The following is a 57,671-nucleotide window of genomic DNA, read 5'->3' on the forward strand; positions in this document are numbered from 1 at the left end:
CCCAACTGCGGCTGGAAAGCGACGCCAACCTGATTCAGGTGATCACCCAGCACGGCGCCAAGGGGCTCGAATACCCCATCGTCTTTCTACCGTTCGTGAGCTACGGGCGCAGCAAACCCAAACAACCGCCGATGCTGATTCGCTACCACGACCGCACCGACTACAACGCCGTGCTCGCGATGAACCCGACCGACACCGAACGCGAATGGTTCGATGAAGAACAGGCCGCCGAAGACATTCGGCTGTTGTACGTCGCCGCCACCCGAGCCCAGCGCCGCCTCTACATCATGGCCGCCGAGTTCAAGGAACTGGCCCGGTCACCGCTCGCCCGCTGCCTGCAAACGAAAACCTTCGGCGCCCTGACCGAACAACTCGACGACTTCGCCCAACACGGCAACGGTGCGGTACTCACGCTGGCCGATACCCCGCTGGCCGACGCACCCGAACCGGTTAAAGCCACACCCACCAAAGCCCACGCCGCCGTGTTCCGTGGCCGCATTGAACGCGACTGGTGGCTCAGCTCCTTCTCGGCGCTCACCCGCAACGCCCGCCACGGTGGCCTGACCACACCGGACCGCGACCAGGACGAACCCGAACAAGCCCCGGTCGCCCCGCAAGACCGCCCGCTGCGGTTCCGGCTTGCCCGGGGCGCCGAAGCCGGTAACCTGCTGCACGACGTGCTCGAACGGCTCGACTTCGAACAGCCGGATTTCAACACCGAACTCGCCTGGGCCGAACACCGCTACCCCGCCCTGCTGCCCAGAGACGCCCAAGCCAACACCGACGAGCCAACACCCCAAGGCACCAGCCCGCTGCGCCCTGCTCTGGTGGCCTGGCTGAACGACATTCTCAACACCGAATTACCCAGCGGCGCCTGCCTGGCCGACCTCAGCCGGGCCCACACCCAGCGCGAAGCCGCCTTCTATTTCCCGATGGCGAGCAACGGCCAGGGCCTGGCCCGCATATTGGCGAAGCACCGGAACGTATCGAGTCCAATGGGCCCCGGAGGCGTTGTTATGGGCGTATCACTGCCCGAACCGCCCCGCCTGAAAGGCATGATGCACGGCTACATCGATTTGATTTACCAGTGGCAGGGCCGCTATTACGTGGTCGACTACAAATCGACCTGGCTCGGCGACCGCCTGGCCGACTACAACGACGCCGCCCTGACTGAGAGCGTGCACGCCAGCTTCTACGACCTGCAATACCTGCTCTACACCCTGGCCCTGCACCGCTACCTGCGCACCCGCCTGCCCGACTACAGCCCCGAACAACACCTAGGCGGCGTACAATACCTCTACCTGCGCGGCATGACCCAGGGCCAAACCACCGGCATCTACCACCGCGCCCCGGACCTAACCGCCCTACACGCCCTCGACACCCTGTTCACCGGCACGGAGACCCCAGTATGACTAGCCAGCCACACTCCGTTGCAGATCAGCCCACCGGGCGACAGGAAACCACCCAGCCACTGCTCGCTAACGCGCGCCAGCGCCTGGCCAACATCCAAAACATCGACCTGTATCTCGCCGCCCAACTCTGCGACTGGCTCAACTGCCCCGAAGACTGGCTCTTCCACAGCATCGCCGGCGCCAGCCACACCCTGCAGCAGGGCCACAGCTGCCTCTACCTGCCCGCCTGGGCCGGCAAAACCGAATGGCAGAGCGACGATAAACCGGGCTACACCTTCCCGGCCCTGGAAGACTGGCTAGCCCAACTCAGTGCACTCCCCATCGGCCCGGACGACAACGCCCCCATCGTGCTCGAAGACGACCGCCTCTACCTGCGCCGCTACTGGCAATTCGAACAGGAACTGGCCACCCAATTACGCCAGCGCCTGCAAGCCGATGCCAGCGCAGAGGCCATCGACACCAAAGCCGCAAAAGCCGCCCTGCACACCCTGTTCCCGGCGCTCGCCAAGAAAGGCGCCACCGCAGAACCCGACTGGCAAGCCATCGCCGCCGCCAACGCCCTGTTCAACGGCTTCAACATCATCGCCGGCGGCCCCGGTACCGGCAAAACCTACACCGTCACCCGGCTGCTCGCCCTGCTGGCCATGACTAGCCCGCACGACCTCAACATACTCATGGCCGCCCCAACCGGCAAAGCCGCCCAGCGCCTGGCCGAATCGATCCGCGATGCCAAAACAGACCTCGCAGGCAGCATCGATATGCTCACCCTGAACAGCATTCCCGATGAAGCCAAAACCCTGCACCGTCTGCTCGGCGTCATCCCCAACCGGCTCGACTTCCGCCACAACGAACGCAACCCGCTCGACTGCGACATACTGCTGGTCGACGAAGTCTCCATGGTCGACCTACCGATGATGACCCGCCTGTTCCGCGCCCTACCGGAACACACCAAAGTCATCTTCCTCGGCGACGCCGACCAACTACCCAGCGTAGCCGCAGGCTCCGTACTGGCAGACCTGGCCCAACGCCCCCACCCGGGATACAGCCAACAAAGAGCCAAAGCCCTAAAAACTCTAGGCCTAACAGTCCCACTCGCTACAAGCTCGCAGCTCGCAGCTCCAAACTTTCTCACTTTCCTTCAACACAGCCGCCGCTTCGGCCAGCACAGCGGAATCGGCCGCCTGGCCAACCAGGTCATCAACGGCGAAGCCGAAGCCAGCCTCGCCACCCTGAAAAGCGACGCCGAAGACCTGGCCTGGATACCCGCAGACAAAGCCCAACAACAGATCAGCCACTGGGTAGACCACTGGTACCGCCCCATTGCCGATGCCGCCAACAAAACAGACGCCTTCAACGCCCTGTTCCAGTTCCGCCTGCTGTGCCCGGCCCGGGTCGGCCCGCTGGGCGTAGAAGCCCTGAACGAACGCATACTCAAAGCCCTGAACCCAACCCGAGCCCCCTTCTTCAAGGGCCAGCCGATCATGATTACCGAAAACCACTACGGCGTAGGCCTCTATAACGGCGACATCGGCCTCATCTGGCCCGACGACACTAAAGGCCACCTAATGGCCTGGTTCCAGACCGGCGACAGCGACTACCGGCCACTGGCGCCCGGGCGCTTGCCCCGGTTCGACACCGTGTATGCAATGACGATTCATAAAACCCAGGGGTCTGAGTTCGAGCGGGTAGCGATGGTGTTGCCTGAGCAGGCGATGGGGTTGTTGAGCCGGGAGTTGATTTATACCGGCTTGACGCGGGCTAAGCGGGAGTTGTTCGTTGTTGGGGGTGAGGGGATTTGGTGTGAGGGGGTACGTCAGCGAGTGGCGCGGCATTCGGGGCTGAAAGACCAAATTCGATAGCAGAATATATCCTGACTGACGTCGTATTGCAGCTAAGCGGCCTCTATTAGGAGTTTAGGTAGTCTGTCAGCTCTAGCAACTCTTCTTTTATCGTCGTCCAGTGTGCCGATAGATCAACCGTGCACACTTTCATTCGATGGCCATGAATCTTGTAGTCTAGCCTCAATCGCTTATTAATAGCAGGATAAAGCAACATGCCCTCCGCAGTCGCATCGGGGCCTTGACGCTGTTCAAGGTTTTTCAAATAGGCAAACAGCTGATACAAATGGCTCGAATGAACCCTTTCTCTTTCATAATTCGTCGTTAAAGTCTTTGTGTAATACTTCGCATCGATGATCAGCGTCTTGGTTCCGTTTCGCAGGGAAATATCTGTTTCCATGGTTGGCAAGTACTCTGAGCTCTCTTTGGTGGGTTCATCTTGCATCCACTTTATTCTATCCTTCTTTACGGCCACTCCCCTGCATTCAATACGGTAAAAGTTATAAAGAAATGCTTCAAAGACCGAGGCCATTCTTTTGTCATCTCTCACGAAATCACGAAACCGATAACGGCCAGACTGTTCGTCTACCAACAGGCTATCGACCACCAGCTCACACACACTTAAAAGGAATCGATAAAAGCGCGCATTACCATGATGCTGCACCTGTCGAAATAGGCTTTTCCGTATGGGCGGGCAATCAATGCCATCCATCTGCTGATAGAGCCTGCTCAATTGATGCCTGAGACTCGGATCTACTTCATAAACACACGATAGGTGGTAGATGGTAGAGCGAAGAATCTGATTACTCAGCGTGTTGAATGTCAGCTCATCAAATTCACAATGAACAAATCCTTGTGGGGGCAGCGCTCGGCTCGCGGTTACTGCCATGTTAATCCGACCACGCACCCCAGGAATCGTCTCCCTCCGGCTATGATAGCCTTGCTCAAGCCCGCGCCTGGACAAATGACGTATGCCTTGAATCAAAACGGACCCAAATAAGTCCACCTGCCTAGTAACGTCTAGGCCGCTAACGTCGACCACCGCAGCCTCATCTAGCTTGTCCCACGCATAAACCAGCAAATAATAAAGATTCTGTATTGGTATGTTGTCTTTCACCATCCAGCTCCTGCTGACCCTTAAACAAGCAAGTCATCGATGATTGCACCCGCTTTACTAGGATTATCAAACCAATACTCTCGAACTAACGGCCCGATCTCATACTCAATGACTTGTTCATACCACTCGTTGTCATAGACGCCCGTACCAGAACCTCCACAAAAAAAGCTATGACCAATACAGAAACCTTTGCCAAGATTAACGCTGTCTTGAGCAATTTTTTCATTGAGTGTACTCATCCGACCAACGACTTTTTCTAGCATCGCATCCTCAACACCTGCACCACGGAGCGCTCGGGTGAAGCCTTCGCTTTCAAACTCCGGTTTTAGATCAACAAATGCAAAGCGACGCCTCAGGGCATAATCCACCATGGCCAATGATCGATCTGCAGTATTCATCAGACCAATGAGGTAAACATTTTCGGGCACATAGAATCGTTCGCGCAGATCTTTACTGTACGTCAGTGGCACTGTCCAACCAGGCCCACGTTTGTCGGCCTCGATCAGTAGCATGAGTTCGCCAAAGATTTTGCTCAAATTGCCCCGGTTGATTTCATCAATGATGAAAACGTAGGTGTTGTCGAGGTCGTTCGCAGCCTTTGAACAAAATTGATGGAATAGCCCGTTCTTTAATTCGAAGCCCGCGTCATTAGGTCGATATCCCTGAATAAAGTCTTCGTAGCCGTAGGATTGATGGAACTGAACCATATCCATCCTGTGCTGGGCCTTCTCTCCCATTAACGCATATGCCAGTTTCTTCGCTATAAACGACTTACCGACGCCGGGTGGGCCTTGAAGTACGATGTTCTTCTTCAAACGGAGAAGACTCAGCATGCGCTTGATTTCGACCCTATCAACAAACACATCCTTCATTAACGAGTCTACGGTGACATACTCTGGCTCTTCTTCTTCGACGCCCATGCCATTCGTTGCTGGTGGTGTACTGGATTCTGGCGTTGGTTGTGTACCTGTTATTTCTCGGTACTCTAGAATCAGCTCAGCCAAGTCGGCATCCACTTGTTCTTTGTCCAAAATTTCTGACAAATCATACACGGCGTGAACATAGGAATCTCCATAACGAATCGCCGGCTTGCCCAACTGCTCCCTAAAATAGTCGTCGACGGTTTGTGCGCTCTCGACTTTTGGCCACATCAATAGAGGTTGGCTGGTAGAACTAACGCCCTTTGCCAAAATCAATGTCCGATCCGCTTTGTAGTATAAGTAAACTGGGTATATCCCTTTGGTGGGCGTTTGCTCCTTGGCCAAGAAACCTACCCAAGGAACATGAGCTTGGTTGCCAGCACCAAAACTGATGCGCATGGTTAGACCCGCATGTGTACCTGGGTAATCTTTTGTACGCAGAGCCTCAGTATGAGCCTGCTCTATAAAAGTGAGTAAGGTTTGGTAGATAGATTCATTCTTAGTACTTTCTTGCGATTTCGTTGTGTTTTTCCACATTGCGACCAACGGTGGTACATACCAGTCTAGCTGCCTCGTTTCGTATTTTTCCTCCTGACTGGCTCTAATGTCAGTCAGCTCTCGATCTATCTCGTATGGAGATAGTTTGCTGATGTTACCGGTTATCTCTGGTTTGAACGCCTTGATAATTCTAGTGCGATCCGAGCTACCAAACACGCGCTCAAACGAATCGGGATACAGCAAGTACAACAGCATATGGCGGAACTGCCTATTGTCATTATCAGGCACGGCTTCAAGCCACTGTGCAAAATGGCTCCCATCCTCAGTCAGATGAATTCGCTCACTGTCTGGCAACGACATCAACCGGTGGAACAAATTGATGCAATACACCAACTCTCGCCAACGGTGATTGTTATACGCTGTTCCACCACTACCTATACCCGCCAAAACATCATCACTAAGTAGCGATGGGGTTTCTGGCAACGGCTGCTCAGCCCAAGATAATATCGATTCTATGTTCTCGCGTTTCTTACCAGGGCCGATGTTGTCAGGCGCCAGCAGCATTAACCACATTATTTCAGCACACAATAGCTTTGTGTTTTTAGTGGCGGGCTCTAACTGTTTTTCCAGCTTCTGTAAAAAATTTCCCTCGCCATAATCCAAGTTATTGACGAAATACGTCATCAACCCCTCAAGTGACTCCATATTCCAGATATCACCGAGGCCAAACATCGATCGCCCTTCTAGCAGGCTTGCCTTGTACCATTGCTCGGCGGCCGACAAGGTCGCCTCCACTTCCATAGGCCCGCAGTAACGACTCATAGCTCCTCCTTACTAAAATCTAAGACTCTGGCAGTAAAATTACTGGATATGAATCACAGGCCTGGCCTCTTGGTACGTTTGATTACGGGTACCGATGCGACAACAACCCACCTAACCCGAATACAGCTCGGTATATTGGTGTGATTTCGGCCCGGCGATCAGTTCAAGGCGCCTTTCGACTCCCCACCAGCCTATGCCGACAGGTTAGACTTTACTACCGGTTATAGCCCTTCAACATCGATCCCGTGCTCCGCCAACCACTGCTTGCGATCTTCATAATCCGGCATAGCGCGCTCAAGGCGCAACCAAAATTCCGCCGAGTGGTTATGTTCGTGCAGGTGTACTAACTCGTGCACCACCACGTATTCAGCAATGCGCGCGGGTAGCAGAATGGTTTTCCAGTGAAAGTAGAGCATATCGCCCTTGCCGCAGGAGCCCCAACGGTAGCCCAGGTCCTGCACTTTTAGACCGGCGGGTTTTACTTCCAGGCGGGCGGCGAAGTCCTGCACGCGCTGCCAAAGCCAGGCTTTGCCGCGCAGGCTGTACCAGCGGATAAAGTGTTGCCGGGCTTCGGGCAAGGCGTCGCGGCGCAGGTGAAAGCGGCCGTTGACCAGCTTAAGCGGCTCTGCCTGCTCGTCGCCCACCAGATTCAGGCGGTGATGGCGGCCCAGGTACAAAAAGCCCTCGCCCTGCACAAACTGTTTGTGGCGAATGGTTTTCTGCATCAGCGCCTTTTCGGCGAGTTTTTTGTACACCCACGGCTGTTTACTGCGCACAAAGGCTTCAAGCGTTTCTAGATCGACACCCGGCGGGACGGTCAGGCGCAGGGAGCTGTCCCGCTCCACGGTCAGTTGCAGGGTCTTACGATGCGGGCTCTCGCGCACCGGAATCGTCAGGTCATCGACGGTGACGATCATTCCTGTTCCAGCTTGTAGCTGTTGGCCTTAGCCAGCTCGCGCAGTTTATCCACCAGCGGCGGCACATCGTTAAAATCCAGCAGCTCGCTGTCGACGATGCGCTCAAACAATTCCTGCTCCAACGACTCCTGCATTGGGCGGCGGTGGGGTTGCCAGAAGCTGGAGGTTTTTACCTCGCGGCTGATGTATTCCACCAAGCTTTCTGTGAGGGTTATCAGGTCTGCCTCTACCACCATGTCCGGCTGGGCGTCGCCGCATTTGGCGGCGCGCAGCATGCGGTAAAACGGCAAGTAGTGCTCCGGCACATCGGGCAGGCCCGCCTCGTGCAGGGTGCTGCCGCTCGCCACCTCGTCGATTATGGATTGCAGCGCGGCGATCAGCTCGTCCCATTGCCCTTCCAGGCCGTCCAGAATTTCTTTTAAGCGCTCACTGAGCTTGCCGTAGTAAACCGGGTCTTCATCCAGCTTTTGCTGCACATGGCTGCGAATGGCGTGCTCCATTTCCGAGGCCACGGCTTTCTGGGCTTTTTCCGGGTCAGCATTGTAACTGGCGACCTGCTCGCGCACTTGGTTAAGCTGCTGGCTGAAGCTGGCGTCAGTGAGGTTGACCGGGGCGATTTTCGGGTCGATGCCCAGGGAGATCACATGGTCGTCAATCAGCTTGCGCACCTTGGCCCCTACGTCCTTACCCAGCACCGGCCCATCGCGGTAGCGGCGCCGGGCGGCGGCGTAGATCATCGCCAGTTGCTTGGCGTCCTGGGTAAAGGGCAAGGCCTCCGGGCGGGGCAGTACCAGGTCCAGGCTCTGCATAAAGGCCTTTACCTTGACCCCGAACTCCTGACGCAGGCGCTCGCTGTCCAGGGTCTGCACGCAGGTTTCGATATCGTTCAGGTCTTCAATGCCACGGGCGCGCAGCACATCCACCGCCCGTAGGTGGCGGTCGCGCAGGGCGGGGATTTCGTCTTTCAGGCTGCGCAGAGCGCCGTCCACGTCCTCATCACTGTAGGCGGCCAGTGCTGCTTTCAGGTGGTTGGCCACGCCGTAGTAATCCACCACAATGCCTGCGGTTTTGCCGAAGCCTGTGCGGTTGACGCGGGCGATGGTTTGCAACAGCTCCGCCTCACGAATGGAGCGGTCCAGGTACATGACGCCTTCAATCGGCGCATCAAAGCCGGTGAGCAGCATGGATTTAACAATCAAAAACGCCAGCGGATCGCTATTGTCTTTACTGGCCGCTTCTTTGGGTGCCTTTTCTTTCGATAATAGGGGCCTTTTGAAACGCTCGATGGCCAGATCTTGGGCGGCGCGGTCGGTGTGTTCGGCCCACTCACTGCCGTCGTTATTATCGCCGGAGATAATGGTGGCAAACTGCAACTGGCCAATCAGTTCGCGGTAACGCCAGGCTTGCACCAGCGCCTGCATTTTCGGGGACTTGCGGCACAGCTCTTCGTCGTCCAGAGCCTTAATGTCCGGGCTCAGGTAGGCGGCCTCGCCCAGCAGCTCGTCGCGGGCTTTTTCAAAGGCACCTTTGTAGCGCACCGCCGCCAGGCGACTGTAGGCCACCACTTGCGCCTTAAACCCATTGGGCAGAATGTAAGTGACATAGTGGCGCAGCATGTCCCGCGCTTTTTCTTCAATCAGCTTGGGCGCTTCCAGCACATTGCCTTTGGTGGCGTATTTCTTTTTGATGGCCTCCAGCTCTTCATCGCTTTTGCCGGCAAAAAAGTCTTCGAATAATTCATCCAGGCTACTGCCGTCTTTCACCGCGCCCTGCACCGTCCGGCCTTCGTACAGCACGGGCACCGTGGCACCGTCGGCTTCCGCCTCGCGGATGGTGTACTTGTCGATAAACTCACCGAAGATCTCGTGGGTGCGTTTTTTCTCCCCCATGATAATCGGCGTGCCGGTAAAGCCGATGCGTGCGCAGTTGGGCAGGCTGGCCAGCAAGTTGGCGTGCAGGTCGCCGGCCTGGGTGCGGTGGGCCTCGTCCACCATCACCAGAATATCTTCGCTGTTGTTCAGTTGCTCAAAGTCACCGAGCTTACTGGCCTCGTCCCGGTATTTTTGGATCATGGCAAACACCAGCCCCGGCCCGTCCTGGCGCAGGATGTTCTTCAGGGCCTGGCTGTTTTTGGCGATTTGCACCGCCTCGCCACTCAAGGTGGCGGTGCCGGAGAGCTGCTTTTGCAGGTCGTTGCGGTCGGTGACCACCACCACTTTAAAGCGGCGCAGGGCCGGGTCCGTGCGAATGCGGCGCAAGGCGAATACCATGGTCAGGCTTTTGCCGGAGCCCTGAGTGTGCCAGACAATGCCGCCACGGCGGTCGTATTCGCCGTCCTGTTTGCGGGTTTTGCCGTTTTTCAGGCGGTGAATGGCTTTGACTACGCCGCGATACTGCTGGTAGCGGCACACCAGCTTGATGGTCTGGCCGCCGGTGGTCATAAACAGGGTAAAGTGGCGCACAATATCCAGCAGGTTGGCTTTATCCAACATGCCCGCCACGGTGCGCTGCTGGGGCGAGAGGCTTTTAACACCCAGGGCTTCGGCCACCTCGGCCTCGGTGCGCTGGGGGTTATCGATACCTGCCACGGTTTTCCAGGGCAGGTAGTGACCGCTGCCGGCAGCCAGGGTGCCCACCAGGCACTCATCAAAACAGGTGGCCAGCATAAACTGGTTGGTATTAAACAGCGCCGGCGCCCCTTCGTTATCGCCCACCTCGCCCTGGGCAAAGCGCCGGTTGGAATAACGGCGCAACTGGTCGATGGCCTCGCTCACCGGCGCGGAGCTGGCAGTGGGGCTTTTGCATTCAATCACCACCAGGGGAATGCCGTTGACCAGCAGCACCAAGTCCGGAATCACATGCTGCTTAACGCTGTCGTGCCCCGGCGGGCACTGCACCTTGAACTGGTTAATCACGGTAAACTGATTATTGGCCGGGTTTTCCCAGTCAATGTAATGAATGGTCCGCGAGCGCCCGCCGTCCCAATCCGCCAGGCCGTCCACCACAAAGCCTTCGATTAATAATTCCGTGGCGATCTGGTTGGCCTCCATCAGCCCCGGCGCGGCAATTCGGATAAGAGCGGATACCGCACTGCTGATGCGCTCCTCATCCAGCCATTCCGCTTTTTCGCCGCTGTGCAATGTGCGGGTGTTAATCCGTTTTAACTGGGCGCGCAGCACTTCGGTTTGCAGAACCTCGGCAAAGCTCTTGCGCCCGGTGGCCGCCGGGTTTTCCGGGCTGCCGGTGGTAAAGGTCCAGCCCATAGCCACCAACTGGTCGATTAAGGGCTGTTCGCTGTACTGTAACTCCGGGCCCATAAACAAACTCCTGTTAGCTGGCTTTGGCGGTGTTGATTAAAGAATTGACGCGGACGCGGCCGGTTAGGAGATCGTCCATTAGGCCGGACTTTTGTTTTTTGAGTTTATCAAGCAGGGATCTCTCATCATCAAGCCTTGTACTTTGCTGATAACCGAATGTGCAGATGAGACTTTGTTCACTTGGCGATGGCCGCTTCAAGTACAGACCTTTCAGCTCATTCAGAGTTAACACTTTCTGCGCATTTCCAATTACAACTTTCTCCGTTTGCCTCATGACAAAGTCGGATGACATCCAATGGAACAGATACTCGCTGTTAATCTGCTCTTCATCCGGTGATATGTATGCAATATTTCGCTCAAAGCCGAAATTCATATCGCGATCGACGTACGCCGCATGGCCGTACGATCCTACTACAGTGAATAAGACCATGCCCCGATGCGGGCGACTTCTTTTAGATATCTCATTAAACGTTTTTTCTGTGGTAAATGCGGCTTTGTTCCAGTCGATATAGCCGTTTCTAATACAAGATACAAAAAGGAAGGGAACACCCTCCTCACTGCGTTCAACAGCATAGTGGACACCGTCACTAATCTTGTTCGAAACATCGGAAAGTTTTTTTACATCCCACTCCCTCGGAATCCACCCCAGCGGCGATTCCTTATAGAGTTCGGGAGCTTGGTCGCGGGGTGGGCGGAGTTGGCCGTTGGCGTCGATGCCGCGCGTCAGCAGATCGTGCAGCAGGCCCTGTTTGACCTGCTGCAGCTTGGCGATAATGGCCTCGGTTTGGCGGATTTGGGTGTCCAGGGTGTCGAGGATATTGGCAATAGTTTTCTGTTCCCCGCGAGGCGGAAGTTGAAGAACCCGTTTCTTGACCGCTCGTCCACTGATATTGGCTTGCGTGGTTTGACCTGAATCCTTTAACCACTCTGGCCTAATAAAGCAAAGGGTGTGATATAGAAAATTCACATCACATGAAAATGGTGGCATTAGAGCGCAGAGTGCCTGATTGGCCGCTAGCTCAATGCTAGTTACTTTGGGCAGCCCGATAGTCCCATACATTGACACAAGAACGGTGCCGGCAGGGTATAGCTTTGCGGAGGAGTTCTTTAAAGCAAGATCAGTAACCTTTAGCTCGCACTCAGATAAATATTTTGAGCTTGACCTGCTCAAATCCTCGGTCTTGGCAAATGGATAGCCGTCCGCCTCAACGTAATATCTTTTATCTCCGGATGTAGGAGTCCCGCCGCTAGTGATCGCCGAGGAAACTTGTTCCAGGGTCGTCTCAGTCCAAGTCGGTTTCGCATCAGACATACCCCAAACCCTCCAAAAAACCAGCCAGTTGCTTCGCCGCCTGATCCCGCTCTTTTTCAATCTCGGTCAGCGTCACCTGATATTTATCCCACCAGTTTTCCACGGCGGCGATCACCTGCTGGCGCTGGCCACTGATATAGCGCACGACGATGGTGTGCATATCGTTGTGGAGGATATTGAGCAGTAGCTCGGCGGCCTGGGCATCGTCCAGAGCGTCCACACTGGTATTCAACTCATCCGGCAGGGCGGCCTGCTTTTCCTTGAGCTTTTTCGCGTTGGCGGTGCGCTGTTGTTTCCAGGTTTTGATCTGTTTTTCCAGCGCGGCGATCTCCGCTTCGCTCAGTGGCTCGTTATCGCTTTCGTCATCATCGTCGCAGGTTTTAGGCAGTTGCTCTTCGGCCGCTTTGATTTGGGTGTCCAGTTCGGCTTTGCGGTTATCCAGTTGTTGCAGCTCTTCCAGAAAGCCGTTTAATAAAAACTTCACCAGTTTGTGTTCCAGCGGGTCGTCTTTGTTGTTTTTATCTTCCATGGCGGTGAGGATGCTGGTGCGCCAGGCGTCGACCACGCCGCGGCTGTCGCGGGCCATTAGGGTTAAAAAGTCGTACTTTTGTTGGTGCCAGAAGCCGGCGATCATGCCGCTGATTTGAAAGTCATCCAGCAGACCGATGGGTTTCAGGCTTTCGCTAAAGCTGTTCAGCAGCTCTTGGCGCAGGGCGGCGTATTCCCTATGTTTGGCCAGGGCGGTAATGCTCTGGCTGTGGTTTTGCCACCAGTGGTTGAAGGCGTGGCGCAGGGCCTGCTCCTGGGCCTGCACCCCGGCGTTTTGCTCAATGGCGGGTTTGATGTCCGCTTTTTTGCTTAACTGGTCGTGAAAGAGCTGGTAGCCAGGGTCATTGGGTTTGGGCTGGAACAGGTCCTCAGGGTCCAGACCCTGGGCCTGAAGCAGGGGCAGCTTGGTTGCAATTTCCGCCTCGGGTATGCCGCCCACCAGGTGGGCGTGTACGTCGTGGGGCTCCGGCGGCGGGGCGTTGTCCGCGTAGCGGCGGATGTTCAGGTTGTAGCCGTTTTCGCGCAGGGTATCGGTGCTGATGATGCTGGCAAAGCCGGGGATGTTCCGCCCCTCGCCTGCGGCAAAGGCCTCGTAGACGGCGGCGATTTTTTCGATGTGCTCGGGCATCAGGTAGTTTTGCGCCCGGCCTTCAAAGTATTCCCGGTCGGCGTTGATAAACAGGGTTTTGCCCTGGTTGTTGGGGTGCTTGCTGCTCACTTGCTGGGCGCCCTCGCTAACGCGCTGGCGCAGCACCAGTATGCAGGCGGGAATGCCGGTGCCGTAAAACAGGTTGGGCGGCAGGCCAATCACCGCCTCCAGCAGATCGTGCTCAACAATGCCGGCGCGGATGCGCTGTTCGTCGCCACCGCGAAACAGCACGCCGTGGGGCAGTACCGTGGCCACCATGCCGCCGGGCGCGCACACGGCCAGCATATGCTGCAGGAACATCAGGTCCGCCTTTTTGCTGCCAAGGGGCACCTCGCCGTACTGGAAGCGCTCGCGGTGCAGGGGCTGGAACACCAGCTGGCCGGTTTCGTCTTCGTCCTTGCTGCCGAAATTGATGCTAAATGGTGGGTTGGTAAGGATGCGGTCAAAACGCTGCAGCTCGCCGCCCACAGTATGACGGGGCTTTTCCAGGGTGTCGTCGTTCTGCAAATTGGCTGTGGTAATGCCGTGCAGCAGCATGTTCATTTTGGCGATGGACCAAACGGTGCCGGCGTTTTCCTGACCGTAGCAGTCCAGCCGGTAGCCCTCGCCGCCATGCTCGTCGATCCATTCCTTGGCGGCAATCAGCATACCGCCCGAGCCGCAGCAGGGGTCGTAGACTTTGTGGTTCTGCTCAGGCTTTAACAGCCTCACCATCATGCGCACCACCGGGCGGGGCGTATAGAACTCGCCGCCCTTTTTACCGGCGGAGTCGGCAAAGTCGCCAATCAGGTATTCGTAGGCGGCGCCCAGCAGGTCCGGGAATTCAAAGTCCCGGTCGCGCAGGCGGTACTTGTTGAAGTGGTTGATCAGCCCACGCAGCTTGATATCCGGCAGCTTGCTCTGGCCCACCTTACGGTTGAAGTCGATATGCTCCAACACATCCTGCAGACTGGTATTGCCCTGCTCCAGCCCGCCCAGGGCGATGTTGAGAGCATCGCCGACGTTTTTGTGCACCTCCTTGACCAGGTGGCTCCAGCGGGAGTTTTCGGGCACATAGAAGGAATTTTTGTACCAGAGCCGGTTTTCGGCGATTTCATTGGCTTCTTGCTCGGACTTGCCTTTGGCTATTTGGTCAGCAATCACCTGCTCGCGGCGCTCTTCGAACACATCTGAGCAGCGCTTGAGGAATAGCATACCGAAGATGTATTCCTTAAATTCCGAGGCGTCCATCTTGCCGCGAAGAATGTCTGCGGCGTTGAATAAGTGTCGTTCGAGTTGAGTAAGGGTTAGGGGCATGTAACGTCCTGATAGATGCTCATTTTTTCCAATCGTAACACCTGGGTGCAAATGTGAGCGGATTTTATGAGAACTCTCGGAACAGATGGCGGCGCTTGCGTGGGCGGAGTCAACGAAGGTCCTTGAAACAATACGGTCCTAGTTAGCCACGGCTGGCTTCCATATTGACATTTTATGCCGCCCGCATAGCACTAAACCCCTTAAAAACCGCGTAGGCCATTCAGCCTAAACCCCAGCATTCTACTCATCGGCTTCCACCCTGGCCACTGAACAACTGAGTCGGCCCAGGAGCCCTATATCGCCCGGCCAACCAGATCGGGCTGGCCATGCTGGGTGAACTTCACCGTCCATTCCAGCCCGCCCATCAGCGCCGCACCGGAGAAATTGGCACTGCCCACATAGGCCGAGCCAAAACCGGTATCCCGTTCGAACAGCCAGGCTTTGGCGTGCAGCCGGGTGCGCCGACCATCCAGCGAGACCCGCACTTCGCAGTTCGGTAGCTCGGCCAACTGGTTCAGGGCTTTCTGGTCGGTCGCGCCGGTGTAGGTGGTGGTGAGCACGCGCACACTGGCCTGGCTGCGTCCCTGGCCATCGGTCGCGGTAATGGCCTTCAGGCGGTCGAGCAGCTTGCGCACACCGGATACGGTGATGAAACTCACCAGAATATCGACATGGTTGCAGCTGTTCAGCTCGGCCTGCAGTTCGTGCAGCAACGCCGGGGAATCCTTGCCGGCGGTGAACAGCCAGGGCTGGGCCAGGCCGATGGTTGGGAGTTCGGGCTTGAGCCCCTTTGGGTGGAGCGAACGCAGAGCCTGGGGTTCGAATTGGATGATATTGCCGGGCATTGGGGGTTGCTGCAGGGAGGCCAGCAGTTGGTTGACCCAGGCCAGTTGCTCTTCGGCTTTCTTACTGGTTTTTGTGGCCTTGATGTCTTTTAAACGCGCCAGTAAGTGCTCGGCTACCGCCGTGGCCAGACGCTCCGGCAGGTTCGCTTCGCTGATCTTCTCGAAGGTGGCTTCCAGCAGGGTGTCGTCCACTTGCTGGTGAAGGTCCTCGGTTGCCAGAAGGTCGTAGAGGCCCTGGTAGAGTTCATCCATGTTGGGGTTCCCGGTTACAGCTTTGACCAGGTTCGCATGGTTTGGGTGGGGATGCCAGAGGGGCGCAAACGACACCGCTTATTTGCATGGTTATCACAAAAGGCGGAAACTGATCGGGTGTCAGCACTCTGTCATCTATGCTCTAGATTGGCTTCTTAAGGATAGCGAATGAAAAACCTTATCAAATGGACTGCTCCATTTTTGCTTGTCGCTTGTGCGACCCAAACGCCTCAAATGGCGGACAACGAGTCGTCCGTGTCTCCCGAACAACAACGGGCGGCTCAGGAAGCGCAGCAAGCCACTGTGCAGTTGGCGCTGAAACGCAAGATTGCTGTCGGTCGCCTCTCGAATGAAACGACGTATGGCAAAAGTCTGCTCAGCAGCACGTCGGACGACAGTGTCTCGCTGAAAGTGACGGATATGTTCGTGCAATCCCTCATCAACAGTGGCAACTACTTGGTGTTTGAACGGCCCGATATTTCCTTGCTGCAAAACGAAGCGGAGCTGACGGGTACCGAAGTCAACATCATTGGGGTTGATACCCTGGTGATCGGTTCGCTGACAGAATTCGGTCGCTCCACGACCGGGGAGTCGGGGTTTCTGTCCAACTCGAAAACTCAGGAAGCGACGGCAACCATCGATCTTCGTCTGGTGGATACAGCTACCGGCCAAGTACTGGACTCGGTCAGCGGAACCGGGTCGTCGTCTATTGAAAGCTCCACCACCATGGGTTTTGGCTCGGTGGCGAGTTACGACGGCAGCTTGAATGACCAGGCCATTGGTGCTGCGGTAAATGCCGCTGTAGAAGAAATGACCCAGCTGATGCTGACCAAAGTGTGGACGGCCGATGTACTGACGGTCGAAGATGGCCTGGTCTATTTCAGTGGCGGTGAGAGCCAGGGCATTCAGCCAGGCATGCAGTTTGCGGTCTTCAAGAAAGGCCGGCAGGTAAAGTCGTCGACCACCGGGTCAACCATTACCTTACCTGGCCAAAAAGTGGCTGACCTTAGGGTTTTAGGTACCTTTGGTGACACCGAACTTGAGGAAGGGTCTTTCGGTGAAATTACCGGCGGCTCCATCGACGGCTTAGACATCGACACACTGGAAGTTCGGGAGGTGCAATCATGAAGTGGATACTGCTGCTTACCATCACCATCGGGCTGACGGCGTGCGTTCAAAGCCCCACACAAACCACCACAACGGTTGACAACCGCCCGCGCGTTGCGTTCGATGAGAAGCTGCCGGGCGAACCCACTGACTACACCGTCTTCGTCGATGGCATTTCCTATGGCTTAATGAGCCAATATCTGGTCGACGAAGCCACGTTACGCCTGGTGGAAGGCACACACCTTATCGAGGTAGAGGGAGCCTCTGGTGTTATCTTTTCCACAACCGTGTTTCTGGGTGCCTCGTCAACACGCGTTATAAAAGTGGTTTCCTATGAATAAGGCACTGCTGGTGTCAGCAACTCTCATACTGAGCCTTACCGGTTGTGCCACGCAATCTGGTTTGTATAACTGGGGCAACTACGAGCAGGACTTGTTCAACTACTACCATGAGGCCGATGCTCAGGAAGAAGCGGCCACCAACCACATCGAGTTTGTGTCTGAAATTGACCAACGTGGTGAAACACCGGCCCCCGGCTTGCTCGCCGAGGCCGGAACCTTTTATTTACTGGCAGGTGACGAAGAGTCTGCGATTAAGTTCTATCAAATGGAATTCGACACCTGGCCGGAAAGCCGGCCAATGATGGGCATTCTGATCCAAAACCTGGAGAACAACTGACATGCGGCCGTTGAACTTACTGGTCTTATCAGCCGTTGCAGTTTTTTTGTTAGCCGGTTGTGTCACGCCAAGTGCTTATGATTTCTCCCGGTACCATGAGGAAAAACCACGTTCCATTCTCGTGGTGCCTGTCGTCAACCATTCCGTCGATGTGCTGGCACCGACTTCTGTGCTGACTACCTTGCCCAGAGTGCTCGCTGAAAAAGGGTATTATGTTTTTCCGGTTAATACCGTGAAGACATTGTTGGAATATGAAGGGCTGTATGAGCCTTCTGAAATTCACCAACTGCCCACGGCTGAGTTGTCGTCACTGTTCGGTGCTGATGCCGTGCTCTACCTGACCATACACCAGTGGACATCCCAGTACGCGGTGATCGCCACGACGACCGTGGTCGATTTTGAATATCGCATTGCCGACGCACAAGGAAACGCACTGTGGAATGCCAGAAAAAAACTGACCTACACCCCCGATAATGGCAACAACTCGGGCAGCGCTATGGCCATGTTACTGTCCGCGGCGATTACTGCAGCCGTTGAACGAGCGGCACCCAATTACTTGCCACTGACTCGCCAGGCAAACTACGAAGTGTTCTACACCGATTATACGAGGATTCCGCCAGGCCCGTATCTTCCTGGGTATGATGAGTACTACACGGCTCTTGAAGAGAATGGCGCTGAGACAACTCAACCAGAACAGTGACGTCGAGGTAAACAACGCTCCGGCAGTACTCAGAATTAGCCTTAGGAAGTGGTGACACTGAGCACAGACAGGCCTACCCTCTGTATCTTTAATCACTTCAAAGGATAGGGACTGATGAGCCATGGCTCGCTCCGCCCGTTCGGCGGCTATTTACGAACACACTGGGTATCCCCGCGACGGATTCGGTTCTGGCTGCTGGCACTGGTCATTCTGTACTCCTTCCTGGGTTTTTTTGGCCTACCCTGGCTCGTCCAGTACCACGCCGTGAACATTGCCCGGGAAGACTTTGGGCGAGCGCTTCGCATAGAGGCGGTACACGCCAACCCCTACACGTTAACGCTCCGCGTCGATGGGCTCACGCTGGACGACACAGACAACCGACAATTGATCGAGTGGAACCGGCTGCTTCTTGATCTCACCTGGGCGAGCATCGTCAACAGAGCCTGGACCTTTCAGACCGTCCACCTCGACCAACCGGTTATTCACGAAGAGCGCTTAAACTCGGGCGAAACCCGCCTCTCCCGCCTGAACGCAGCACGCTCTGACCAGCGCTCCGTTGACGACGAGCCCGCGCAACTACCCGCGTTGCGAATCGCCGAACTGCGTGTAGCGGGCGGTATTTTGCGCTTCGCAGACAACCTACCGGATGCGACCACTGACGAACCAAACCCGGTATCACTTGCCTTGCAGGATATCGAGCTCTCCGTCGAAGAGCTCGCACTTCAGGACGGCACCCGATTCCCAGCACGTATGAACGGAACGTTTACCCAAGGCGGCAAGCTCGCCTTCGACGGCACACTTCAGCTTCTGCCAAGCGTCGCATTGGATGGCAAAGCCAGCATTGATGAACTGGCTCTGATACAGGCCGAACCCTACCTGCGCCAGCTCATAAACGTGCGAATCGATACCGGGAGGCTTAACGTGAGCGGGCAAATGAACACCGATGCACAGCAACCCTTTGCTTTTCAGGGCTCCGCCGGCATTGCTTCATTGCACATCAAAGATGGCTCCAATGACGAACCGCTCATCGGGTGGCAAAGCCTTCGTGCTGACCAGCTCGACCTGAGCTTCGCAGATAGGCAGCTTGAGACTGGCCCCCTTGCCCTCGACGGTTTGTCCGGACTGGTCGTCATCCACGAAGACCGGTCCACCAACTTCGCGCGGCTCATGGCATCCCCTCCGGTCGACGATGGGGAAGATGGCGACAGCGCGAGTAAAGACGAAAACACGGGTAAAGAACCAGCCTCGTTTAACACGACCATTGAAGGCATTGAGCTCAGCGACGGGGCTTTTCAATTTACCGACAATTCCCTGGCGCTGCCGTTCTCGACGAGCATTCACACCTTGAGTGGCGACGTATCGACCCTGAGTTCTACCTCAACCGTGCCGGCGGATGTGGCGCTGGAAGGCCAGATCGCAGAGTATGGGCTGGTGCGAGTTGAAGGCAGTGTTCACGCCTGGCAACCTACGCGAGAAACCAACATACAACTGACCTTTCGCAACCTTCAGATCCCCGAATACTCCCCCTACACCGTGCGCTTCGCCGGCCGTAAGATCGCGGACGGCACCATGGACCTGGATCTAGGCTATACGATCCGAGACAAGCAACTCGACGGAAGCAACAACCTGGTGCTCCACAACCTGAGGCTCGGCGAAAAGAAGGACACCGGCAATGCCATGGACCTACCGTTAGACCTCGCCATTGCCCTGCTTGAGGACAACGAAGGCGTCATTGACCTGGCATTCTCCATAACCGGGGATGTTGGCGACCCTGAATTCGACTTCGCCGATATTTTCCGACAGGCACTGGGAGAGGCTGTTATGTCTGTCGTCCAATCGCCAGCCATTTTTCTGGCAAACCTCATCGGCTCTGATTCGGAAGATCTTGGCAACATAGAATACTCGCAAGCCCGCGCCGAACTCCTTCCTCCCCAGCGCGCGCGCATCGACACACTCCGCGAGGCTCTCAACCAGCGCCCGGCACTGATTCTCGAACTTGCAGGCCCCTTCAGCCGACGTTTCGATGGCCCGGCACTGCAACGGGAGAAAGCCATTGCGACTTTGCGGCAACATCTGAATGAAGCGAACCGGGATGCTGCCGACCCAAGCCTGACGGCCGAGTCAAACCAGGACATTGTGGAAACAATGTTCAGCAACCGTTACCCGGAGATAGGCCTGGAGGCCGTGCAAGAACGCTTCGTTATATCTCAGAATGATTCCACTAATGAAGAGGCTACCTTTGACGGCCTGGCTTATCGCAACCACCTGGGCGAACGGATCATCGCCGCACAATCTGTCACAGACACTGACTTAATAGGTCTCGCCAACGCCCGCGCAATCGCTGTGCGAGATGCCCTGGCCGACTCAAACCCGGATACCCGAATAACAAGAGATCGAGTGCGTATTCTGGACCCGGAAGAGATCGAATCCGTAGAGGGTGAACACATTGTTATGGAGGTCGGTATCACTACGGATGGGAGCGAATGAGTATGGGGTCAGCCATCACAGGGCAAGTTGAATGAAGGGCGGTTTTGACGTGTCCATTGCACGTTAGCGCTTAAGATCAAGCGCCAGTGTAGGTGCTGGTGAGAACGCGAACACTGGCCTAGCCTGGCTTCGGCCCTGGCCATCGGCTGCGGGGCGGTCGAGCAGTTTCACGCCGTTTGGAGGGAGTTGGCAATCTCGTTGCGCTATACCTCCTTTATTAGACATCCTTCTAAGTGGTCACCGTACCACCAACCTTATCAATTATTGGCACAGGCCATGAAACGTAGGGGATGTTCCGAAAGACCTTGTTTTCGACTCCGAGCTTCTGGGCTTTCTCAGTCGCGACATATGCCTCTCCTTCTTTTATCACCAGACCAAAGCTCTCTGCTTTGGTTAGGAACTCAAGAGTGCTTAGCTTTAATCGCCTTGCCGCCTTGGATGAAGATAAATGCTCTTTTACCTCGGCTTCATTCTTCTTGGGTTTTTCAGTGATACCTTTTTCTTGAGACACTGTGTTTTTCGAGGATAGTGGTTCTCTATTTGGCCTTTTCAGCCCATACCTGGACCAAACATCCATCTTCAAAGGTTTGTGCAACTCGGCGAGCTTTTTTCCCGTGTCCAGCACTTGTTGCGACGTTAATCCATTACCGCTGATCAAGCGGCCCATAGCTTTCACCAGAATACCCATTTCATTCAGGCTGACGGATTTATTCTCCTCTTTCTTAAACACTTCCTCTAGCCTGTCTGGTCGGCAAACTCTGTCGAAATTGGCATCATTCGGTTTTATCAACCTAGCCTTATAGTCGACCAATACATAATGGCTAAAAGACAGAGCATCATAGCCGAGTGTTTTCAGTGCTTGCTTTAGGGTGACTTCATGCCGTTGAGATTGCAGTATGGGTGAGGGGATCTCGATGTATTGTTTGCCATAGCCATCCCATCGCCAAAAAACACCCGCGTCATCTATCTTCATCCCAGTCGAAAATGATTTGGTCTCGTATAACCTAACGAAACCAAAACGGTTTAAAAACAGGTGATCAATCTGGGCAACATCCCCATCGGATTCCAGGCGAAGGTCATGCAGCAAGATGTTGTATTTGGCTTCCAGAAATAACTTGTCGAGCATGTATGCTGCGTTCTTCTCTGCAGAGTGCCCTGCCTTCAATTTAAGAATATCGCCTTTGACCTGATTGGCGATACGTTTGTCTCTTTTGCTTGCATGCGCGTGAATTTCTTCCAACTCAGCAAGTCTTTGGTCAATCGGGTCCGTCTGTTTTGCCGCTTTCATGCTTGCTTATACCCAAATGCGTGGAGTAATAGGACAGATTAGCAACTTTGCATAACAACTAGAACAATAAAAGTCTTGAAACTCGATGCCAGTAATGACTATTCGAAAATACCCTTCAGATAGGCATCAAAGATGACTTCATTTCGCTCGATTGTCACGAATATGAACAGCCTTGTTGTGAGTCTGCACCTCAAACAACTCCGAAGCCTTCACCAAATCACTTAACTTCTTATACCCATAATTAATGGGTGAAAACGAGCTGTTGTTGGAGATATAGGCGCCAACAGCACCCAGATGCGCCCAGCCCTCTTCGTCAGAGGTCTGCTCAACGGCTGTTCTCAACAGCCGCACAAGAGCAGTATTCATTCTCAGCTCATTTCTGCTGAGCTTCTTCGGCGTTGGGTGCGGCGCTTCGGTCTTGGTAACGGCGTTTTCTTCAGGCTGCTCTGCAACCTCCAGGTTTTCGGTGTAGATGAACTGAGAGCAGGCATCTACAAAAGGCTGAGGCGTTTTCCGCTCGCCAAAGCCGTATACCGTGAATCCACTCTCCAGCAGGCGCATGACTAGGGGCGTGAAATCGCTGTCGCTCGTCATCAGTGCAAAGGCATTCACATTGTCACCATACAATAGGTCCATCGCATCGATGATCATGGAGGCGTCGGTGGCGTTTTTGCCTTTGGTGAGGGCGAATTGCTGAATCGGGCGAATGGCGTTGGGGTGAACCTTTTCGATCCAGCCTTTCATGGCCGGGTTGTTCCAGTCGCCGTGGGCGTGGCGGACGTTTACCTTGCCGTATTTGGCAAGCTCTTCCAACACGCCCTCAATGGCTCTGTGGCTGACGTTATCGCAATCAATCAATAGTGCGATATTTTGGTTGAGCGCCATAATACCCACCCTTCCTGAATGAATTAGACAGGCCTGAGCATAACGGGCTGGCGGCTTACTGAATACCCATAAAAGGGTTCATTCTACAGAAGGGAGTAATACCGGTTAGGGCTTAAGCCGTGGCGGGTGGTCAAAGAGGGTAAGCATCGGTGGTCTGAGCGTGGAACCGCCCAGACCACTGGCTTCATTCGCCGAAGGCTTCCGGATAGAGCCCTCGTTGCCGGGCAAACAGCCGGGCCAGACCGAACAGGGTTTCGATGTTGGGCACGTCGACGTTTACGGCCCGGGCGATGTCCAGTACCGCGCCCACCAGGGCGTCGAGTTCGATCGGTTTGTTGGCTTCCACATCCTGCAGCATGGACGTTTTAAACGCGCCCAGCTGTGCTGTTAACGCATGACGGGATTCGGGGTCATCGTCGATGGCAATGCCAATTTTGGCGCCTACCGCGGCCGATTCCCGCATGGCGCGGGACATAAACGCCCTGACGTATTCGTCACTCAGAATCCGGTCTCCGGTGGCGCCGGCGATGGCGGATATCGGGTTCACCGTCATGTTGCCCCAGAGCTTGAACCAGATGTCGCGCTGAATGTGGTCGGAGTCTGTTACGTCGAACCCGGCGTCGCGCAATGCCCTGCCAATCGCTAGAGCGGGGTCCGTCTGCTTGCCCACGGCATCGCCAACGATGATTTTACGGTCTTCAATGGGGCTCACGCTCCCGGGCGCCGGCGATGAAGCCGATAGATAAGTGACGCAGCCGATCACCCGGCTGGCATCGATCGCAGCGGATACCTTTCTGCCCGGATCGACCGACGGTAACGCGATGTGGCCCGGTGCTTCCGGCAGGCCAGAGAAGAACCACCAGGGCACACCGTTCATCGCCGACAGCACCCGTGTCTCGGCTCCAAGCAGCGGTGCGATTTGTTCCGCGATGGCAGGCAGAGCCGTGCTTTTCACGGTGATGATGATCCAGTCTTGCGGGCCGAGTTCGGCAGGGTCGTCCGTTACCCGTAACGGTACGCGCCGATCAATCTCGGTAACGCTGCCCTGTTTGTACAGCGTTAACCCGTGTTGGGCGACGGCCGCGAGCGTTTCGCCCCGGGCGACGGCGCTAACCTCGTGGCCGCTTTCGCTTAGCCTGGCAGCGAAAAGGCCGCCAATGGCTCCCAAACCGTATATACAGATTTTCACAACGCCTCCCTTATCTCATTGAGTGATGTGAAGCACACGAAAGGTCTCGTCGCTCAGCGCCTGTTACTCAGCGCCAGCGGCGGCAACGCCGGTGGCGGAAATGTCTGCTACCTCTACTGTGTTACGTCCTGAGCGTTTGGCTCTGTACAGTGCCTGGTCAGCATTATGAACCAGCTCTGCCGGGCTCTGCCCATTCTCGCTATCGGTTAGCGCGATGCCCAGACTGGCCGTCACCGGGGTATCGTGAGCGATGACTTCCCGCAGCCGTTCGGCAATTGCCCGGGCGCCAGCCAGGTTCGTTTTTGGCAGGATCAGCGCAAACTCTTCTCCGCCGTAGCGAGCCACACTGTCTCCGTGCCGGCTTAGGTCGTAGGCACACCGGGCGACGGTTTTAAGCACTTCATCGCCCGCCTGGTGCCCCCGGGTATCGTTCAATGCCTTGAAGTGATCGAGGTCGAACAGGATCAACGCCAGGCTGGTACCGGCCCGGGCATTGTCTTCCACTGCCCGGTTCAAATGCTCATCGAAACTGCTTCGGTTCAATACACCAGTCAGCCCATCCAGTTCGGCGCGTTCGCGCAATAAGGCTTCGGCAGTGACTTGTTGGGTTTCGTCCTGTATCAGAATCAGGTAGCCCAGATGCATCTGGTGCTGTTCCAGCCAGGTCAGTTGCACGCGGTAATGGGTTCGGTTGTCGGGCGACCATATCAGCCAGTGGTCCCGATCATTCAATGCTTCGAGTACGGCGCCAAATCCGGGCAAGTCGTCGTAAATGGCGTCAATCGATTCACCGGTTTTCAGTTGGGTTAACCCGGGAAACATCTGTTGCGCCGCAACATTACAATCGAGCAGTCGACGGTTGTGATCGACAATGATGCAACCCGAAGGAATAGCGCCAAATACCGTACGCATGACGATGGGTTCCAGGCCCAGCAACCCCCAGTTAAGTACCCCAAACCCCAACACCAGCGCGCTGGGCACAAAGGCCAGCGGAACGATATCGAGTTCTGTTGGCAGTGAGGCGAAATCCCCCACCAGAGCAAACACCCAGGGAATGATAATGCCAATGAAAACGGCGACGGCCTGCGTTCTGAACAAGCCATACACTTGGAAGGCACGACGCCCGACCAACACCAAAGCGATAGCGGCATTGGAGAGGTAAAACACATCGAACAAATGGTAAAACAGACCGGGGGTAAAACTGACTGCGGCAACATCATCCACCACAGTGAACGCTATGTTCCGATAATAGAGGTCATGCCAGGGGCTCGACCAGTGCAGCAGGGTAATCAGCAAGGAAAACCCGAAAGACCCAATCAGCACCGCTTTCAGCCAGGGGCGCTGGAACGGCAAGCCGACGTAGCGGCCCACAACCAGGAACATCAGGGCCGGCAGAAAGGGGATGCTCAGATACTGGATGCGATTCCAGAGCCAGGCACCGCTCAGGTCGCTCGCGAGCGATTCAAACGCCAGCGCCAGGCTGTAAGTGGCCATGGCCAATAACAGCAAGATGAAACCAACATTCTTGCGGCTCTCTGGCCGTTGCCCGGTGAAGGAGGCCAGCAGGAGCAGCAGTGCAGTTCCGATCAGATTAAGGGTGGCAAACCAATGCATGAGAAGCAAAGACGATAGATTTACCTGCATTTAACCATGCCCGGCGGGAAAAGCCCATACAGGTAGGTGGCCCCTCTAGCGCTTAAGTTGATGTGGAGCAAAACCACCAAGCCAAATAGCCAAGTAGTCGGTCAGAATCAACGCATGCGAGGTTAACCCTAGTGCTCGGTCACGTTTTTTTACGAGCGCTGCAACAACCGTTCGATATCGTGACTGATGTCCGAAGCCGGCTGATCACTCTTCATCAGCACCTGGGCATTGCCCTGCGAATCGAAGCCATAAATGGCTGAACTGTGTGACACCGCATAGTTGCCGTTGTCGTCGGGTTCTCCATAGCCGTAGGTGGCTCTCATACGTTTCACCAGGTCGGACAATTGCGACTCGGTACCGGTGAGCCCGGTAAACTGTGGCCCAAAGAACTCGGTGTATTCCTTTAATTTCTCGGGTGTGTCCCGCGCGGGGTCGACACTGACAAACAAGACCTGCACATCGTTCTGCCTGTCGGTGGGCAAGGCTTCAATGGCGGTCGACAAACGTTGCAATGTCCCCGGGCAAATATCCGGGCAATTCATGAAGCCGAAAAACACCAGGCTGGCTTTGCCCCGATAGGTTTCTTCGGTCACCGCTTCACCGGTATCTGACGTCAGTTCGAATTCAAGATCCGACATCACGCCTTCAATGTTTGATCCGCTCCAGTCAGCATCGCTGCCGGTACAAGCCGTTATCAATAGAGCCAACGCAACCGCGCAGGCGAGTGGCAGGGTTTTCATCACAATCGATTCCTCTCTAGCCTTCAAGCGGGCTGTGCACCGTCGTTATCCGACTGATGCAGCAAGCGCCTCAATACCACCACCATTACCAGCACGCCCATCATGGCGGGCGGTATCCAGGTGAACAGCCCACCCAGCACCTGGTCGTCATGCGGGGCGATTGGCCAGGCCCGACCGCACACTTCGTAAATGTCATACAGGCTTTGTGGCGCGCCAACAATGTAAGCGCCCAGCGCCAGTTGCGGCACCGTGGCTGCCCAGATCACGAGTATTCGCTTGCCAAAGCCGAGCGTCCCGACGCGGGCCGGGGAACGGGGGTCCAGAATCAACCACCAGAACAACAGGCCATCGATGAACATCGACCAGTTCATCAGCAGATAAAGCGGCTGGCTAAGCATGGCGTTAAAGTGAATGCTGGGCGTCAGCCAGAAGAAGATAAGACCGGCAAACACCATCACCGCGATCGGCGGAAATTGAATGAACCGGTAAGGCCATTGAACCAGCGGCGACTGAAGTACGCGGGCAATCCACCGTTTCGCGCCACCCTCGGGAAAACCGGCCGCCAGCGCACGCCAGGGGTTCGCGCCCATTAGCAGTATCGCCGCTACATGATGCAACGCCAGGTGTTGAATGCGATGAATGAAAAACATGAACTGGGCGTAATAGTCGAACCGGGTGTGCATAACACTGTAGGCCAGCGCCAACCCAAGCCAGAACAGCGCGCTGCGCCACCGGGCCACAGGTTCACCCGATTGCGCCAGCACGCGTTGTCCGTTCGCGTACAGAACACTGGCTGTTCCAAAAAACACAATGGCGAGCCAGGAGAACTCGTAGGGCAACAGTAACGACAGGTAATCCAGCAAAACGCCCCCGGCTGGTCTAGGCAGGGCACCAGCAACCGTTGGCGCCTGAGAGGTGTGTTGAGATGAGGCGATGGCACTCATGGCACGCAGACGTGCCTGGCAATCTGCTCGTTCGCTGACATCGGGTATGCTGAGGCTACGTTTCTGGCTAACGGTCGTCAAGTTGGACTGGGTGGGTGAATTGAGCGGTCAGGTTTGGGGCAGAAAGCATCGTACACAATTGCTAAAAACCGGCGGTAAACTGCGTATCTTACAACCGGACACGCAGCTTACCCCGACCGATACCGATACTAGGCTCTATAACGTCGGTAATAGAGGGTATGGGTGAACAGTAACAGGGCCAGCAAGCTCAACCAGGCGCTCATACTGCCGCCACTGCTGCTGCTGCCACTGTTTTCGCCCTCCGACTCTTCAGGGGCCTCTGTTTTCTGAATCAAATAACCGGACTGACTGACAGCCGAGGGTGCCAGGCCTTCAGCAAACGCCAAAGCACCGATGACGGCCGACTCCCTCAGAATAACGACATCACCGCTGTTGATTCGCTGACCGTGCACGGGTGTCGGTTCGCTGCCGTCGAGTGTGTAGCTGATGGTAGCCCCCTCAGTGGCGCTGGTGAGTTCCACGATGACCTGGTCCTGATATAAGCCCGTCGGCTGATCGAAGGCGGGCGCAGTGGCGGCTTGTGAATAGACCATCTCAACGTCACAACCAGCGGGTTCTGTCAGACAGTCGTCGGCATCAATCGCTAACACAGCCAAACCGTCCTTAACGAATTGCAAGGTCAGCGGCGTTGCCAGCAGCTCGACGGGAATGGCCAGAGCAAAGTCACCCAGCTCAGTCGTTTGCGCCTGGTAAGGGGCGCCAAGCTGGTCGAGTTGAACCGCATCGGTTTCGGTGGCAAGCAAATTCACTGACACCTCATCCAGCCCATTCAAATAGTCAGTCACACGGCCGCGATATTCAGCCGTTCGCACCACCTCCGCCGCTGCTTCGCCCGATAAGTAGCCGAAGGCGGATGCGGTTATCTCGACATCGACTGCAACATCCGGCAAGTTTACTGAGGTTAGAGTAGTGGTTGCCGGGTGACCGGCCGGGCTGTCATCAGCCGAGGTCAGTTCCGTTTGCGCCAACACCGGCAAGCCCTCTGTCGCCGTGCTGGCCAGTGCCAATGATATCGCGGTGCCTGGGCTTGCGCCTGTGACGGTCACATCAGCCAGTGCCCGTTCGCCCCGATCCAGCAATTCGGTACGAGACAATGTCAGCGCCAGAGGTACTCGAATTTCCAGTGTATCGGACCAGCCAGACACAGCGTCGGTCAGCGTGACCTGGTAAGTACCTGCAAAGGCACCTTGTGTTGCGGGTGTGAACTGAAAGGTTCGGCTGTTAACGGTACTGACCGTGCCGGCAGCACCATACTCATTCGTCACGGGGCTGACATCAAAGTCGCCACTGCCCAGCGCCAGAGTAAACGCAAAACGATCGCCCGCGTTCACCACAGGAGCCGTCAGTGCTTCACCCGCCTCATCCTCAAAATCAAACCGCTCCACATAGGTTTTAAAGTAGGCATTTGAGCTCAGGTTGTTATTCAAAGACAGGTCAGTGGCTTTTTCTGACGCTAAATACACACTAATTGGGCTGCCTCCGGTGGGTATGATGTTAAGACGGTAGCGGCCATTACCCAGTGTCGACATGCCGCTTGCCCGAGCCCGGGAAACGGTAAAGTCGCTGACTTCCAAGCCGATAACCGGCTCCTGAAAATCGATCTCTACTGAAAACGGACCGGTCAGAACAGAGTCAGGCCCGGTAATCACCGGAGCCGGGCGGGTTGTATCTCGCAAACCCACCCCTTTTACTGCAAACGTATAGGGGTTGGGTATACCGGTGCTTGCAACGGTAACCTGGGCCGTTACGTTGTTATTAATCGTGACTGGTGCAAAGGTGATGTCAAAGCTCGTGGTGGCATTATTGGCCAGTGTCGTAGCCGGCTGGCGGCTAACGCTGAAATAGTCCGGGTTGGTGATTGATGCTCCACTCAGCGTCAGCGTTCTGCCGGAAACATTGGTTATTTCGTAGGTTTTGGTCATGGTTTCGAGTCGAATCTCATGGGCACCGAAATCGGTATCATCGGCAACGGCGGGTGTTGTGTCACCATCCTGTATCAACACGCCCTGACCTTCGATATCGAGATCGGTCGACATAATCACCTGGAAAACGAGGTCTGCTTCCGGGTAGGGCCCAGCCGGGTCAAACACAAACCGCTGACCGGCCGGGTAGGCATCTATGTCGGTGCCGCCATCGGTAAAATAATTGGAATGAATAAACCGGGCATCAAACTCCGCAGGCGATACGTTCTTGATGACCCAGGTGTAAACCTCACCCGCTTCAACCAGGATGTTCTGTGTAAGCTCGTGTGTATTCACGGAGCCTGGCGCCACATTACTAAACAGAACATTGGGCCGCCAGTACAAGCGCGTGCCATCGCGCCCGGAACCGCGATACAGTTCAACATCCAAATAGGCACCATTGGTGCTCAGGCCCAGACTCTTCAGGTTGCCACTGGCCGTTGCCGTGAAACTTTGCCCCAGACTTTTCCCGATGGGCAGATTATATCCGCTGTTAGACATCGACTGCGATATGGGTGGGTAGTTATAGCCGAGTGCCGGTAGTGCAAGTAACGCGGCAATACCGACCACTAACGCCCGCACCAATTGGCCAGACGCAAGGGAAAAACGGTTGATCATGAGGAAGAGCTCCGGTTTACAGGCCCGAACTCAACCCGGGCACCATCAACAGACAACAAGCCGGAATGGCTTCAGTTGCAGACGCTCCCACACTATCGGCAGCCGCCCTAGCCGAACAGTCCCTAAACAGAGACTGGTCGGGTGGGGTGGTATATGATGCAACCTAACGCTGGTTTATCCCCTCACGACGAGACACCGACATGATGCCGATTCATCAGGCAAGCATTCACCACCTTTGGGATCGCTTGCACCAGTTTGACGCCCGCCAAACCAGCGAAGCCTTAGAGTGGGCGTTAGCTGAACTGTCGGCATTACTCGATGCACAGGTGGCAGGGTGGTGTGGCGTTGTTCGCATGCACCGACACGAACCGGGTAATCCGATGGACGGTTGGCGCTCGGCAGGCTTTTACAGCACGAGCCAGCAGAACCTGATGGAACAGGTAAAAATGGATCAATACCAGTTGATGGAATCGCTCGACCCGGAGTCGACGGCAGGTTCCGCCATGAGCCAGGCCGGAACGTTTCGGATCGGCACCTTACAAGCGGCTGTCGTTTCTGATGATCGGTACGGACCGTCTTACCAAACTCTGTTAGCAAAACACGGCATCGTGGATGGCCTTTATGTAACGACCCCTCTTGGCGACGACATTGAATCCTGGATGTCCTTTCATCGAATGGACCCGACGCTGCCCGGTTTTTCCAGCAACGACATCAAACTGGTTGAAACCGCCGTTCGGCCGATGGCCTGGTTTCATCAGCGCATTGCAACGCTATACGGCCTTAAAGTGGCTGAATCACCGTTGACCCCTGCGGAGCGTCGGGTATTGGAAGCCCTGCTCAGCACGGAAACCGAGCAAGCAATCGCTGACCAGTTGGGGCTGACTCAATCGACCGTTCACACCTATTGTGCCCGCTTGTGCAGAAAGCTGAACGTGCGTGGACGCAGTGGGTTATTGGGGTTGTGGTTGAACGGTCAGACACACTAGCGGGTTGGATGTGACAAAGAAACCCAGACGTCACACGGCAGCGCCCTGACTCACCGCCCTCACACGCTCATTACTGGCTAAACCTGAACACTATTCACGAGCGCCTGCTTTGATCGCACGAAAGGCTCGCCATGTGTTGAATGACAGTAGAAAACCCAACAATAGGCCAATCAAGCGAAGTGGGATGACCCGAAGACGACCATCACTTTGTAATTCCAGAACTTCGTTGAAAAAGTCGGGTTCTATGTTAATTCGAGTGGCTTTGGGAATAGATAATAAGCCAGTCACGGGCCCGATTACTCCCCACAATTGGCCTGTGTCTGCCGGGTCTCCCAGTCCAAGTCGAGCCTGCACAGAGAGGTGTTCAACCTGAACGGCCGACACGATACGCCGAATCAGTGTTAGCAGACGACCAACAAACCCATCGACCGATAGCACCCGCCGGAGCGATTGCCGGTTTCGTTGACGCTTGCGTTTTTTAGGCTTGGCGGGCTTTTCGCTGGAGTCAGACTTGGGTTCACTACTTGTGCGAATGATCACCAGCCCAAACAGCCATCGGATGTGGCTGTCTGCGCCGCGATGATCTTCATCGAGTTCAACATTGAACCGCCATTCCAGTGGCACGGCTAACAGCACCACAAGGGTGACCAGTATCGACAGCAACACCCAAACAAACAACAGCAACCAATCCATTAGTCGCCTTTACTACGACTGCTGTTTCTCGCTCGGGAGGGGGCTTTTGATGCTGGTTTACGGGGCTTAGCCTTACTGGATGCAGGCTTGCTTTCTGTATTTTCGTCCGTTGCTTGTTCGTCGGCTTTTAGCTTGTTGGTTGCTACTTTATCTGCCAGATCAACCACTTTCTCAGCAACGGATACCGTGCTGCCTTTGATGTTCTCGAGCCTGACGGTGTCTTTTTCGATCATAACCACCGCAACGGGTTTAATGCCTCCACCGCCGCCAACCCCCAAGCCAGAGCCATCGCCTGAATCACTCGATGTTGAGGCACCGAAACCACTGCCAACGCCAAAACCAAACCCCACGCTCGTCAGCGGGACAATGGTTGTATCGCCGTGAGTGATGGGCTCGCCCACGACCGTTTTGGCGTTAAGAAGGCGCTCCATCTCACCGACAGCTGTTTTAATAAGATCATCAATGTTATTCACTTTGTGCTCCACAGTTTGTGTCGACCCGGCCTCGCCTGGCTAATCCGATACCTTTGAAAAGCATGGATCAACGGTTTTAAACAGTCTAATGCCTGGTGCCGGGACCCCGAGCAAAACCTGGCATTCAGCTACGGGCATCTTGTGATGATTGAATTACGGCCGAGAGGTCGGGTACTTTCGTCATCAGTTCGTCAACCGGGAATTCTCCCGACTCAATATCGACTGCACTGACAACTCCCTGGCTTACAACAACGACGGCAAACGGATCGGCCGACCCATGAAACCAGTAGCGACCCGCCTGCGCCACACTCTGAATGTGAACATTGACCAGCGGAATGATGGTGACATCACCCACGACGACCGGTTTGCCGACTCTGATTCCAGTCTTTGGCTTCATGTCGTCGTAACGTGTGCGCACAACACCGGAGCAGTGCTTCGCTCTTCAGTCACCCGTGTCATCGTCGCTGTCTTTATTACGCTTGTTCTGGCTTCTGGTAGCCACCTTGTCAACAACGTCCACGACTTTTTCCATCACGGTGATTGCGGTTCCCTTAATGGATTCCAGTCGTACCGAGTCTTTTTCAATGATGACAACGGCAACCGGCTTAACGCCCCCGCCGCCACCGGCGCCCATACCGCCACCACCTTCGGCCTTTGCTGAGGCCTTGTCGCCCGAGGCGACATTACCCGTACCGCCACCAGCGGCAAAGCCGAACCCAACACTGACCAGTGGGACAACGGTGGTGTCCCCATGCGTGACTGGCGGACCTACCACCGTCTTGGCATCAAGCACCCGCTCGATCTCAGTCATGGTTGATTTCAGTAAATCTTCTACATTCTGCATACTGTGTTCCCTACGCGCTATTGAATGAAACTAAGCCAGTGTTCGCTCAAACTGCCTTCAAGCACATCACGAAAGCGATTGCATCAGCGTGACGGAACCTTACCTAAAGCGCCCCTGTAAAAAGTCACTTTACGGTAATGAACCTTCATAAACCAGTGTATCGAACATGGCTTTACGACCAGCCTGTCTGGCAAGCTGTAAATCCAACAAAGGCGTAATCGTAGGGCCGGTACAGCCCCAACCATCGCGACTGACGTTCTGTTTTTCGCCTTAGTAGCCTACGCCGGCATAGCGAACGCCGGTGAGTTCGGCCATCTCTCGCTTCCAACTGGTCAGATCTTCCGGGTCGAAGTCGGCCAGGCGTGAGTGGCCACAGGCGCGGGCGAGTACTTGCATCAATTCGACACTGGCGCCCAGATAACGCGCCAGGCGTTCAGCACTCTCATCAACGTTTAGCCTCGCCCGCAATTCGGGTTTTTGGGTGGCAATGCCAGCGGGGCAGTTGTTGGTGTTGCACATACGCGCGGCCACACAGCCGACCGCCTGGATGGCGGAGTTGGCGATCGCGACGGCGTCTGCACCGAGCGCGAGCGCTTTTACAAAGTCTTCCGGCATCCGCAGCCCCCCGGTAATCACCAGGGTGACATCACGCCCGACCGTGCGATCGAGGTGGCGCCGCGCACGAGCAAGAGCTGCCATACTGGGGATTGAGATATGATTGCGGAATATCAGCGGAGCGGCACCGGTGCCCCCGCCCCGGCCATCGAGAATGATGTAATCGGCACCCGCCTCAAGCGCGAAGTCGATGTCGGCTTCTATGTGATTGGCCGATAGTTTAAAACCAATGGGAATACCGCCCGAGCGTTCCCGCACTTCATCGCCCAGGGCTTTGAAATCGGCCGGAGTAACCAGGTCGGTGAAGGTAGCAGGTGAAATGGCATCTTCGCCTTTTTGCAGGCCACGGACTTCTGCGATCTTGTCGGTGACTTTATTGCCGGGCAAATGACCTCCCGTTCCGGTTTTGGCACCCTGGCCACCCTTGAAATGAAAGGCCTGAACCCGGGCTGCGGTGTCGATGTCCCAGCCAAAACGGGCTGACGCCAGTTCGTAGAAATAGCGTGAATTGGCGGCCTGCTCTTCGGGCAGCATGCCGCCCTCGCCCGAACAAATGCCGGTGCCAGCAAGCTCGGCACCTTTGGCCAGAGCAACTTTGGCTTCCTCGGAAAGGGCTCCAAAGCTCATATCGGACACAAACAGCGGAATGTCGAGCACCAGCGGTTTCTTGGCTCGGGGTCCAATAACAACGCGGGTATCCACCTCCACATCGTCCAGCAGAGGTTTGCGGGCCAGCTGGGCCGGCAGAATTTGCAGGTCATCCCAATGCGGCAGGTCTTTGCGTGGCACACCCATGGCGCCCATTTCGCCGTGGTGGCCGAGCTTGCTCAGGCCATCACGGGCCAGTTCGTGAATGCGGGCCACGGTGGGTTCTTCAGGTGTAGCCTCGGCTTTCGGCGCGCCGGATTGAATCATCGAGGGCGAAGGGTCGCCCTCGTTGTAATCAGTCAACTTTTTATGGGTACCATCGCAGAACGGCGCATCGCCCGTGGCTTTGCACTGGCACAACCAGGCATCACCAGAGGATTCGGCCTTGAAGGTAACGGGCGTAATGCCGGTACCCTTGTGGGAACCGTCGCAAAACGGTTGGTTGGAAGAGCGCCCGCAACGGCACCAAGTGTAGGACTCACCCTGCTTCAGTTCTACTTTCGCGGGTTTCTTAGCGGCAATAAGGGGTTGCTCAGCCATGGGGCCTCCAGTGCAAAGGTCGGATCAACGCCTCACAAGGTTAGACGCTGGTTCCGACTTTTGCCTGGGTTAGCCCCAGGAGTGATACCGTTTTTACGACCCCGGCCCGCTTAGTGTTGAACAGGAGAGCGCAAGCCAGCCTTTCTGCCAAACAGCAGTAGTACTCCCAGCATAGCCAGCCACCCGCCCATGCTGCCACCACCACCTCCGCCACCGGAGCTGCTGGCTGCATTGACCCGCTCATAGGCACCAACATCGCAGCTGCGACCGTTTTGCTGGCGCTGTGTACCGCGCTGATCCACGTCGGGGCAGTTGTCGTTATCGCCCGCATTGTCGCCAATGCTTCCTGCAACCAGAGCATGTGTCAGTGTAGGTCCGCCGTTACCGGCCAATGGCGTAAGCAAGTCATCGAAAACCGCCGGTGCGTTTATGGATTGGTCGGTCGCCTGAGTCGGGCAACCAGTGCCATTACCAAGTACATTGAAGCCCCGTGACAGCGTGTTTTCTTCAATCGCACAATCGGCGTCCGAGGTTGCTGTATTGCCAGCGATAATGCTGTTGTTGTAGGCGAGCAACGAGTCGGTATCGTCTTTGTATACACCGCCTCCCGACCCGGAGGCCGCATTGTCAACCAGAGTCACACTGCGCAGCTCTGCTTGAATGTCCGACTCCAGGTAGAGCCCGCCACCGTCGCCGTTGCTAACACTGTTGCCACTGACCGTGGTGTTAGTCAGAGTCATTGAGACCTGGTAATAAGCGTAAATACCACCGCCTCCGGAATCGGCAACATTGTCTCGCAGAATTGATCGCTCAATACGCAGGGGGCCAGCTTCACTGTATATCCCTCCGCCCTCACCCGATGTCGCTGTATTGTCGCCAATGCTGACGTTAAAGAGCATCAATGGCGCGTAATAGAGGTAAGCCCCGCCGCCATCAGTGTCTGCCGTATTTCCCATCAGTGACGTATTGGTGAGCGTTGCACTGCCAGGATAATCCAGATAGAACCCTCCTCCTTCGTCGCCACTGGTGTTGTTGTCTATCTGGCTATTCAGAGCGTTCAGCGTGCCTTCATCAATGTATAAGCCACCGCCATCGGACGACGATTCATTGCCGGACACACTGGTATTAACCAGATCAACCGTCGCTGAATAATAGGCGTAGATTCCACCGCCTTCTGACCCGGCCGAGTTGTTATCGAGCTGACTGTTGCGCACCGTAAGCAAGCTGTAATATTCCGTGTAGACAGCACCCCCATCCCCACCGGCCGTATTGCTGGTCAGCGTCACATCATCGAGTTCAGTCAAACCGTAGTCATAATTATAAATGGCACCGCCGTCTGATGATGCCGAGTTACTGGAAAAACTGGACTCTTTAATGTCGAGCAACCCGTATTCATTATAAACAGCGCCACCATCAGACGATGCCGAATTACCGGAAAAAGAACTGCCTCTTATCGTGACCGTGCTGTAGTCACCATTAACTGCGCCGCCATAGCTTCCAGAATTGTTGGTAAAGGTACTGTCGTAGATGTTTAAAAATGCGTAGTTTGTAAAAATGGCGCCGCCTGTATTTGTCGCGGCATTACTGCTGAACTGACTGTCCCGAATCGTTACCACTGAATTGGTGGTTGCGTACAACCCCGCGCCCGGACTGGCTGTACTACCATTAGCAACCCGCAGCTGAACGACTTCCAAATCCGCACCGCTGGCCAGGTTCAGGACGCGAACCGAATTTCCCCCATCCAGCACAGTGTCCGTTTTACTGACGCCTTGCAGAACAAGGTCTTCGGCAATCGTGAGCGTACTGCTCAGATTAAAAGTGCCGGCAGGCAAGACAACACGATCGGTTGTGGCTGAATCCCCTGCCGGGCATTCACCATTAGCGGCGCCCGATGCGGTATTACTGTTCGCCGAGCCGATGGCTTCACGCAACGAGCACACACCGTCATTGGCCGAGGTATCGCTGGTGGTCGTCACAGTAAGGGTTGCGCCGTGAGCAACGGCCAGCGAGAGCATTAACAAAAGAAGTGCATGCGTTATTTTTTGAAACACCATAGGGTCTACTTCCTGTCATTCATCGGGTTAATATGAATGTACTTTCAACCCCTCTCACAACAAGCAGATACTGCGGGCTACAACGAGCATACACATTCGTTGAGACCCAGCAATTCTCAAGCCAGCCGCTAGCGTTTTCAATAAAATCAATGCATTACCGATATGGAAAATCCGGTTGAAAAAAGCAAACACTGGTAGGTGTAAAAAGGGTCGACATGATGCCGACCCTGAAAGGTGAGATTACTTATTTACACTGAAGCGATCTCACCGTTTTCTCTCGTTCTTGGCCTTTAGCACGCTTCGAGCCATCTTCCCAAATGCCTTGTAGCGTTTGCGTCGTTCCCACACCGTTTGCTGAGCGTGTTGGCTTTCTCGTTTGAGTTTCAGGAACCGCTGCAGTCGATCCGGATCCAGTGTTCCCTGTTCTAAGGCCGCTGCCAACGCACACCCCTGATCACCCTGATGCTGGCAATCCGCAAACCGGCAGTGTCGGGCCAGTTCGACGATGTCGTCAAACAAACGATCAACACCGTCACTGGCATCGCCCAGTCGCAACTCTCTCATGCCGGGTGTATCGACTATCCATCCGCCGTCGGGCAGGTGGACCATTTGGCGGGCGGTGGTGGTGTGACGCCCTTTGGCATCCTGTTCGCGAATACCGGCCGTACTGAAGCGTCCGTCACCGAGCAAGGTGTTGGTCAGTGTGGTTTTTCCCACGCCAGAGGAGCCGAGTATGGCCACCGTCTGGCCGGGTGCCAGCCAGGGTTTCAACAGATCAACGGCACTGTGATCGAGCGCATTCAAGACTACCACCGGGGTCGCGGCATGCAGCGTTTGCGCCGCCGCCCGGTAGTCGTCAGCCTCACTGCTCAGGTCGGCTTTGGTCAGTACGAAGACAGGCATTGCACCCGCCTCCATCGCCAGAGCCAGATAGCGTTCAAGTCGCGCCGGGTTAAAGTCGGCGTTACAAGACGACACAATCAACAGCGTATCAATGTTGGCCGCTAACAGTTGCGGTTTAGGTTCAGTCCCTGAGGCAACCCGTTGTAACAGCGTTTGGCGCGGCAGCAACGTCAGGGTTCCGGGCACGTCTGGCTGCAACCAAACCCAATCGCCTACGGTGGGGCGCTCATCAATCGCCACATCGTGCCAGCGTTTTTCCAGAGGTTCATGCCACTGAGACTGTTCACTACGCAGCATTAGGCGATCCCGGTCGACACCGAGAATGCGGGCAACAACCCCGCTTTCCATCTGTTCGAGAGTCAGTGCTTGTTGAAAGAGAGGGCGCCAGCCGAGTTCAGCCAGCGAAATAGTTGGAGTCATCGATTTCCATACCTGTATTGGGTCTGGAGACTGTCAGGCTATGACAATCGCCAGGCAATAAAAATCCACACGCAAGCCAGTGGCTGCGTCATTCGGGATCTATGTGCGGCGTAACGGGAAATCGACGATAACGATGTGGCTTCTACCCGATGCAGAATGTCATCGGGAAACTATTCGAGGACACGGTGCGTCGTATCAGGCCCGTAACGCCTTGCAAGCAATTGCCAGGGTGCGAGACATAAAGAAAATCCTCCTGCTGAACGTTAATGGGCGGGCGATGGCCCGACCAGCTGAAGTGTGCCACAGGGTCTGGCTATTCAACAGCATAATCTGGTGCTGCCCAATTAAAAGCCATAAACACGGGGCCCAACGCAACCGGCCCCGTTTAAACGCCACTGCGCCAGGCCAACCCGGGCCAGGTGCGTGTGGTGATTGGTTAGTGGTTGGTTATTGGATCGTCAAGTCGAAAAACCGCCGTCCATTTGCTCTGAAGTCATTGAGGGAAGTTGTGGTATCCGCACTGACGTTCTCGACCCAGACGCGATAGGGCGTCGATGGTTCCAGTTCATAGAGTTGTGTCAATTGCCCGACTGACTCGTTTGTCGACTGAGCGCCAATGCCGATGAACCCCGAGCCGAATTGATTGGTATAATACTCCTCTACATGCAGATCCAACGCCACTGCACCGCTGTTGTCATAGTTCAGTGTGAACTCGACATCGGAAACGCCCTGAGTGGCGTTGCGGTAAAACAGGTAAGCGCGTGTCGACGACAATTCAATATTGGCCGTTGGATTTTCATAGTTACCCACCACGCCGCTGAACTGCTCACCCTTCTCGATTAGATACAATCCGCGACTCGTCGCGCTGTCGGTCCCGGTTGCGACCTTACGAAAATTCAGGGTTGCCTTTTGCACCAGGCAGTCATCCCGGTTGAACCGCACTTCAAGCCGGTACAACCCCTGGATCAGCCGGCGACCGGAGATCAGCTTGTGGCTTACTCTGTCAGTCGTGCGGTCACTGGCCATACTGGTGCTGCTTGTTTCACCGAGATACGACGTCCAGTTTACGTCGCAGTTTTCCTGCATCGACACTTCCAGCGCCCACATGCCCGTTGCTCTGGGGTGGAAGTAGAGGGTTTTGGTATAGGTTCCGTCCCCGCTCGGGATGACCGCCTCGATGGTATCGCGGTCTTCGCCCAGGCAAACGATGGTGCGGCTTGAAAACGCCCTGGCGGCTTCACACCCGCTCAGTGTGCGTGCAAACAGTTGCCAGTAAGCGGGTCTGTCTTCATCGCGAAAAACCCGCTCCATCCGTGAGATGGCTCTGTCTGAATAAAACTGGGACCGGGTTGACAGTGCTTCGGTCATATCAAACAGAGCGCCGGATTCCAGCGTCAGCCGTGACTGTGAATAGTCACTTGCAAGGTCACTGAGCCGACTGGGATCGTCTGGTGTGTATCTGGAGACATAAGATGAGGCAGCCAGCAGTTTGGCGTAGTCATCCAAATCTGTGACCGGTGTATCCGGTTCATAAAAGAAGTGCAGTTCTTCCGGTGAAAGGGTCAATGCCCAGTCTTCCGAAAACTCCTGTCTCGCCTGTTCCATAGCCGCTGAAACAGAATCCGATTCGCTGTTTAACAATAGCCACTTGGCGCGCTCTGCAACCAGGTGCGTAAACAAATGAACGTTTAGTCCCTGGCTGCTGTCTTCAGTATCCAGAATAGCGCTGACATTCGCCGGCGCGTCTTCGGTATAGCGGGTGCCAATGGTATACAGATCCAGATAGTCATCGCTGGCAACGGCTTCAACCCAGCGGGTGTTGAACGGTGGCAACGTATAGGCACCGCGAGCATCAACGGTGGCCGTTGCGACGGCACTTCCGGTGTTACGCTGACCGGTCATCGGATCCAGCTCGAAAAACTCGACCGTTGAACCGGGCGCCAGCGGCCCGAGCCCAACGTAGGTTCCGGCTGAGACGTCTGCCTGGCCACCGCTGGCATTGCCCGGTGTGTCGTCGCTGTTCTCGGCCGACCTCGAACCTGAGGCGTTGCACCCGACCAGCAGAATCAAGGTCAATAACCCGGCCAGGGGGACCCACGGTGCTTTATGATTCACCACTTACTCCTCCACCACCAGTCGCTCGAAGAGGCGATTAAGCGAGCCGCGTATCATTTGCCCACTCGATACTTCGGCTACGTCGAAAACCGGCAAAGGGGCATATTCCGGTTCCCAATTAAGGCCATCGGTGCTGGTCCAAAGGGTAAAGGTCTGAGCGCTGTAGAGATAAAATGTGTTGTCGCTAACTGACAGTGCCGCCGAAGGAATGTCTGCCCCCTCACCAAACTGGGCGGGCTCCCAGGTAACTCCCAGATCGTTGCTCACATAAACCTTATTCTGAACATCGAAGTTGGCAGCGCTGATCACCATCGCCTCGGCACTGGCGGCGATGGATGACAAATTGTCGTCTGCGGTATACATCCGGGACCACTCAAGTCCATCGACACTGCGAAAAACGCCGCCACTGAAATTAACAAGCACGTAGTTGTGGCCGTCGTGTACAACTTGACTCATACCGAGTGCCGGGGTGTTTTCATCAAGATACTCGCAAGCATCGACCGCGGTGCAGACAGCAACGTTGTTGTTGCCGATGGCCACCCAGCCGTCGATAGTGGCAGCGACGGAGTCAAACGGCAGAGCAGTGCCCGGGTAATCCGGTAGTTCGATGCCATCCCTAACCGTCCAGGTTGTCCCGTCCGGGCTACTGGCCATGAAGCCATTGCCCACAGCCACAAAGCCATAGCCTGAAAAGGCCAGATCCTCGATTGCCCCACCGGCCAACACTGTGGATTCTGTCCAGTTGACGCCATCGTCATCGGTGAACCACACCTTGCCGTCTTCGGTGCCAATCAGAATATTGTAAGAGTCATCCTGAACCATGGCGGTAAAATCGGCCCCGCCCAATGGGGTTTTCTTAAGTTCTTCAATATCGTCTGCAGCGAGGGCGCGCACCAGCCTCCCCTTGGTGCCGACGGCCAGCAATGTGTCATTTCTGGTGGCCATGGATGCAATGAACCCCAAGCTGCTGGTAACGGGCTGAGTCCAGTTCGGTGCGTCCAGATCCCGCCGATGAATATTGCCGTCGGTATCACTGACCCAAAAGTGATCGCCCAATTGGGTGACAGCGGAAAAGGTAAAGCTATCGGCGAAGCTACCCTGGTAGACGTAGTTAAAATCGTCGTCATCCTTGCTCCAGTCAGCCCCATTGCTACTGGTTAAAAAGCCACCAAGCTGGTACCCGCCAATGCCAATGAACTGGCCGTTCAGGTACTCAAACGCACGAATTGATGAGTTGGCCGAAATAGCCCCTGCTACAGGTGCCCAGGTAGCACCGCCATCTTCACTGTAATAAGCACCCTGGGAACCGCCACTGACCAGCGTCGACCCCTGGTTCGCAAGCGCACCGATACCAGTCATCTCGCCAGTTTCAGACACCGTCCAACTGATGCCGTTCGGGCTGATAGCCACAATGTCACCACTCGCCGTCACGGCGACAAAGTTATTACCTGTCCAGACCACCTCGCTGAACCGACCGGGGTCACCTGGCAGCTCGGCAGGCTGCCAGTCAGCCCCGCCATTTGTGCTATAGGCAATCAGGCCTTCCACCTCGCTCAGGCCACTCTCGCCAACGGCAACAAGGGTGCTCGCGCCATTCCAGGCGATGCCTGCAAGCGTATCTGCCGGAAAGTGCCTCACCGTCCAGTTATCACCCGTTGGTGAGTTCATGTAGGTGCCGTTCGTGCCCACAGCATGGAACATCTGCCCGTCGGAGATGACGGCCTGCAGGCCGTAGTTCTGGGGTAAGGGGTGCACCCAGTTCCAACGCTGCGACGCTTCGGTTTCAAACCCGGATTGCGCTATACCGGTTACCGAACCACCGGAGCCACTGCCGGTATCGGTTCCAGCCCCTCCCGATCCTCCACCTGAGCCGCCGCCACTGCTGTCGCCACAGGCGGTCAATAAGGAACCCAGCGCGATCAGCGTGGGGATGGCAAGCATTTTTCTGGTAAGCATGGCGGAACGGTTCCTTGTCTGTTTTATACAGATTCAAGGCTACGTCAGCTTAACGGACTCCGTTATACGGCAAATGCTGTACCCCGCTGATGCTTTTTTGAACAGGCTTTGCTAACGTTGTCCGAGTGATCAGTTTTCACGGGGAGCAGACCTCGTGGTAGTTCGGGCCAGGACGCGCCCGTTTTTAAACCTTATTCGGGAGCTCAGAATGGTCTCTGACTGGAGCGATTTTCTATTGGAAGTGCACCACGACAGCGCCCGACTGTCGGCGGCTGATTTTCAGGTCACTACTCTGCAGCGTATCCGTACCCACCTCGATTTCGACTTCGCCATCTGGGGTGAAGGCGATGGCACCAGCCGGGAACTGCACACCGCCACAGTGCTCGACCAGACGCCCACCCTGTTTGAAACCTGGGAACCGGTTAAACACGAAGACCCGTTCGCCAACCTGGTCATTGGCAACACTGGTCAGACCTGGGCGCTTTCGGAAGTCCCCCGGGTATTTCATTCCAAGGCCTACAGCGAACACTGGGGGCGCTACCACGCGCGCGAAATGATCTCGACCATGCAGATCGACCCGCGCACTGGCTTGCATGTGTTTGTCACCCTGGCCCGGGAACGCAACCAGGCCGACTTCTCCCGGCAGGAACGGGCGTTTAAGTCGCTGGTTACCCGTCATTTGTTTTTGGCGGCGCAAAACAACGACCTGGCGGCCGTCACCAGTGCGCAGGGGCACACCGCCCTGGTAGACCGGTTTGGCGTGTTGCACGCCAGTGACGACCGATTCACCGCCCTGCTGATTGAAGAATGGGGCCTCAGTGCACGCCGGCGTCTGCCGGCTGCGGCTATCGAAGCACTGGCGTTGCATGGCCACTACACCGGCCACCAGCTTGAACTGACCGCAGAGCCGGTCGGCAGCCGCTGGTTGCTGCAGGCCAGACCCGTCTCTGCGCTGCCGCTCAGCCCGCGCGAACAGCAAATCGCCTCCGCCTTCGCTGCCGGTCTCAGCTACAAACAGGTCGCCCAGCAGCTGAGCATTGCCCCTGGTACGGTACGCACCCACCTGACCCGCATTTATGAAAAACTGGGCGTCAGCGATAAGGGTGCCCTGGCAACCCGGGTAAACGGGCGCCAACTGCCTCCTGCATCCTGAGCTTTGCCTTCCAGTCCGTCGCCTCCTCGTTTATTGTGAGCTCCCGAGACACTCTTATAGGAGACACCCATGTCTATTGAAGTCGGCGGTTTTTTTGGCCTGATTTTACTGATCTGTGTTATTTACGGCATATTGAAGACGGCACAGAGCAGTGCCGGAACCGGTAGCAAAGTTCTGTGGATACTGATTTTATTGTTGCTGCCTTTACTGGGCTTCATTCTCTGGTTCCTGCTTGGACCCAAGCGCTGACCTGACCAAACCCCCGCCCCTATTGCTGTGAGAGTCAGCCGATGACCAGTTTCCTGTTGATGGCCTTTGTTTTCCTCTGTGCCGGCGCAGTGGCAGTGCCACTGGCCACGCGTTTGGGACTGGGCTCGGTGTTGGGCTACCTGATTGCGGGTATCGTGATCAGCCCGCTGTTGACCCTGCTGCATGTTGATGTCATTTCACTGCAACACTTTGCCGAATTCGGCGTGGTGATGATGCTGTTTCTGGTCGGTCTTGAGCTGCAACCTAAAAAGCTGTGGGCCATGCGTCACCGCCTGATCGGGCTCGGTGGGTTGCAAGTCACCCTCTCAACGCTGGCCGTCGCCGGCATTGCACTGCTGCTCGGTCAACCCTGGACAGTGGCGCTGGCGATTGGCCTGGTGTTGTCGCTGTCTTCCACCGCCATCGTGTTGCAGACGTTGAACGAAAAAGGCCTGTTTAAAAGCGACGGGGGCCAGTCGAGCTTTTCGGTTCTGCTGTTTCAGGATATTGCCGTCATCCCCATGCTGGCCTTGCTGCCTCTACTCGCTATTGCGGGTCTCGACGGGGGTGCCGCCCACGCTGCAACCGACGACCACGGAGCAACGCTGAGCCTGGTGGCCGGCTTGAATGGCTGGCAAACCGCCCTGGTCACACTCACGGCGATCGCCCTGGTCGTGGTCGCCGGCAACTACCTAACCCGGCCGCTGTTTAATTTCATTGCCCTGGCACGGTTACGCGAACTGTTTACCGCAGCGGCACTGCTGATTGTGATTGGCATCGCCCTGTTGATGTCGCTGGTTGGGTTGTCGCCGGCGCTTGGCACTTTTCTGGCTGGCGTTGTATTGGCCAACAGCGAATATCGCCATGAGCTGGAATCGGACATTGCGCCCTTTAAGGGCCTGTTACTGGGTCTGTTCTTCATGACCGTTGGCGCTGGCATCAATTTCGGTTTGCTGGGCGAACACTGGCTCGTGCTGCTGGGTTTAACGGCACTGCTGATCGTCGTGAAGGCCAGTGTGTTAGTTGTGCTTGGCCGGTTGTTCAATGTGAACGGCGCCGACCGCTGGTTGCTGGCACTGGGTCTGGCGCAGGCCGGTGAGTTCGGGTTTGTCTTGCTGTCTTTTACTGTGGCCAATTCGGTTATACCGCAGGCCATCGCCGACCCCCTGTTGCTGGTGGTGGCGCTCTCGATGGTGATCACCCCAGCGCTGTTCATCGTCTACGACCGTTTCATCGTGCCGCGTTTTGAACACGGCCAGGAAGACAAAATGGATGACATTACCGACCATGGCGAGGTGTTAATCATCGGCCACGGGCGGGTGGGTGGCATGGTTAACCGGATGCTGCGCGCCGGTGGTGTCACAACCACAGTCGTCGATTACAGTTCATCCCAGTTGGAAATGCTGCGCGCTTTCGGCCTGCGGGTATTCTTTGGTGATGGTACCCGGCCTGATTTGCTCGAAGCCGCTCACATAGAAGATGTGAAACTGGTGGTGATCACTATTGACGACAAAGAAAAAATCACCGAACTGGCGCGCTACATCATTACCACTTACCCGAACGTTCATGTGCTGGCCCGTGCTCGCGACCGCATGCATGTGTATGACCTGTGGTCGATTGGCTGCCGCGACATCATTCGGGAAACCTACGACAGCTCGATTCGCATGGGCCGCTCCGCGTTCGAAGCACTGGGGTACGATGCAGCCAGAGCTCAGACAATGGCCACCGATTTCGAAGCCATCGATCGTGCTTCGATGGTTGAGCTGGCCAGCCTGTACGACATCAACACGCCAATTGCACAGAACAAGGCTTATGTAGAACGCGTGAAATCATTGATGGAAGAATGGGAACACCAATTGCGCAAGCCGGACCCGGCCGCCACAGAAGACGACCTTGATGATGAACCACCTGATTTATCCCGCTCCAACTGAATGCAGCCCTGGCTGGCACTAACGTTTGTTTTTTAACGCCTGCCGGGTTAGCTCGTACCCCAGATCGATCATCTCTTTACCGCGGTGAAAATCCAGGATGCCGCAGGCATCGACCGGTACTTCAATCAGCAGATCCGGCTCGAAGGCGGCCAATTGGTACCGGGCAATCCGGTCCTGCATGGCTTCTACCGACTGGGCAAAAATATCGACAACCGAGTTCGAGTTGCCCTGGCTTGCATTTTCAAACCCCAGCGATTGACGGGTTTGCTGAAACCATTGCAGCAGTTTGTTGGACGGCTCATCTTGCGAGTCCGCCGCTTCGTCCGGCACTGGCTTTTTCGGCTCAGGCTGGTGCGCGTTGCCGTTCAGAGAGACGACGACGTTGAATTCGGCGTCGTGATACAGCAGCGGTGTCATCGGCAGCGGGCTTAGCAAGCCACCGTCGACCAGCAACCGGCCGTTTCGGCGTACCGGGGTAAAGAAACCGGGAATGGCGATGGAAGCACGAATGGCCTCGAACATGGAACCCTGAGTGATCCAGACTTCTTCCCGTTTCTGAATATCGGTGGCCACCGCACTGAACGGCATGTTGAGGTCATCGATTTGGGTATCCCCCACCAGTTCGGCCAGGCGATCCATAATGCGGTCGCCCTTGAACAGGCCGACCCGGGAATAGGAAAAATCGAGCAGCTTCCATATTTCGCCCAGCGACAGTTCGCTGACCCAGTCGGCGTAATCATCCATCTTGCCGGCCGCATACAGGCCGCCCACCAGCGCACCAATGGATGAACCGGCAATGGAACTGATCTGGTAATCGCCGCTGTCTTGCAGCGCCCGGAGGATGCCGATGTGAGCCAGACCGCGGGCACCGCCACTGCCAAGCGCCATGGACGTTTTCTTCACGTTGTGTTCCTCTGCATGAGATCACGGCCGGCAACAACGGCCTTTGCAAGAAGCCTACACCTGGCACAGAAGTATGACCACTGGGTTATCGCAACCCGCTTAAAAGTACCAGTTGAAGTCTAGCGTGGCGCTGCTCTCCAGGGTCTGGCCCTGCGTTTTCGCCGCCAGTTGAAAGCGAACGGCGCGGTGGGTTGAGAGCACCCGGTTATAGGTAGCGGTCAGGGTGGCGGAGGGTTCTTCAGCCAACACATCATGGGCCAGGCGCGCCTCCAGGCCGAAACGATCGTGTGCGGCAACGTCCAAGAGCCAGCCAGCGTGCAGCCCTACCAGCAGTTGCGGAGCGGTTGTGGCTTCGGTCGTTACCAACAGAAAGCCCAGGCTGTTGCTTCCCGTGCTTACCGCCCTTCCCAGGCCAATTTCGGCCCCGAACGGCAGGGCTGTTTGCTGCGGGCCCTGGCGCAACCAGCCCAAACGACCCGCCCAGGCGAGCGAGGGCGTCATGGCGTGATAGGGGTTCAGCGAGCGAAAGTCGACCAGGTCGAGCCGGTCGAGTGCCAGATCGGCCTCGTCGTCTTCGTCGACCGATAACCTCACTTCGGCTTGCAAGGCATTCACCTGAGCGTTATCGAGAAAACCTGCCTGCCGATCGTAGTTGTCGTGGTAGGCCGGGCGAATTAGGAACCGGGCATGCACGGTGTTATCGGCCCCGTACCCCAAGCCAACACCAGCACGGCGAACGCCATGCCCCTGCATGGGTTCCGCTGGCCAGGCCTCCGGAGGCGGCGTTAACTGTCCCGCAGGTTGTTGCGCGCGCAAGCGCAACAGGCCATAGGAAACCTCGGCCATGCCCGAACTTTCTTTTTTGGCTTTAAAGCGCGAATTCTCGTACGCCAGATCGACCACCAGCCGCTGCTGCTTTACACGCAATTCCGCCAGTGCTTCCGTATCGGCCGGGGAGACGGCGTCATCGACCAGCCGTTGCGCCAGCTCAACCTGTTCATCGGCCAGTTCACCGGCCAGAAAATGAATGCGGCTGGCAATGGCAGGCCGGAATCGTGGCGTTTCGAGCAACCCGGCGCGACCCAGTGTTCGCAGGGTATCGACGGGCACGGCATACACATCAAAGTCGTCGACCAGATCGTACTGCGGGAAAGCGGCTTCCAGTAAACTGAGTAAGCGGTAGGAGCAGTTCTCCAACAGGTAGGCGTAATTGATGTTGATGTCTTTTAAATCCCAGCCCGCCTTAATAAAGCTTTCGGCCTGGGCCGGCGAAAAATTCATCGGGTATTCCCAGATATCCCGGGATTCCAGTTCGTTGTAGTTCTGCACCTGCCGATAATAAGGATGTGAACGCACCGACCCCGGGTACAACCCGGTGAGCCCTTTAAACGCATAAACAAAGCCGTTTTCGTTCGGCTGAACATCGGCACCGTAGCTGACGGTTAATGCCAGCAGCGCGTTTCGGGTTTCGCCCCCGCTTTGCCCATCGATGCGCACAAAGGTGTGGCCAAACATGGACGCCGGGTTGTTTAAATAGGCGTTGGGGTAAATTAATGTCATGCCCGAAGGCGCTGACTGTTCAATAAACGCCGACAAAGCCGGGCACTCAACCTGCGGGAAAACAATGTCTTCGGGAAAGTTGTCGAGCACCCATTCAAAGCGACGCGGGTAACGGCACTGAGCAGCAGCATCGCCCAGTTCGGGCGTGTCGGTCATAAAAGCGCGCACGGTTGAAAACAACTCCGCAACCGGGTCGAACCGACCGGCCGGGGCAAAGAAAAAGTCGGCATCTCCCACATCGCTGCGTGTACCGCCCGATATGGGCCGGTAATGCATGACCTTGTACCAGCCATCGTCATGGTACAACCGGTTCTGTTCAACCCAATGGATCCAGCTGGTGTTAAATGAGGTACTGCTAGCGGTTGCAGCTGACCCGAGCAGCAGCAACACCAGCGCACTACTGAGGGTGCGGGCAATTCCGGTTTTCACGGTAATAAAGCCTTGAATAACAAATACAGGGAAGGGAACCGGGGAGCCGACGACTCCCCGTAGCAACGCCGGGTTTTAGGCGTTCAGAGCGTACACGGCCAGGTTCTGGTCTTCACGCAGCACGGCCATCAGTGAATCAACCGCGGTTTCGCGAGTTGTTTCTGCAGACGGAAAGATGCGAGTGAAGTTGGCTTGTGCAGCAGCAGAAAAGGCAGCGCGGTCGCTTGCCTGAATGTCGAGCAGTGTTGCCAGACCGTCCAGTGCTTCGCCTTCGCCACGCGCCATATCGACCGCTACCTGATCCAGGTTAGTGTCGAGATAGGCCGCGACCTGAGTGTATTCGATCGACTGGCTTGAATCGCAACCCAGGGTGCCGGTAGACATACCGAAGGCCTGGTTGGAATAAATGCCATTGGTGATGCTGGCCAGAACGTGGTTAAAGGTTCCGGTTTTTTCTGCAAAAATCATCGACCCCAAACCACAACCCGGGCCACTTCCGGCCATGGCGGTACCCGAAAGTGCAACGGTCAATCCAGCGGTAAGCAACAACTTTTTCATGGTATTTCTCCTTAACGAAAAATCCTTAATAAATGAAACGAACACCTCATTCCGAGGCGCGCGGAGTGTAACCAAGGCATACTGACGGGTCGCTTGCCGCCGCGGGCATTTGTGATCGATATCATAAAAATAACCGGCTTAATAACCCGGCTGATTACAGAATAACCAAGCCTGTTGACTGGACATCCATACAGTTGCTGACCATACTTTCCGCTCTGTTGTAATCACCCGACGCCACACCATGCGAAAAATCCTCCACAGCGATGCCGATTGCTTCTACGCGGCCGTTGAAATGCGCGACAATCCCGAGTTACGCGGCATTCCGATTGCCGTCGGCGGCGCAGTGGACCGACGCGGGGTTATTGCAACCTGCAACTACGAGGCGCGCGCTTTTGGCGTCCGCTCAGCCATGTCGACCGCCATGGCGCTGAAAAAATGCCCGCACCTGACTCTGGTGCGCGGCCGCATGGAGGTCTACAAGGAGGTTTCCACCCAGATCTTCGATATCTACCGGCGCTATACCGATCTGATCGAGCCGTTATCACTCGACGAAGCCTATATGGATGTCAGCAACAGCACTGTCTGCCAGGGCAGCGCCACCCGCATGGCGGAAGCGATTCGGGTAGCCGTGCAACAGGAAGTGGGGCTAACGGTATCGATCGGCGTGGCACCCAACAAATTTCTCGCCAAAATTGCCAGCGACTGGAACAAGCCGGACGGCCTGAAAGTCATTCTGCCCGATGAAATAGACGCCTTCGTGCTCGACTTGCCGGTCACCAAACTCCACGGTGTCGGGCAACGCACTGCCGAGCGGCTGCACGCCCAGGGGCTCTACACCTGCGGCGATGTGCGTCAGCAATCTCTGCGCACCCTGCTGGAACGCAACGGCAGCTTCGGGCAACGGCTGTGGGACCTTGCGCACGGCCGCGACGAGCGCAGTGTTAAGGTGACGCGGCAGCGAAAGTCGGTCAGTACTGAAAACACCTTCGCTCAGGACTTGCCCGACCTGGAACACTGCCGCAACGCACTGCCAAAACTGATCGACGATCTGGAGCGCCGCTTTGCGCGGCTGACCGGCTATCGCATTGAAGGGGCCGTGGTGAAGGTCAAGTTCAATGATTTCCAGCAAACCACGGCAGAACACAGCAATACCGCCCCGAATGCGTCCGTTTTCAACGCCCTGCTGGAGGAAGCCTGGCACCGGCGCAGCGCCCCGGTGCGTTTGCTGGGCGTAGGGTACCGGCTGAGCCAAGTGCCACACCAGGACGCTCCGGCACAATTGCCCCTGTGGTAACACTTCGGGTAAAGCAACCCCGATTAAAGAGCCCCCCGCCAAGCTTGTGCTACCTTTCATAGACGCAGTCAACGTAGTCAGCCTATGCCTATTGGGGTCTTACTGCACCGGTCAACACTCGTTCGTAACGGCCTTTGGGCCTTGTTGCTGGTGTCGGGGTTACAATCAACGTGCCTTTCTGACACCAGGCCTCTCGTCGTATCCTTAATTCCCGGTAATGCCGTGAACCAGGTTGGTATGCCGTTGTTTACCGAGGTGTATGAACAACTGGGTCAGGCCGTCACTTTCGTCGAAATCCCGACGGCACGCGAAAGCCGCATGATCGCCGCCGGAAATATCGATGCCGTTAGCGCCCAGATAGACGGTCACCAGCTACGAAACCCCGATCTCATTCAAGTGCCCGTGCCGCTGACCCAGATTTACATCACCGCCTTCGTAAAAGGCGAGCCAACAACCCGGGAAGCGCTGCTGAGCCGGGAAACCGTGCGGCTGGGCCGGCTGCGCAGTCTGACCTTTGGTCTGACCTGGCCGGAGAACGTGCAGTGGGTCGAGGTCAACCAGACGCGCCAACTGATTCAACTTCTGAATCAGGGCCGCATTGACGCCGCCATTTCACCTGAATTGTCGGCCCAATATTTCGTCGTCGAAATGGGTCTATCGGATATTCACCGGCTCAAAACACCCCTGGCCAGCATCAACGTTTATCACTATATCCACCGCGACAACCAGCACTTACTCCCCGACCTCACCCGCATTCTGCTGCAGATGGAGCAGGACGGTTCATTGCTCGCCCGCCACAATGCCTACCGGCAGCAACTGGGTCTGCCCGCCCGATAGCCAGACTCCAGAGATACCTTGAAACTCTGCGTCCCACTTCCGCTCCTCTGCACAATCACATATGATAATAGTTATTACTTAGATTATTAAATGTAATTAAACGTGCTCATCGCCTGTCGCGTCTCTTGAATGCCAACCCCTTTTCCAAGGAATACACCAACATGCCACTACACCCGAACTTGTCACGGGTACGCCCGCTTAGCATCGCTCTTTTAGCGACGCTACCGGCTTTTGCCCCGGCCTGGGCTGAAGACAGCGTCACGCTGGATACACTGGAAATCACCGACTCGGCTCCGGTTGAAGGTGACTTGCAAGCATTGCCTTATGCCGGCGGCCAGGTCGCCCCGGGCGGACGCATCGGCGTTCTTGGCCAGCAAAAAGCCGAAGACGTGCCGTTTCAGATCATAGGGTTCACCGAACAACTGATTAAAGACCAGCAAGCCAACACGCTTGCCGATGTACTCCGCAACGATGCCGCCGTGCAAACCGGTCTCGGTTATGGCAACTACGCCGAAACCTTTATGGTGCGAGGCTTTACGCTCTACGGTGACGACGTTGCCTATGGCGGCCTTTACGGCGTATTGCCACGGCAAATCATAGACACCAGCATGGCCAGCCGGGTTGAATTGTTCAAAGGGGCCAACGCCTTCACTCAGGGAGTTGCGCCCGGCGGCACCGGTGTAGGCGGTGCGGTTAACATTGAACCCAAACAAGCGGACTACGAACCGACTGCGGGCTTGAGCCTGGGTTATCGTTCCGACAGTTATTTCGATGCCAGCGCCGATGTCGGTCGTCGGTTTGGCAGCCAGCAACAGTGGGGCAGCCGAGTAATGCTGAACCACGGCCAGGGTGATTCCGCCATCGACGCCGAACGCCGGGAATCGACCGCCGTTACCCTGGCGCTCGACTATGAAGGCGACCGGTCGCGGGCATTGGTGAACATCGGTTATCAGAACCAGGTGGTGGATGATGGCCGGTCGGTGGTTTACATCGGCAGTGGCCTGACGGCCATTCCCGACGCGCCCGATAACAGCCACAACTACACCCCCTCCTGGGTGACGTCGACCATGGAGTCGGTGTTCGCCATGACCCGGGGCGAAGTAGACCTCAATGACGACTGGTCGGTCTTCGCCGCCCTCGGTGGCAACCTAACCGATGAATTTGGCGAATACGCCTCACCGGAGGTCAGCAACACCGACGGCGACGCCACCGCTTCCCGGTTAACGGTCCCCTTCGAATCGAACACCTTCTCAGCCCTGGCTGGTTTGCGCGGCAGTCTGGTCACGGGACCGGTCAGTCATCAGTTGAACCTGGCTGTGTCGGATTTATCACGCGAGACCCGATCGGCCTACACCATGTCGTTCCCGGCGTTCGCGACCAACCTTTACGAACCGACCGATCCTGCCTACCCGGCAACGTCCTTCGCCGGGGGTGATATGGACTCACCCAATATAAACAGCCGAACTGAAAATTCAGGCGTTGCGTTCTCCGATACCTTGGGGTTCATCAACGAACGCCTACTGGTCACGCTGGGTGCCCGCTACCAGAGCATCGATGTCACCAACTTCGATTACGATGGTAGCGAAAGCAACCGGTTCACCGAAGAGCAGGTGTCGCCCGCTTACGGCGTGGTGTTCAAGCCCCGGCCAGCGGTATCGGTGTTTGCCAACCGTATGGAAGCGCTGCAACCTGGCGCGGTTGCGCCCTTCAATGCCGGCAACGCGGGGGAAGTCACCGGAATCTTCACCAGCCAGCAAATCGAAGTGGGTACCAAAGTGGATTTGGGCACCCTCGGCGGCAGCGTGAGCCTCTACCAGATCGACCAGCCGACGGCCTACATCGACCCGAACACCACCCTCTACGGCAACTACGGCGAGCAACAAAACCGGGGCCTGGAGCTAAGCCTCTACGGTGAACCCATCCCTACCCTGCGTCTGCTTGGCAGTGCCACCTGGGTCAGTGCAGAGCTGCTGGACACGGCAGACCCGGCCTATAAGGGTAACCAGGCCGTCGGCGTTCCGGCGTACCGCTATGTCGCCAGTGTCGAGTGGGATCTTCCTGTTGTTAATGGCCTGACAGCGCGGGCCAATGTGCAACACAACGGGCCGCAATACGCGGATATCGCCAACACCCTCGAATTGGATGCCTGGTCGCAACTGGATCTGGGGGCCCGGTACCGGATGACACTGAACAGCATCGAAATGACCTGGCGTGCAGACATCGAAAACCTGACCTCAGAGCAATACTGGGCGTCAGCGGCAGGCGGGTATTTAATCCAGGGTCAGCCGAGAACAGCTGCCCTCTCAGTCGACCTGAGTTTCTAGTGACCCTCTCCCGGCCAGCCGCCGGGAGCGTCTCACATTTGCCAGGGCGCCACAGCAACGGAAGTTCTACTACCCTTACCTCTGCTATTGTTTAATCGCCGGGGTAAGCCGTGACCGATCTACAACAGACCCTCACCCGCCGCCACTTGCTGCAGCAAAGCCTGGTGCTAGCGGGGGCATCGATGTTGCCGCTCGGCAGTTGGGCAGAAGCTGCGCCAGCGGTGCGAACCCGCGCCATTCCTTCCTCTGGCGAGGCGCTGCCCATTGTTGGCCTGGGTACCTGGATAACCTTTAACGTCGGTAATGACACCACCTTGCTGAACGAGAGCACCGCTGTAATGGCAGCATTCTTTGAAGCGGGCGGTCGCATGATCGATTCATCGCCCATGTACGGCTCGTCTCAGAACACCCTGGGTTTTGGGCTAAACAAACTCGGCGAGTCGACACCGGTTTTCTCGGCCGATAAAGTCTGGACATCCAACGCCAACAACGGCGCCAACCAAATAGAAACTTCTGAACAACACTGGGGCGTGCCGCGTTTCGATTTATTGCAGGTGCATAACCTGGTGAACTGGGAACCGCACCTGCGTCTGCTGCGACAGATGAAAGCCGCCGGTGAGGTCCGGTACATTGGCATTACTACCTCGGAAAGCCGTCGTCACGCCGAGTTTGAAAACGTCATGCATGGGCAGCCGCTGGACTTTATCCAGGTCTCCTACAACATCCTAAACCGGGATATTGAAGACCGTATTTTGCCCCTGGCGATGGATAAGGGCATGGCGGTCATCGCCAACCGGCCGTTTCAGCAAAAGCAGTTAATACGCCAGCTGGAGGGCAAACCCCTGCCAGCTTGGGCCCATGAATTCGACGCTACCAACTGGGCCGAGTTCTTGTTGAAATATGTGATATCCCACCCGGCTATCACCTGCGCCATTCCAGCAACCACCCGGGTCGATCACGTGCGAGAAAACATGGCCTGCGCCTCCGGTCCTCTGCCCGATGCCAGACAACGCGAGCGCATGGCCGCTTACGTGCGCGACCTGTAATGGACAGCGGGTTCAGCTATCGCCTGAGTGATTTTATGCTGTTCTCTGAACGGGTTTACTGGCGCCTGTTTGATCAGATCAATTCGCTGGTCGGTGCCTTGCTACCCGCTGTAATTGCACTGGGGTGTTTGCTCCTGGTAGGCGTCTGGTCACGCCACCGGTCAGTACAAATCGCGACAGCCCTGCTGCTCGCTGCGTGTTGGATCAGCAGTGCTTGTTTATTTCTGTGGCTCTATTACGCATCGGTGAACTGGGCCGCGCGGTACGCGGTACCGTTCTTTTTGCTAGAGGCGGGTTTAATTCTGCTGGTCGGTATTAACCCACAACTGAACCGGCCGCTGGCCAGGCGGGATGCAAGAGGATCAGCAGGGTTTGTGATGCTGGTTTACGCCGTTATTATTCATCCCTTTACCAGCCTGATGTTTGGCCGCTCGCTGGGCAGCGCAGAGTTTGTCGGCCTGGCACCCGATGCAACGGCACTGGCCACGCTGGGGTACGCGTTAATGGTAGCCAGCAACAAATCCCTCTGGCTACTGCTGCCCATTCCTCTAGTCGTTTTGGTCTTGAGCGGGTTAACGCTATATACCCTGGGCACACCGGAAGCCTGGATTATTGTGGCCGCGCTGTTGGTTACGTCAATAACGCTGTCTTCAACCAAGCCACGGGCTAACGGCCCCACCACGGCATTGTGAAGCAGGCAATCCACCCATGCCCCGAACCCATTTCTGTGACTGACGACGGTAACCTGTCTTCGGTTTTTCTGGCAAACTGCAGACAACTTCCCAACCTGGCCGCCTACCCGCCATGCAAACGACCAGCACACTGAACCGGATCGACAGCCTTGACCTGATACGCGGTGTTGCCATTCTCGGCATCTATATCATGAACATCTACTCGATGACTGCACCAGACATTGCCTACTCGGTACCGCGCTGGCACGAGGCGGGCGGCCCGGTCGATGACTGGGTGTATCTGTTCCAGTCGCTGTTTGTCGAATCCCGCTTCATGAGCCTGTTCAGCCTGTTGTTCGGAGTTGGCCTGGCGGTACAGTGGGACCGAATGGAGCACCGCGGAACCGCCCCAAAACCCTGGATCAAGCGTCGGCTGGGCTGGTTGCTGGTTATTGGCCTGCTGCACGGTTTTTTCATCTGGTTTGGCGACGTGCTGGCGTTGTATGCGCTCTGTGGTTTCTTCGTGATTCGCCACCTGGGCGATTCCGTTCGCCACCTGGTCACTACCGGCATTGTTTTTTTACTCATCGGCCAGCTACTGCTTGGCTACACCCTCTTTGGTTCACTGGCGACCGGCGAAAACCTGATGCAGGTACCCGACCTGCCCTACAGCCAGGAAGCGCTCGCAGAACTGCGCGCAAGCAACAGTGACCTGGGCGAGCGAACCTTAAACAACATCACGGAAAACACCTTCATGCTGATGTTGATGCCGTTCGTCACCTTCTGGTTCAGTTCCGGGCTGATGCTGATCGGTATCGCACTGTACCGTGTCGGCTTTTTTAACAACCCGAATGCCTGGCGTTGGGCGATACCGTTGTCGGCGCTCGGGTTCCTTTGGGGGGCTGGAGTTACGGGGTTGCGTTATTGGTGGGGGCCGGAATCCAGCGCGGCACAATCGACCATCAGCCTGATGATGATAGCAGGCCCGCCCATGGCGATCGGTTATGCGTCGCTGCTGGTGCCGCTGGCACAGTCAGGGCACTGGCTGGTCACCGCACTCAGAAACACCGGCAAGATGGCTTTTACGCTGTATCTTAGCCAGTCGACTCTGACGGTGCTGTTCTTCTCACAAATTGCGCCCGGTCTGTGGGGTACCCTGAACCGGCTCGAAACCCTGCTGATCGTCGCTGTGGTCACGGTATTACAGATTGGCATTGCCCACGTCTGGACAACCCGCATTGGCCAGGGGCCACTGGAACGCTTGTGGCGCTGGCTAGCCTTCCGGCGAATGAATACAGGTTAATATAGCAAGACTATCAAACAGATAAAATCGATAGTCTTTCTTATTAAATGATAGCGCTTATCATTTTCAAAACCACCTAACATCACAGGCAAGCGCTCTCATGTACCTAGCACTGCAAAAAACCAAAGCCCTGACCCGGAATCGCGATCTGGTCAAAACCGTTACCTTCGCCGTCATGCACTTCACCGTTGCCTTCCTGGTGACTTGGGCGCTGACCGGCGACATCCTGATCGGTAGCCTGGTGGCCATGGTGGAACCGGCCATCAATACCGTTGCGTTCTATTTTCATGAAAAAGTGTGGCGCCGCATCACAACCCGCAAGCACCTCGGTGCGGACCTTCAGGCGCTTCGTGCCTGAGTGTCGGTAAGTTTTACGATACGACCTATTTGCCTCCCTTAGAAACAGGACAAAGCCCTCTATAAGAGCGTATCAGGAAGATGGCCCAGCCTTTGCATTGAGAATGCCAGCCATGAAAATGGATTTACCGACAACTTTGTAAATGGAATAGGTGAGCTCATGTTAAAAACTATAGGTCTGACGCTGGCTGGTTTGGTTGCGAGCATCTCTGTCGCCCATGCTGGTTTGATCACAGACACCATCGAACAAAACCATTATCTGTCTACCTGGCAGTCTTACTCATACACCCACAACATCAACGACGATGGTTTTGTGTTGGGTTCGGCTATCAGTGGCAACCTGGACATCGAAATTCGCGATGACAAAGATCGCTGGTGGGAATTCAGCCTGGTGACCGTTGAAGACTTCGATTTCGACACCGGCAGCTTCCGCTTCTATGCCAACGACTTCAACAACGAGCTGGAGCTAGAAGCCCTGGCCGCGTTGAACTCCGATGGCCTGCTGGACGTTACCGTTACCTCGCTGTTAGGTGACTTCTACGTCGGCAAATCGGTTCTTTCGGTTATTACCGAAGTTCCTGAGCCAGGTACCATTGCTCTGGTAGGTGCTGGCCTGTTCGGTTTGTTCGTTGCACGTCGCCGTAAAGACGCCAACGCCTGATCTAACTTGCAGTAGATAAGAAACCCACCTGACGGTGGGTTTTTTTATGCCCTACATCCAGGCCCCACACCAGGCCAAAGCA

The 57,671-nt window shown here is 56.0% G+C and carries 45 protein-coding genes (1 of these 45 cut by a window edge); 19 read left to right on the forward strand and 26 right to left on the reverse strand.

What is annotated here, in order from left to right:
- Positions 1-1,412: the 3' end of an exodeoxyribonuclease V subunit beta gene (gene recB / locus ABJT94_RS07650; RefSeq protein ID WP_348476387.1), read on the forward strand. Its footprint begins 2,098 nt before the window's first position; the window shows 1,412 of its 3,510 coding nt (coding positions 2,099-3,510); its start codon lies off the left edge, out of view; it ends in the stop codon at positions 1,410-1,412.
- Positions 1,409-3,271 carry an exodeoxyribonuclease V subunit alpha gene (gene recD, locus ABJT94_RS07655; RefSeq protein ID WP_348476386.1) on the forward strand — a complete coding sequence of 621 codons (1,863 nt, stop codon included), beginning with the start codon at positions 1,409-1,411 and terminating at the stop codon, positions 3,269-3,271. The genes recB and recD overlap by 4 nt, the downstream gene beginning before the upstream one ends.
- Before the next feature lie 46 nt (positions 3,272-3,317).
- On the opposite strand, the gene mcrC is transcribed toward recD, so the two are convergent.
- The 7 genes from mcrC to ABJT94_RS07690 all read right to left on the reverse strand — a co-directional run bounded on the left by mcrC (position 3,318) and on the right by ABJT94_RS07690 (position 15,744).
- A complete protein-coding gene (gene mcrC, locus ABJT94_RS07660; protein WP_348476385.1) occupies positions 3,318-4,370 on the reverse strand; it encodes a 5-methylcytosine-specific restriction endonuclease system specificity protein McrC in 1,053 nt (350 codons plus the stop codon).
- Between the two features lie 17 nt (positions 4,371-4,387).
- Positions 4,388-6,607: a DUF3578 domain-containing protein gene (locus tag ABJT94_RS07665; RefSeq protein WP_348476384.1), complete on the reverse strand. Its 2,220-nt coding sequence runs from the start codon at positions 6,605-6,607 to the stop codon at positions 4,388-4,390.
- Between the two features lie 221 nt (positions 6,608-6,828).
- Positions 6,829-7,524, reverse strand: a complete 696-nt coding sequence (locus ABJT94_RS07670; RefSeq protein WP_348476383.1) for a SprT family zinc-dependent metalloprotease — start codon at positions 7,522-7,524, stop codon at positions 6,829-6,831.
- Positions 7,521-10,841 carry a type I restriction endonuclease subunit R gene (locus tag ABJT94_RS07675; RefSeq protein WP_348476381.1) on the reverse strand — a complete coding sequence of 1,107 codons (3,321 nt, stop codon included), beginning with the start codon at positions 10,839-10,841 and terminating at the stop codon, positions 7,521-7,523. The genes ABJT94_RS07670 and ABJT94_RS07675 overlap by 4 nt, the downstream gene beginning before the upstream one ends.
- A 13-nt stretch (positions 10,842-10,854) precedes the next feature.
- Entirely contained in the window at positions 10,855-12,153 is a 1,299-nt protein-coding gene (locus ABJT94_RS07680) for a restriction endonuclease subunit S (protein WP_348476380.1), read from the reverse strand.
- Positions 12,146-14,647: an N-6 DNA methylase gene (locus tag ABJT94_RS07685; protein WP_348476379.1), complete on the reverse strand. Its 2,502-nt coding sequence runs from the start codon at positions 14,645-14,647 to the stop codon at positions 12,146-12,148. Before ABJT94_RS07685 ends, ABJT94_RS07680 begins: the two co-directional genes overlap by 8 nt.
- A gap of 293 nt (positions 14,648-14,940) precedes the next feature.
- Positions 14,941-15,744, reverse strand: coding sequence for a restriction endonuclease PLD domain-containing protein (locus ABJT94_RS07690; protein ID WP_348476378.1), 804 nt, complete (start codon positions 15,742-15,744; stop codon positions 14,941-14,943).
- Between the two features lie 168 nt (positions 15,745-15,912).
- Between ABJT94_RS07690 and ABJT94_RS07695 the strand changes: the two genes are divergently transcribed.
- From ABJT94_RS07695 to ABJT94_RS07715, 5 genes are all read left to right on the forward strand, one after another.
- A complete protein-coding gene (locus tag ABJT94_RS07695; RefSeq protein WP_348476377.1) occupies positions 15,913-16,872 on the forward strand; it encodes a CsgG/HfaB family protein in 960 nt (319 codons plus the stop codon).
- Positions 16,869-17,192, forward strand: coding sequence for a hypothetical protein (locus tag ABJT94_RS07700; RefSeq protein WP_348476376.1), 324 nt, complete (start codon positions 16,869-16,871; stop codon positions 17,190-17,192). Before ABJT94_RS07695 ends, ABJT94_RS07700 begins: the two co-directional genes overlap by 4 nt.
- A complete protein-coding gene (locus tag ABJT94_RS07705; protein ID WP_348476375.1) occupies positions 17,185-17,529 on the forward strand; it encodes a DUF4810 domain-containing protein in 345 nt (114 codons plus the stop codon). The genes ABJT94_RS07700 and ABJT94_RS07705 overlap by 8 nt, the downstream gene beginning before the upstream one ends.
- A 1-nt stretch (position 17,530) precedes the next feature.
- Complete coding sequence (locus ABJT94_RS07710) at positions 17,531-18,229, forward strand: GNA1162 family protein (RefSeq protein WP_348476374.1); 699 nt, start codon at positions 17,531-17,533, stop codon at positions 18,227-18,229.
- 114 nt (positions 18,230-18,343) lie between these two features.
- Positions 18,344-20,716: a DUF748 domain-containing protein gene (locus ABJT94_RS07715; RefSeq protein ID WP_348476373.1), complete on the forward strand. Its 2,373-nt coding sequence runs from the start codon at positions 18,344-18,346 to the stop codon at positions 20,714-20,716.
- A 229-nt stretch (positions 20,717-20,945) separates the two neighbouring features.
- Here the strand turns inward: ABJT94_RS07715 and ABJT94_RS07720 are convergent, their stop codons facing one another.
- The 7 genes from ABJT94_RS07720 to ABJT94_RS07750 all read right to left on the reverse strand — a co-directional run bounded on the left by ABJT94_RS07720 (position 20,946) and on the right by ABJT94_RS07750 (position 30,066).
- A complete protein-coding gene (locus tag ABJT94_RS07720; protein ID WP_348476372.1) occupies positions 20,946-22,004 on the reverse strand; it encodes a nuclease-related domain-containing protein in 1,059 nt (352 codons plus the stop codon).
- A 138-nt stretch (positions 22,005-22,142) separates the two neighbouring features.
- Positions 22,143-22,889, reverse strand: a complete 747-nt coding sequence (locus tag ABJT94_RS07725; RefSeq protein WP_348476371.1) for an NYN domain-containing protein — start codon at positions 22,887-22,889, stop codon at positions 22,143-22,145.
- A 184-nt stretch (positions 22,890-23,073) separates the two neighbouring features.
- Positions 23,074-24,078, reverse strand: coding sequence for a 2-dehydropantoate 2-reductase (locus ABJT94_RS07730; protein ID WP_348476370.1), 1,005 nt, complete (start codon positions 24,076-24,078; stop codon positions 23,074-23,076).
- Between the two features lie 63 nt (positions 24,079-24,141).
- Positions 24,142-25,692, reverse strand: a complete 1,551-nt coding sequence (locus ABJT94_RS07735; RefSeq protein WP_348476394.1) for a diguanylate cyclase — start codon at positions 25,690-25,692, stop codon at positions 24,142-24,144.
- 179 nt (positions 25,693-25,871) lie between these two features.
- Positions 25,872-26,462 carry an SCO family protein gene (locus tag ABJT94_RS07740; RefSeq protein ID WP_348476393.1) on the reverse strand — a complete coding sequence of 197 codons (591 nt, stop codon included), beginning with the start codon at positions 26,460-26,462 and terminating at the stop codon, positions 25,872-25,874.
- Between the two features lie 23 nt (positions 26,463-26,485).
- Positions 26,486-27,487: a cytochrome c oxidase assembly protein gene (locus tag ABJT94_RS07745; RefSeq protein ID WP_348476369.1), complete on the reverse strand. Its 1,002-nt coding sequence runs from the start codon at positions 27,485-27,487 to the stop codon at positions 26,486-26,488.
- A 128-nt stretch (positions 27,488-27,615) separates the two neighbouring features.
- On the reverse strand, positions 27,616-30,066 hold the full coding sequence (locus tag ABJT94_RS07750) for a chitobiase/beta-hexosaminidase C-terminal domain-containing protein (RefSeq protein ID WP_348476368.1): 2,451 nt from the start codon (positions 30,064-30,066) through the stop codon (positions 27,616-27,618).
- A 200-nt stretch (positions 30,067-30,266) separates the two neighbouring features.
- Between ABJT94_RS07750 and ABJT94_RS07755 the strand changes: the two genes are divergently transcribed.
- Positions 30,267-31,052 (forward strand): helix-turn-helix transcriptional regulator, encoded by a 786-nt coding sequence (locus ABJT94_RS07755; RefSeq protein ID WP_348476367.1) that lies wholly within the window; start codon positions 30,267-30,269, stop codon positions 31,050-31,052.
- Positions 31,053-31,142: 90 nt separating this feature from the next.
- On the opposite strand, the gene ABJT94_RS07760 is transcribed toward ABJT94_RS07755, so the two are convergent.
- The 9 genes from ABJT94_RS07760 to ABJT94_RS07800 all read right to left on the reverse strand — a co-directional run bounded on the left by ABJT94_RS07760 (position 31,143) and on the right by ABJT94_RS07800 (position 42,313).
- The gene (locus tag ABJT94_RS07760; protein ID WP_348476366.1) at positions 31,143-31,745 is read right to left on the reverse strand and encodes a DUF2953 domain-containing protein; all 603 of its coding nucleotides are present in this window, start codon (positions 31,743-31,745) and stop codon (positions 31,143-31,145) included.
- Positions 31,745-32,218: a spore germination protein GerW family protein gene (locus ABJT94_RS07765; RefSeq protein ID WP_348476365.1), complete on the reverse strand. Its 474-nt coding sequence runs from the start codon at positions 32,216-32,218 to the stop codon at positions 31,745-31,747. The genes ABJT94_RS07760 and ABJT94_RS07765 overlap by 1 nt, the downstream gene beginning before the upstream one ends.
- 124 nt (positions 32,219-32,342) lie before the next feature.
- A complete protein-coding gene (locus ABJT94_RS07770) occupies positions 32,343-32,615 on the reverse strand; it encodes a hypothetical protein (RefSeq protein WP_348476364.1) in 273 nt (90 codons plus the stop codon).
- 45 nt (positions 32,616-32,660) lie between these two features.
- Positions 32,661-33,062, reverse strand: coding sequence for a spore germination protein GerW family protein (locus ABJT94_RS07775; RefSeq protein ID WP_348476363.1), 402 nt, complete (start codon positions 33,060-33,062; stop codon positions 32,661-32,663).
- A gap of 270 nt (positions 33,063-33,332) precedes the next feature.
- Entirely contained in the window at positions 33,333-34,865 is a 1,533-nt protein-coding gene (locus ABJT94_RS07780; RefSeq protein WP_348476362.1) for a glutamate synthase-related protein, read from the reverse strand.
- A 110-nt stretch (positions 34,866-34,975) separates the two neighbouring features.
- A complete protein-coding gene (locus ABJT94_RS07785) occupies positions 34,976-36,919 on the reverse strand; it encodes a choice-of-anchor Q domain-containing protein (RefSeq protein WP_348476361.1) in 1,944 nt (647 codons plus the stop codon).
- Between the two features lie 264 nt (positions 36,920-37,183).
- On the reverse strand, positions 37,184-38,242 hold the full coding sequence (gene rsgA, locus ABJT94_RS07790) for a ribosome small subunit-dependent GTPase A (RefSeq protein WP_348476359.1): 1,059 nt from the start codon (positions 38,240-38,242) through the stop codon (positions 37,184-37,186).
- A 447-nt stretch (positions 38,243-38,689) separates the two neighbouring features.
- Complete coding sequence (locus ABJT94_RS07795) at positions 38,690-40,357, reverse strand: hypothetical protein (RefSeq protein ID WP_348476357.1); 1,668 nt, start codon at positions 40,355-40,357, stop codon at positions 38,690-38,692.
- Between the two features lie 3 nt (positions 40,358-40,360).
- Positions 40,361-42,313, reverse strand: a complete 1,953-nt coding sequence (locus tag ABJT94_RS07800) for a hypothetical protein (RefSeq protein ID WP_348476356.1) — start codon at positions 42,311-42,313, stop codon at positions 40,361-40,363.
- 208 nt (positions 42,314-42,521) lie between these two features.
- Here ABJT94_RS07800 and ABJT94_RS07805 point away from each other — a divergent pair, with 208 nt between their 5' ends.
- The 3 genes from ABJT94_RS07805 (at position 42,522) to ABJT94_RS07815 (ending at position 45,646) form a co-directional block, all read left to right on the forward strand.
- Positions 42,522-43,466 carry a helix-turn-helix transcriptional regulator gene (locus tag ABJT94_RS07805; protein WP_348476355.1) on the forward strand — a complete coding sequence of 315 codons (945 nt, stop codon included), beginning with the start codon at positions 42,522-42,524 and terminating at the stop codon, positions 43,464-43,466.
- Between the two features lie 69 nt (positions 43,467-43,535).
- Positions 43,536-43,715, forward strand: coding sequence for a PLDc N-terminal domain-containing protein (locus ABJT94_RS07810; RefSeq protein ID WP_348476354.1), 180 nt, complete (start codon positions 43,536-43,538; stop codon positions 43,713-43,715).
- Positions 43,716-43,756: 41 nt separating this feature from the next.
- Entirely contained in the window at positions 43,757-45,646 is a 1,890-nt protein-coding gene (locus ABJT94_RS07815) for a monovalent cation:proton antiporter-2 (CPA2) family protein (RefSeq protein WP_348476353.1), read from the forward strand.
- An 18-nt stretch (positions 45,647-45,664) separates the two neighbouring features.
- Here the strand turns inward: ABJT94_RS07815 and ABJT94_RS07820 are convergent, their stop codons facing one another.
- The 3 genes from ABJT94_RS07820 to ABJT94_RS07830 all read right to left on the reverse strand — a co-directional run bounded on the left by ABJT94_RS07820 (position 45,665) and on the right by ABJT94_RS07830 (position 49,096).
- Positions 45,665-46,549 (reverse strand): patatin-like phospholipase family protein, encoded by an 885-nt coding sequence (locus tag ABJT94_RS07820; protein WP_348476352.1) that lies wholly within the window; start codon positions 46,547-46,549, stop codon positions 45,665-45,667.
- 99 nt (positions 46,550-46,648) lie between these two features.
- Positions 46,649-48,538: a DUF4105 domain-containing protein gene (locus tag ABJT94_RS07825; RefSeq protein WP_348476351.1), complete on the reverse strand. Its 1,890-nt coding sequence runs from the start codon at positions 48,536-48,538 to the stop codon at positions 46,649-46,651.
- A gap of 75 nt (positions 48,539-48,613) precedes the next feature.
- The gene (locus tag ABJT94_RS07830; protein ID WP_348476350.1) at positions 48,614-49,096 is read right to left on the reverse strand and encodes a DUF3015 family protein; all 483 of its coding nucleotides are present in this window, start codon (positions 49,094-49,096) and stop codon (positions 48,614-48,616) included.
- A gap of 241 nt (positions 49,097-49,337) precedes the next feature.
- Here ABJT94_RS07830 and dinB point away from each other — a divergent pair, with 241 nt between their 5' ends.
- From dinB to ABJT94_RS07870, 8 genes are all read left to right on the forward strand, one after another.
- Positions 49,338-50,390, forward strand: coding sequence for a DNA polymerase IV (dinB, locus tag ABJT94_RS07835; protein WP_348476349.1), 1,053 nt, complete (start codon positions 49,338-49,340; stop codon positions 50,388-50,390).
- A gap of 222 nt (positions 50,391-50,612) precedes the next feature.
- Positions 50,613-51,227 (forward strand): transporter substrate-binding domain-containing protein, encoded by a 615-nt coding sequence (locus ABJT94_RS07840; protein WP_348476348.1) that lies wholly within the window; start codon positions 50,613-50,615, stop codon positions 51,225-51,227.
- Between the two features lie 161 nt (positions 51,228-51,388).
- Positions 51,389-53,551: a TonB-dependent siderophore receptor gene (locus ABJT94_RS07845; protein WP_348476347.1), complete on the forward strand. Its 2,163-nt coding sequence runs from the start codon at positions 51,389-51,391 to the stop codon at positions 53,549-53,551.
- 110 nt (positions 53,552-53,661) lie between these two features.
- Positions 53,662-54,597 carry an aldo/keto reductase gene (locus ABJT94_RS07850; RefSeq protein ID WP_348476346.1) on the forward strand — a complete coding sequence of 312 codons (936 nt, stop codon included), beginning with the start codon at positions 53,662-53,664 and terminating at the stop codon, positions 54,595-54,597.
- 35 nt (positions 54,598-54,632) lie between these two features.
- Positions 54,633-55,289, forward strand: a complete 657-nt coding sequence (locus tag ABJT94_RS07855; protein ID WP_348476345.1) for a DUF6064 family protein — start codon at positions 54,633-54,635, stop codon at positions 55,287-55,289.
- 112 nt (positions 55,290-55,401) lie between these two features.
- Complete coding sequence (locus ABJT94_RS07860) at positions 55,402-56,571, forward strand: DUF418 domain-containing protein (protein ID WP_348476344.1); 1,170 nt, start codon at positions 55,402-55,404, stop codon at positions 56,569-56,571.
- Positions 56,572-56,719: 148 nt separating this feature from the next.
- Positions 56,720-56,929, forward strand: a complete 210-nt coding sequence (locus ABJT94_RS07865; RefSeq protein ID WP_348476392.1) for a DUF2061 domain-containing protein — start codon at positions 56,720-56,722, stop codon at positions 56,927-56,929.
- A gap of 159 nt (positions 56,930-57,088) precedes the next feature.
- On the forward strand, positions 57,089-57,589 hold the full coding sequence (locus ABJT94_RS07870) for a PEP-CTERM sorting domain-containing protein (protein WP_348476343.1): 501 nt from the start codon (positions 57,089-57,091) through the stop codon (positions 57,587-57,589).
- The last annotated feature ends 82 nt before the right edge of the window (positions 57,590-57,671 follow it).

Source organism: Saccharospirillum sp. (assembly GCF_039982735.1).
GTDB lineage: Bacteria > Pseudomonadota > Gammaproteobacteria > Pseudomonadales > Natronospirillaceae > Saccharospirillum.

What these genes read in the sequence shown, in the direction of transcription:
- ABJT94_RS07750 (WP_348476368.1), bottom strand. Translation starts at nt 30,066, where the DNA reads ATGATCAACCGTTTTTCCCTTGCGTCTGGCCAATTGGTGCGGGCGTTA.
- ABJT94_RS07725 (WP_348476371.1), bottom strand. Translation starts at nt 22,889, where the DNA reads ATGGCGCTCAACCAAAATATCGCACTATTGATTGATTGCGATAACGTC.
- ABJT94_RS07855 (WP_348476345.1), top strand. Translation starts at nt 54,633, where the DNA reads ATGCTGTTCTCTGAACGGGTTTACTGGCGCCTGTTTGATCAGATCAAT.
- recD (WP_348476386.1), top strand. Translation starts at nt 1,409, where the DNA reads ATGACTAGCCAGCCACACTCCGTTGCAGATCAGCCCACCGGGCGACAG.
- ABJT94_RS07705 (WP_348476375.1), top strand. Translation starts at nt 17,185, where the DNA reads ATGAATAAGGCACTGCTGGTGTCAGCAACTCTCATACTGAGCCTTACC.
- ABJT94_RS07770 (WP_348476364.1), bottom strand. Translation starts at nt 32,615, where the DNA reads ATGAAGCCAAAGACTGGAATCAGAGTCGGCAAACCGGTCGTCGTGGGT.
- ABJT94_RS07680 (WP_348476380.1), bottom strand. Translation starts at nt 12,153, where the DNA reads ATGTCTGATGCGAAACCGACTTGGACTGAGACGACCCTGGAACAAGTT.
- mcrC (WP_348476385.1), bottom strand. Translation starts at nt 4,370, where the DNA reads ATGGTGAAAGACAACATACCAATACAGAATCTTTATTATTTGCTGGTT.
- ABJT94_RS07815 (WP_348476353.1), top strand. Translation starts at nt 43,757, where the DNA reads ATGACCAGTTTCCTGTTGATGGCCTTTGTTTTCCTCTGTGCCGGCGCA.
- ABJT94_RS07735 (WP_348476394.1), bottom strand. Translation starts at nt 25,692, where the DNA reads ATGCATTGGTTTGCCACCCTTAATCTGATCGGAACTGCACTGCTGCTC.
- ABJT94_RS07760 (WP_348476366.1), bottom strand. Translation starts at nt 31,745, where the DNA reads ATGGATTGGTTGCTGTTGTTTGTTTGGGTGTTGCTGTCGATACTGGTC.
- ABJT94_RS07870 (WP_348476343.1), top strand. Translation starts at nt 57,089, where the DNA reads ATGTTAAAAACTATAGGTCTGACGCTGGCTGGTTTGGTTGCGAGCATC.
- ABJT94_RS07800 (WP_348476356.1), bottom strand. Translation starts at nt 42,313, where the DNA reads ATGCTTACCAGAAAAATGCTTGCCATCCCCACGCTGATCGCGCTGGGT.
- rsgA (WP_348476359.1), bottom strand. Translation starts at nt 38,242, where the DNA reads ATGACTCCAACTATTTCGCTGGCTGAACTCGGCTGGCGCCCTCTCTTT.
- ABJT94_RS07695 (WP_348476377.1), top strand. Translation starts at nt 15,913, where the DNA reads ATGAAAAACCTTATCAAATGGACTGCTCCATTTTTGCTTGTCGCTTGT.
- ABJT94_RS07665 (WP_348476384.1), bottom strand. Translation starts at nt 6,607, where the DNA reads ATGAGTCGTTACTGCGGGCCTATGGAAGTGGAGGCGACCTTGTCGGCC.
- ABJT94_RS07860 (WP_348476344.1), top strand. Translation starts at nt 55,402, where the DNA reads ATGCAAACGACCAGCACACTGAACCGGATCGACAGCCTTGACCTGATA.
- ABJT94_RS07715 (WP_348476373.1), top strand. Translation starts at nt 18,344, where the DNA reads ATGAGCCATGGCTCGCTCCGCCCGTTCGGCGGCTATTTACGAACACAC.
- ABJT94_RS07830 (WP_348476350.1), bottom strand. Translation starts at nt 49,096, where the DNA reads ATGAAAAAGTTGTTGCTTACCGCTGGATTGACCGTTGCACTTTCGGGT.
- ABJT94_RS07780 (WP_348476362.1), bottom strand. Translation starts at nt 34,865, where the DNA reads ATGGCTGAGCAACCCCTTATTGCCGCTAAGAAACCCGCGAAAGTAGAA.
- ABJT94_RS07845 (WP_348476347.1), top strand. Translation starts at nt 51,389, where the DNA reads ATGCCACTACACCCGAACTTGTCACGGGTACGCCCGCTTAGCATCGCT.
- dinB (WP_348476349.1), top strand. Translation starts at nt 49,338, where the DNA reads ATGCGAAAAATCCTCCACAGCGATGCCGATTGCTTCTACGCGGCCGTT.
- ABJT94_RS07785 (WP_348476361.1), bottom strand. Translation starts at nt 36,919, where the DNA reads ATGGTGTTTCAAAAAATAACGCATGCACTTCTTTTGTTAATGCTCTCG.
- ABJT94_RS07805 (WP_348476355.1), top strand. Translation starts at nt 42,522, where the DNA reads ATGGTCTCTGACTGGAGCGATTTTCTATTGGAAGTGCACCACGACAGC.
- ABJT94_RS07810 (WP_348476354.1), top strand. Translation starts at nt 43,536, where the DNA reads ATGTCTATTGAAGTCGGCGGTTTTTTTGGCCTGATTTTACTGATCTGT.
- ABJT94_RS07685 (WP_348476379.1), bottom strand. Translation starts at nt 14,647, where the DNA reads ATGCCCCTAACCCTTACTCAACTCGAACGACACTTATTCAACGCCGCA.
- ABJT94_RS07700 (WP_348476376.1), top strand. Translation starts at nt 16,869, where the DNA reads ATGAAGTGGATACTGCTGCTTACCATCACCATCGGGCTGACGGCGTGC.
- ABJT94_RS07755 (WP_348476367.1), top strand. Translation starts at nt 30,267, where the DNA reads ATGATGCCGATTCATCAGGCAAGCATTCACCACCTTTGGGATCGCTTG.
- ABJT94_RS07775 (WP_348476363.1), bottom strand. Translation starts at nt 33,062, where the DNA reads ATGCAGAATGTAGAAGATTTACTGAAATCAACCATGACTGAGATCGAG.
- ABJT94_RS07720 (WP_348476372.1), bottom strand. Translation starts at nt 22,004, where the DNA reads ATGAAAGCGGCAAAACAGACGGACCCGATTGACCAAAGACTTGCTGAG.
- ABJT94_RS07690 (WP_348476378.1), bottom strand. Translation starts at nt 15,744, where the DNA reads ATGGATGAACTCTACCAGGGCCTCTACGACCTTCTGGCAACCGAGGAC.
- ABJT94_RS07710 (WP_348476374.1), top strand. Translation starts at nt 17,531, where the DNA reads ATGCGGCCGTTGAACTTACTGGTCTTATCAGCCGTTGCAGTTTTTTTG.
- ABJT94_RS07740 (WP_348476393.1), bottom strand. Translation starts at nt 26,462, where the DNA reads ATGAAAACCCTGCCACTCGCCTGCGCGGTTGCGTTGGCTCTATTGATA.
- ABJT94_RS07675 (WP_348476381.1), bottom strand. Translation starts at nt 10,841, where the DNA reads ATGGGCCCGGAGTTACAGTACAGCGAACAGCCCTTAATCGACCAGTTG.
- ABJT94_RS07670 (WP_348476383.1), bottom strand. Translation starts at nt 7,524, where the DNA reads ATGATCGTCACCGTCGATGACCTGACGATTCCGGTGCGCGAGAGCCCG.